Origin of the sequence: Undibacterium sp. 14-3-2, assembly GCF_016595265.1 — a bacterium.
Taxonomy (GTDB): Bacteria; Pseudomonadota; Gammaproteobacteria; order Burkholderiales; family Burkholderiaceae_D; genus Undibacterium; species Undibacterium aquatile.
The window spans coordinates 115,344-173,014 of the sequence record NZ_JAENGS010000001.1 but is presented as its reverse complement, the minus strand read 5'-3'; the positions used below and the strand labels follow the sequence as shown (position 1 = coordinate 173,014).

Annotated in this window: 50 protein-coding genes (2 of these 50 cut by a window edge); 15 read left to right on the top strand and 35 right to left on the bottom strand. The window is 50.6% G+C overall.

The annotated features are described in order from the left end of the window. Positions 1 to 465 carry the 5' portion of a MarR family winged helix-turn-helix transcriptional regulator gene (locus Undi14_RS00765; RefSeq protein WP_200177545.1) on the bottom strand. 63 nt of this gene lie to the left of the window's left edge, so only the first 465 of its 528 coding nucleotides appear in the window; the start codon lies at positions 463 to 465; the stop codon falls past the left edge of the window. Positions 466 to 966: 501 nt separating this feature from the next. Here Undi14_RS00765 and Undi14_RS00760 point away from each other — a divergent pair. Together Undi14_RS00760 and Undi14_RS00755 are read left to right on the top strand one after the other, a co-directional pair. Continuing rightward, entirely contained in the window at positions 967 to 2,154 is a 1,188-nt protein-coding gene (locus Undi14_RS00760) for a cation:proton antiporter (RefSeq protein WP_200177544.1), read from the top strand. Between the two features lies 1 nt (position 2,155). Then, a complete protein-coding gene (locus tag Undi14_RS00755) occupies positions 2,156 to 3,277 on the top strand; it encodes a YbdK family carboxylate-amine ligase (protein WP_200177543.1) in 1,122 nt (373 codons plus the stop codon). A 30-nt stretch (positions 3,278 to 3,307) separates the two neighbouring features. Here the strand turns inward: Undi14_RS00755 and dinB are convergent, their stop codons facing one another. Further along, positions 3,308 to 4,474 carry a DNA polymerase IV gene (dinB, locus tag Undi14_RS00750; protein ID WP_200177542.1) on the bottom strand — a complete coding sequence of 389 codons (1,167 nt, stop codon included), beginning with the start codon at positions 4,472 to 4,474 and terminating at the stop codon, positions 3,308 to 3,310. A gap of 275 nt (positions 4,475 to 4,749) precedes the next feature. Here dinB and Undi14_RS00745 point away from each other — a divergent pair, with 275 nt between their 5' ends. Both Undi14_RS00745 and Undi14_RS00740 read left to right on the top strand, forming a co-directional pair. Further along, a complete protein-coding gene (locus Undi14_RS00745) occupies positions 4,750 to 5,229 on the top strand; it encodes a thioredoxin family protein (RefSeq protein WP_186884049.1) in 480 nt (159 codons plus the stop codon). A 138-nt stretch (positions 5,230 to 5,367) separates the two neighbouring features. Continuing rightward, a complete protein-coding gene (locus Undi14_RS00740) occupies positions 5,368 to 7,728 on the top strand; it encodes a PAS domain-containing sensor histidine kinase (RefSeq protein WP_200177541.1) in 2,361 nt (786 codons plus the stop codon). A 10-nt stretch (positions 7,729 to 7,738) separates the two neighbouring features. On the opposite strand, the gene Undi14_RS00735 is transcribed toward Undi14_RS00740, so the two are convergent. Next, complete coding sequence (locus Undi14_RS00735) at positions 7,739 to 8,767, bottom strand: AraC family transcriptional regulator ligand-binding domain-containing protein (protein ID WP_200177540.1); 1,029 nt, start codon at positions 8,765 to 8,767, stop codon at positions 7,739 to 7,741. Positions 8,768 to 8,916: 149 nt separating this feature from the next. On the opposite strand from Undi14_RS00735, the gene Undi14_RS00730 reads away from it, so the two are divergent. The 5 genes from Undi14_RS00730 (at position 8,917) to Undi14_RS00710 (ending at position 15,396) form a co-directional block, all read left to right on the top strand. Next, entirely contained in the window at positions 8,917 to 10,518 is a 1,602-nt protein-coding gene (locus Undi14_RS00730; RefSeq protein ID WP_200177539.1) for a GMC family oxidoreductase, read from the top strand. A gap of 256 nt (positions 10,519 to 10,774) precedes the next feature. Further along, a complete protein-coding gene (locus Undi14_RS00725) occupies positions 10,775 to 11,230 on the top strand; it encodes a hypothetical protein (RefSeq protein WP_200177538.1) in 456 nt (151 codons plus the stop codon). A gap of 276 nt (positions 11,231 to 11,506) precedes the next feature. Next, complete coding sequence (locus Undi14_RS00720) at positions 11,507 to 11,860, top strand: hypothetical protein (RefSeq protein WP_200177537.1); 354 nt, start codon at positions 11,507 to 11,509, stop codon at positions 11,858 to 11,860. 65 nt (positions 11,861 to 11,925) lie between these two features. Next, on the top strand, positions 11,926 to 12,306 hold the full coding sequence (locus Undi14_RS00715; protein WP_200177536.1) for a hypothetical protein: 381 nt from the start codon (positions 11,926 to 11,928) through the stop codon (positions 12,304 to 12,306). 339 nt (positions 12,307 to 12,645) lie between these two features. After that, positions 12,646 to 15,396 (top strand): pitrilysin family protein, encoded by a 2,751-nt coding sequence (locus tag Undi14_RS00710; protein WP_200177535.1) that lies wholly within the window; start codon positions 12,646 to 12,648, stop codon positions 15,394 to 15,396. A gap of 129 nt (positions 15,397 to 15,525) precedes the next feature. Here the strand turns inward: Undi14_RS00710 and Undi14_RS00705 are convergent, their stop codons facing one another. Continuing rightward, positions 15,526 to 16,167 carry a DUF882 domain-containing protein gene (locus Undi14_RS00705; protein WP_200177534.1) on the bottom strand — a complete coding sequence of 214 codons (642 nt, stop codon included), beginning with the start codon at positions 16,165 to 16,167 and terminating at the stop codon, positions 15,526 to 15,528. Positions 16,168 to 16,488: 321 nt separating this feature from the next. Here Undi14_RS00705 and Undi14_RS00700 point away from each other — a divergent pair, with 321 nt between their 5' ends. Then, entirely contained in the window at positions 16,489 to 17,700 is a 1,212-nt protein-coding gene (locus tag Undi14_RS00700; RefSeq protein WP_200177533.1) for a GIN domain-containing protein, read from the top strand. A gap of 94 nt (positions 17,701 to 17,794) precedes the next feature. Here the strand turns inward: Undi14_RS00700 and Undi14_RS00695 are convergent, their stop codons facing one another. From Undi14_RS00695 to Undi14_RS00680, 4 genes are all read right to left on the bottom strand, one after another. Beyond that, positions 17,795 to 18,199, bottom strand: a complete 405-nt coding sequence (locus Undi14_RS00695) for a hypothetical protein (RefSeq protein WP_186884058.1) — start codon at positions 18,197 to 18,199, stop codon at positions 17,795 to 17,797. 3 nt (positions 18,200 to 18,202) lie between these two features. After that, complete coding sequence (locus Undi14_RS00690; RefSeq protein WP_200177532.1) at positions 18,203 to 19,174, bottom strand: TraB/GumN family protein; 972 nt, start codon at positions 19,172 to 19,174, stop codon at positions 18,203 to 18,205. Between the two features lie 58 nt (positions 19,175 to 19,232). Continuing rightward, positions 19,233 to 20,090: a type II CAAX prenyl endopeptidase Rce1 family protein gene (locus tag Undi14_RS00685; protein ID WP_200177531.1), complete on the bottom strand. Its 858-nt coding sequence runs from the start codon at positions 20,088 to 20,090 to the stop codon at positions 19,233 to 19,235. A 139-nt stretch (positions 20,091 to 20,229) separates the two neighbouring features. Beyond that, positions 20,230 to 22,263, bottom strand: coding sequence for a UvrD-helicase domain-containing protein (locus Undi14_RS00680; protein WP_200177530.1), 2,034 nt, complete (start codon positions 22,261 to 22,263; stop codon positions 20,230 to 20,232). Between the two features lie 117 nt (positions 22,264 to 22,380). On the opposite strand from Undi14_RS00680, the gene Undi14_RS00675 reads away from it, so the two are divergent. Together Undi14_RS00675 and Undi14_RS00670 are read left to right on the top strand one after the other, a co-directional pair. Next, complete coding sequence (locus Undi14_RS00675; protein WP_200177529.1) at positions 22,381 to 22,863, top strand: AtaL-like protein; 483 nt, start codon at positions 22,381 to 22,383, stop codon at positions 22,861 to 22,863. Between the two features lie 453 nt (positions 22,864 to 23,316). After that, a complete protein-coding gene (locus Undi14_RS00670) occupies positions 23,317 to 24,408 on the top strand; it encodes a polymer-forming cytoskeletal protein (protein WP_200177528.1) in 1,092 nt (363 codons plus the stop codon). Positions 24,409 to 24,496: 88 nt separating this feature from the next. Here the strand turns inward: Undi14_RS00670 and Undi14_RS00665 are convergent, their stop codons facing one another. From Undi14_RS00665 to Undi14_RS00635, 7 genes are all read right to left on the bottom strand, one after another. Continuing rightward, entirely contained in the window at positions 24,497 to 24,742 is a 246-nt protein-coding gene (locus Undi14_RS00665) for a hypothetical protein (RefSeq protein ID WP_200177527.1), read from the bottom strand. Positions 24,743 to 24,871: 129 nt separating this feature from the next. Beyond that, entirely contained in the window at positions 24,872 to 25,186 is a 315-nt protein-coding gene (locus tag Undi14_RS00660; protein ID WP_200177526.1) for a hypothetical protein, read from the bottom strand. Positions 25,187 to 25,273: 87 nt separating this feature from the next. After that, positions 25,274 to 25,732, bottom strand: a complete 459-nt coding sequence (locus Undi14_RS00655; protein ID WP_200177525.1) for a GNAT family N-acetyltransferase — start codon at positions 25,730 to 25,732, stop codon at positions 25,274 to 25,276. Positions 25,733 to 25,857: 125 nt separating this feature from the next. After that, positions 25,858 to 26,238: a hypothetical protein gene (locus Undi14_RS00650; RefSeq protein WP_200177524.1), complete on the bottom strand. Its 381-nt coding sequence runs from the start codon at positions 26,236 to 26,238 to the stop codon at positions 25,858 to 25,860. Further along, complete coding sequence (locus Undi14_RS00645; RefSeq protein ID WP_200177523.1) at positions 26,231 to 26,872, bottom strand: DUF2238 domain-containing protein; 642 nt, start codon at positions 26,870 to 26,872, stop codon at positions 26,231 to 26,233. The genes Undi14_RS00650 and Undi14_RS00645 overlap by 8 nt, the downstream gene beginning before the upstream one ends. 90 nt (positions 26,873 to 26,962) lie before the next feature. Beyond that, the gene (locus Undi14_RS00640) at positions 26,963 to 27,421 is read right to left on the bottom strand and encodes an SMI1/KNR4 family protein (RefSeq protein ID WP_200177522.1); all 459 of its coding nucleotides are present in this window, start codon (positions 27,419 to 27,421) and stop codon (positions 26,963 to 26,965) included. Between the two features lie 66 nt (positions 27,422 to 27,487). Next, positions 27,488 to 28,663, bottom strand: coding sequence for a hypothetical protein (locus Undi14_RS00635; protein ID WP_200177521.1), 1,176 nt, complete (start codon positions 28,661 to 28,663; stop codon positions 27,488 to 27,490). Positions 28,664 to 29,319: 656 nt separating this feature from the next. Here Undi14_RS00635 and Undi14_RS00630 point away from each other — a divergent pair. After that, on the top strand, positions 29,320 to 31,443 hold the full coding sequence (locus Undi14_RS00630) for a S46 family peptidase (protein WP_370589883.1): 2,124 nt from the start codon (positions 29,320 to 29,322) through the stop codon (positions 31,441 to 31,443). Between the two features lie 118 nt (positions 31,444 to 31,561). Here the strand turns inward: Undi14_RS00630 and Undi14_RS00625 are convergent, their stop codons facing one another. Continuing rightward, positions 31,562 to 34,384, bottom strand: coding sequence for an EAL domain-containing protein (locus tag Undi14_RS00625; RefSeq protein ID WP_200177520.1), 2,823 nt, complete (start codon positions 34,382 to 34,384; stop codon positions 31,562 to 31,564). Between the two features lie 498 nt (positions 34,385 to 34,882). On the opposite strand from Undi14_RS00625, the gene dbpA reads away from it, so the two are divergent. Continuing rightward, positions 34,883 to 36,274 (top strand): ATP-dependent RNA helicase DbpA, encoded by a 1,392-nt coding sequence (dbpA, locus tag Undi14_RS00620; protein ID WP_200177519.1) that lies wholly within the window; start codon positions 34,883 to 34,885, stop codon positions 36,272 to 36,274. A gap of 300 nt (positions 36,275 to 36,574) precedes the next feature. Here dbpA and Undi14_RS00615 read toward each other — a convergent pair whose 3' ends face one another. Genes Undi14_RS00615 through Undi14_RS00595 form a run of 5 tightly spaced genes read right to left on the bottom strand, consistent with a single transcriptional unit; the run spans position 36,575 to position 38,999 of the window. After that, the gene (locus Undi14_RS00615; RefSeq protein ID WP_370589853.1) at positions 36,575 to 37,072 is read right to left on the bottom strand and encodes a GNAT family N-acetyltransferase; all 498 of its coding nucleotides are present in this window, start codon (positions 37,070 to 37,072) and stop codon (positions 36,575 to 36,577) included. A gap of 3 nt (positions 37,073 to 37,075) precedes the next feature. Then, the gene (locus tag Undi14_RS00610) at positions 37,076 to 37,369 is read right to left on the bottom strand and encodes a hypothetical protein (protein WP_200177518.1); all 294 of its coding nucleotides are present in this window, start codon (positions 37,367 to 37,369) and stop codon (positions 37,076 to 37,078) included. A gap of 50 nt (positions 37,370 to 37,419) precedes the next feature. Further along, positions 37,420 to 37,935 carry a phage tail protein gene (locus Undi14_RS00605; RefSeq protein ID WP_200177517.1) on the bottom strand — a complete coding sequence of 172 codons (516 nt, stop codon included), beginning with the start codon at positions 37,933 to 37,935 and terminating at the stop codon, positions 37,420 to 37,422. A 10-nt stretch (positions 37,936 to 37,945) separates the two neighbouring features. Next, on the bottom strand, positions 37,946 to 38,479 hold the full coding sequence (locus Undi14_RS00600) for a phage tail protein (RefSeq protein WP_200177516.1): 534 nt from the start codon (positions 38,477 to 38,479) through the stop codon (positions 37,946 to 37,948). A 10-nt stretch (positions 38,480 to 38,489) separates the two neighbouring features. Then, positions 38,490 to 38,999: a tail fiber protein gene (locus Undi14_RS00595; RefSeq protein ID WP_200177515.1), complete on the bottom strand. Its 510-nt coding sequence runs from the start codon at positions 38,997 to 38,999 to the stop codon at positions 38,490 to 38,492. A 346-nt stretch (positions 39,000 to 39,345) separates the two neighbouring features. Between Undi14_RS00595 and Undi14_RS00590 the strand changes: the two genes are divergently transcribed. Next, positions 39,346 to 44,787 (top strand): fibronectin type III domain-containing protein, encoded by a 5,442-nt coding sequence (locus Undi14_RS00590; protein WP_200177514.1) that lies wholly within the window; start codon positions 39,346 to 39,348, stop codon positions 44,785 to 44,787. Positions 44,788 to 44,941: 154 nt separating this feature from the next. Here the strand turns inward: Undi14_RS00590 and Undi14_RS00585 are convergent, their stop codons facing one another. From Undi14_RS00585 to Undi14_RS00520, 14 genes are all read right to left on the bottom strand, one after another. Further along, on the bottom strand, positions 44,942 to 46,978 hold the full coding sequence (locus Undi14_RS00585; protein WP_200177513.1) for a primosomal protein N': 2,037 nt from the start codon (positions 46,976 to 46,978) through the stop codon (positions 44,942 to 44,944). 495 nt (positions 46,979 to 47,473) lie between these two features. Continuing rightward, the gene (gene hemE, locus Undi14_RS00580; protein ID WP_200177512.1) at positions 47,474 to 48,565 is read right to left on the bottom strand and encodes a uroporphyrinogen decarboxylase; all 1,092 of its coding nucleotides are present in this window, start codon (positions 48,563 to 48,565) and stop codon (positions 47,474 to 47,476) included. A gap of 438 nt (positions 48,566 to 49,003) precedes the next feature. Then, the gene (locus Undi14_RS00575; RefSeq protein ID WP_200177511.1) at positions 49,004 to 49,828 is read right to left on the bottom strand and encodes a PPK2 family polyphosphate kinase; all 825 of its coding nucleotides are present in this window, start codon (positions 49,826 to 49,828) and stop codon (positions 49,004 to 49,006) included. 3 nt (positions 49,829 to 49,831) lie between these two features. Further along, the gene (locus tag Undi14_RS00570) at positions 49,832 to 50,287 is read right to left on the bottom strand and encodes a CoA-binding protein (RefSeq protein WP_234030349.1); all 456 of its coding nucleotides are present in this window, start codon (positions 50,285 to 50,287) and stop codon (positions 49,832 to 49,834) included. An 84-nt stretch (positions 50,288 to 50,371) separates the two neighbouring features. Then, positions 50,372 to 50,794, bottom strand: a complete 423-nt coding sequence (locus tag Undi14_RS00565) for a F0F1 ATP synthase subunit epsilon (protein WP_186884084.1) — start codon at positions 50,792 to 50,794, stop codon at positions 50,372 to 50,374. Between the two features lie 76 nt (positions 50,795 to 50,870). Beyond that, positions 50,871 to 52,277, bottom strand: a complete 1,407-nt coding sequence (gene atpD, locus Undi14_RS00560; protein ID WP_200177509.1) for a F0F1 ATP synthase subunit beta — start codon at positions 52,275 to 52,277, stop codon at positions 50,871 to 50,873. A 29-nt stretch (positions 52,278 to 52,306) separates the two neighbouring features. Next, the gene (atpG, locus tag Undi14_RS00555) at positions 52,307 to 53,176 is read right to left on the bottom strand and encodes a F0F1 ATP synthase subunit gamma (protein ID WP_200177508.1); all 870 of its coding nucleotides are present in this window, start codon (positions 53,174 to 53,176) and stop codon (positions 52,307 to 52,309) included. An 18-nt stretch (positions 53,177 to 53,194) separates the two neighbouring features. Continuing rightward, a complete protein-coding gene (atpA, locus tag Undi14_RS00550) occupies positions 53,195 to 54,736 on the bottom strand; it encodes a F0F1 ATP synthase subunit alpha (RefSeq protein WP_200177507.1) in 1,542 nt (513 codons plus the stop codon). Between the two features lie 25 nt (positions 54,737 to 54,761). Next, positions 54,762 to 55,295, bottom strand: a complete 534-nt coding sequence (locus Undi14_RS00545; protein ID WP_186895980.1) for a F0F1 ATP synthase subunit delta — start codon at positions 55,293 to 55,295, stop codon at positions 54,762 to 54,764. Between the two features lie 2 nt (positions 55,296 to 55,297). After that, positions 55,298 to 55,768, bottom strand: coding sequence for a F0F1 ATP synthase subunit B (locus tag Undi14_RS00540; protein WP_186884089.1), 471 nt, complete (start codon positions 55,766 to 55,768; stop codon positions 55,298 to 55,300). A gap of 67 nt (positions 55,769 to 55,835) precedes the next feature. Continuing rightward, positions 55,836 to 56,075, bottom strand: a complete 240-nt coding sequence (gene atpE, locus Undi14_RS00535) for a F0F1 ATP synthase subunit C (RefSeq protein ID WP_162019491.1) — start codon at positions 56,073 to 56,075, stop codon at positions 55,836 to 55,838. A gap of 78 nt (positions 56,076 to 56,153) precedes the next feature. After that, the gene (gene atpB / locus Undi14_RS00530; protein WP_186884090.1) at positions 56,154 to 56,975 is read right to left on the bottom strand and encodes a F0F1 ATP synthase subunit A; all 822 of its coding nucleotides are present in this window, start codon (positions 56,973 to 56,975) and stop codon (positions 56,154 to 56,156) included. After that, the gene (locus Undi14_RS00525; protein ID WP_186884091.1) at positions 56,972 to 57,316 is read right to left on the bottom strand and encodes an ATP synthase subunit I; all 345 of its coding nucleotides are present in this window, start codon (positions 57,314 to 57,316) and stop codon (positions 56,972 to 56,974) included. The genes atpB and Undi14_RS00525 overlap by 4 nt, the downstream gene beginning before the upstream one ends. 159 nt (positions 57,317 to 57,475) lie before the next feature. After that, positions 57,476 to 57,671, bottom strand: partial view of an alpha/beta hydrolase gene (locus tag Undi14_RS00520; RefSeq protein WP_200177506.1) — the 3' end only. The gene runs 365 nt beyond the window's last position; the window shows 196 of its 561 coding nt (coding positions 366-561); its start codon lies beyond the right edge, outside the window — the gene reads right to left on this strand; it ends in the stop codon at positions 57,476 to 57,478.

The window sequence follows — 57,671 nt, the reverse complement described above, 5'->3', positions numbered from 1 at the left end:
CAGCCCCTGCAGCCCGCTGTTCAGTTCCCGGATTTTTTCGGTATCCAGCTGCCGCAATGCTTCTGGCAACAAACCGCGTGCCGGTCTGGGGGAACTTAAAAATACATTCATTCCTTCTTCAGTCAGACTGACTCTGACCACTCGCTGATCTTTCGGATCACGCATCTTGCTCACATAACCACGCTTCTCCAGACCGTCGAGCAAATTGCTCGCCGTGGTTTGATGAATCGCCAGCTTTGTTGCCAGCTCACCCACTCGCGAATCCGGTTCTTCATGCAGCTCCTGCATCAACCATAACTGCGCGCCATTCACACCGCATTGCTTTTCTATCCATAAGGAATGCTGTTGAGCAGCACGAATCACGATGCGCATTTTTTTTAATATTTCAAGACGCGCCTGCGCATCGCTATCGCTCTCCTCTACCGCTAAAACTTTTGCCTTTTTTGAGATGGTTTTTTTTGTCATTAAGAACCTCCAACGATTTAAAGTGTATCATATATATATTTACGCAAATATAATTTGTCAGAATGTATTTTGTGTTTTTTGTTTGTCTGGCAGTTGGTGAATCGGCTTCCATTATGTCGTGCTGGCTTTTGAGAAAACGAATATGTCTGTTCCGGCATCCCTTTCACCGCAGCGACGAGGTAGTCAGCGCAACGCTCGTCAGACCATATTGCAATCTGCTGCCATCTATTAACTTTAAATTCTGTTGTACCCGCCTGAGCATCTCTGTTTAACTGGCTAAACCAAAGCAACTGCACCTCACTGGCTGGACTCCCGATACAAATCTGTACCGGCCCAGGTAACGTTCAGGTCAACAGACACTGAACATCTGCGGCTTCAGCGACAAGCTGATCCGCACATATCTTGTCGCGGGAAACACGGTGACTTTCTCTGCGCATCCATACCTGAACATTTGTTCAGCGAAGTGATGCGATCAACATAAAACATCAGAAAGGCGGAAGCATGCCCGACATCAATTTTATGACTCCCGAACTCATGTGGCCTTTAGCAATTGCCCTTACGTGGCTGGCTGGGGAATTTCTGTATCGCTGGACTGGCTTACCCCGTATCAGCAGCTATGGCTTATGTGGCTTCGCTCTGGCTAACGTGCAATGGGGCATCTTAACGCTGCCGGATAACAGCTCCATACTGCTGATGGCCAATGTTGCCTTCGGCTTGATTCTGTTTGAATTTGGCTATCGGATTAATTTACGCTGGTCGCGTACCAATCCCTGGATAGGTATGACTGGGGTGCTCGAATCAGGCTTGACCTTTATCGTCGTGTTCGCCATCGCGCAATGGTACGGTAGCGCCAACTTCACCGCACTGTTGCTTGCTGCCTTAGCGATGTCCACCTCGCCGGCCGGCATTCTGCGCGTCATCAACGAACAACATAGTGCAGGTCAGGTCACTGAACGGGTCTTGCATTTAACCGCGATTAATTGTGTGCTCGCAGTATTCACTTTCAAGGTAGTCGTCGCCTTCTGGATATTCCAGAGCTCCGGCAGCATCTTGCAAGCGATCACCGGCAGCCTTCAGGTATTAGTTTTATCCGCCCTGTTAGGCGCAGCGTTTGGCATTTTACTGCCGCTGGTATTACGTGAGCTTGGTAGTCTGGCGCGCGACGCAACGATCGCATTTGCCTTTGCCGTCGTCGCATTGGTGGCACTGACCCATGTCGCAAAACTTTCACCTATCCTGGCCACGCTGAGTTTTGGCCTAATGGCACGTCATCGGCGTGTGACATTGAATCAGGCGCAACGCAATTTCGGCCCGCTGGGAGACATGCTGACGGTAATGCTGTTTTTTTATGCGGCATCAACACTGGAATGGTCGCGCGTCTGGGCAGGTGCAGGCCTGGGTATTCTGCTGGTTTGCTCCCGCCTGCTCACGAAAGCGGTCGCCAGTACGGCGTTTGCTCATGTCAGTGGAATCACTTATCGCAAAGGTCTGCTGACGGGTCTGGCGCTCTCCCCCATTTCTGTTTTTGTCATTCTGATGCTGGAACAAACACGCTATCTGGGGATCGCTTTGGTCGACGAATTGACCGCATTGGCAGCGATGACCTTAATGCTGGACATTGTCGGCCCGCTGTTAACGCAACGCGCACTGATCTGGGCGCAGGAAACACCTGAACATTCGGAGAAATAACATGCCATTAGAAATATTCAACGATTCGGAAGCTTTGTCGGTTGGTGTGGAACTCGAGTTGCAATTAATCAGCTTATCGAGTTTTGATTTAACGCCTGCCAGCCCTGATTTATTACATCTCCTGAAACGCGCACCATTTCCCGGAAATGTCACTCCCGAAATTACGGAAAGCATGATAGAGATCTGTACCGATGTTCAACACAACCACAACAGTATAGAAAAGCAACTGCAAGAGATACGCGACACGCTCGTAACCGCAGCCGACCGGCTCAATATCGGCATCTGCGGCGGCGGTACGCATCCGTTTCAAAAATGGACTGACCGAAAAATTTATTCCAAGCCACGCTTTAAAGAGGTTTCCCAACTGTATGGCTATCTGGCCAAACAATTCACTATTTTCGGTCAGCACGTACATATCGGCTGCACTTCCGGCGACAACGCTTTGTTCCTATTGCATGCACTGAGCCGCTATGTTCCGCATTTCATCGCTTTATCGGCGTCATCGCCCTATGTCCAGGGTGGCGATACCCTGTTCAACTCAGCCAGGCTGAACTCGGTCTTTGCATTTCCCTTATCAGGGCGAGCGCCATTTCTATTGAAGTGGGACGATTTTGAACATCAGTATTTTGCAAAAATGGAAAAGACCGGTGTCGTCAAAAGCATGAAGGATTTTTATTGGGATATCCGCCCTAAACCTGAATACGGAACGATAGAACTCCGCGTCTGCGATACGCCGCTGACAGTGGAACGGGCGGCAGCATTGGCCGCCTATCTGCAAATGCTGTGTGCCTATTTGTTAGAAAAACGCGAAGCAGCGCCAGAAGAAGACGACTACCTTGTCTACAACTATAACCGCTTTCAGGCATGCCGCTTCGGCCTCGACGGAACCGTGGTACATCCCAAGACTTATGTCGGGTGTTCATTACGCGAAGATATTTTAACCAGCTTGCGACGCATGGAACCTTATGCTGCAACTCTCGGTAGTCAAGAAGCACTCTCGCATTTAGAACAAATTGCACACGAAGGCAACGACGCCCATTATCTTCGTCATCAATATGACGAAAGTGGTAGTACGGAAGGGATGGTCAATGCCGCAATACAACGCTTTCGTAAGGTAGTCTGATGCGCATTCATCCTGAAAGGATGACGATGATCAGTCGAACAAATCAATTTGCAATTGCTTTGTTTTGTCTTCATCCGTATCGGCTTTAGATAAACTGCTGGCCTTCACACCGAGCAATCGCAGTTTTTTATCCAAAGGTAAGCGGCGTACACACTCACCTGCATACCTGCGGATCACTTCTGCGCTTGCCGTTGTCGCGGGCAATCGGATGTCCCGGGTCGCAATACGGAAATCCGCATACCGGACCTTGATCCCTATCGTGCGACAGACATAGCCTTTGTTTCTGAGATCGTTGCTCAAGCGTTTACAGAGATCGGTAAAGATGACCGACAACGTTTCGCGGTCACGATGTGCATGCAAGTCACGCTCAAAAGTGGTCTCACGACTAATCACTTTAGGGTCCGAACTTGTTGTAATTTCCCGCTCATCAATACCGCGCGCACTGTTATACAGCCATAACGCATAATTTCGCCCGAAGGTATTCTGCAGTAATTCTGGATCAGCCTCGGCCAATTGCCCGATGGTGACGATATTCAGGCGCAGCAACTGTTCCGCTGCTTTTGGGCCGATACCATTTATTTTCTTCACAGGTAAAGGCCATATCCGCAGTGGGATATCTTCCTCATTTAAAATCGTCAAACCATTGGGTTTATCTAACTCGGAACCGATCTTGGCCAATAACTTGTTCGGCGCGACGCAAATTGAGCAGGACAAGCCCGTTGCCGCGACAACCGCTTGTTTAATTCTTGCAGCGAGCGTCGCCGACTCCTCTGGAATACCGGTCAAGTCAATATAAATTTCATCTATGCCCCGGTCTTCAATCTCAGGTGCAATGCTGGCAACGGCATTTTTGAACAACCTGGAATAATGACGATACGCATCAAAATTCGCCGGCAATAAAAAAGCATCCGGTGCTAATTGAGCTGCTTTCATCAGACCCATTGCAGAAAAAACACCAAGTGCGCGCGCCTCATATGTGGAGGTCGTCGCGACGCCGCGACCTGCATAATTTTTCAGATAAAAAAAACGGCGGCTGCCATCTTCATCAACGATTGGCGCATATTCCTGACGTCCACCGATCACAACTGGATGTCCTTTCAGTTCCGGATAGCGCAACAGCTCTACGGATGCATAAAATGCATCCATATCTAAATGCGCAATGCGGCGCGTATGAATCAACGTAGGAGTCAGCGTCATAATGACAATATCAGTGAGAAGATTTCAGCTGCGATGAACAGGACATCAGTATCCCGGTCATCTGATTTTCCCGTGCCGGATACATTTGTTGCAATCACACTGAATGAATTTTTAAGCCCGCGTACCATTGCCCTGAATATGTCTATTCTATCTGTTTTTTGTCATAAAACTGTATAAACATACAGTTAATTAAGCCTGTTTTGCGCCATATCAGCGATGACAAAGCGCAAAAATTACGTCACTATCTGAAAGTTTTCCTTTCCTGCGGCTTCAACATGAAAAAAACTTTCTCCTTTGTCTCCAGACTCATTTCCGCATGCACGATTGGTCTTGCGTTAAACCTTGCACATGCCGACGTTGCCAGACCATATGACGAAACTGCTGATGCGCCCGCCGCAGTCGCCAAAGCGCTGACGCAGGCACAGGCCAGCAACAAAAAAGTGCTGGTGATTTTCGGCGCGAACTGGTGCAAGGATTGTCTGGAGCTCGACCGTTCTATGCAAGGACAAAGCGCCGCCCTGATCGCCAGCAAATTCGTGCTGGTCAAAGTCGATGTTGGTCAGTTTGATAAAAATCTGGCGCTGGCAAACAGCTACGGCAACCCGATTAAAAAGGGTATTCCGGCCGCTGTCGTTTTAAAAGCAGATAACAGTGTCTTGTTTGCATCGAAAGGTGGTGAATTGTCGAATGCTCGCAAAATGAGTGAACAAGGCGTGTATGATTTCTTCAATCAGATCATCACGCAGCACCCGTAACATCAGGTTTCCTGCTGTCATCTGAGATACGCAGCAACGGCAGCAACAACGGCTCGCTGCCGATCATGGGCATGATATCGGTTGTGCGTTAAACACCCAATTTTCTGCACATTTTTTCTGTTTTTTTTAAGCAAGCTGATGTCTGTCACACCAACGCCACCCAACCCGGTTGCTGCAGAGATCACGGCAGCAGAGCTGAAAGCGCTGAAAGTCAGCCAAGCCTTGCTGAATAATTTCTCGCGCTTTCTGCCGGCAGTTTTTTTTCAGTATCAACGTTTTTCCGCCGAACGCTTTTGTTTCAATTATGCAAGCGAGGCGGTTGAACGTTTGTTTGAATTCAGTGCCGCAGAACTATGCACAGACGTCAATATTCTGTTCAGAAAAGTGCATCCGGCAGATTTATCTGCATTCATGCTCAGCGTCCGCACGGCGGCTGAACATCTGCACGTCTGGACGCATGAATTCCGCATCGTTCTCAAGAATGGCGAAGAGCGCTGGATGGCGGGCGAGGCCAGCCCGGAACTGCAGGCCGACGGCAGTCTGCTCTGGCATGGCTGCTTTATGGATCAGACCCGCAGCAAACAGACTGAGCGCAGCTTAATCACGGCGGAACAACAGCGGCGACTGGTCATGCAGGCCTCGAATCAGGGTTTGTACGACATCAACCTGAACACCGGCGCGGCCACCTTCAGTCCCGAATACAGCAACATGATCGAACACTCGATCGAAGAGTTTGCCGATCCGTTTGCATTCTGGGATTACTTCTGGAAGCACAGCGTGCATCCGGACGATGTTGCCGGAATAAAAGAAGCCTATCGCATCCATTTTGCCTCGAAAGGCAAAACCGATTACCACGCCGAATTCCGACAGAAAAATCGTGCAGGCGAATGGCGCTGGATTATGTCACTCGGGGCCGCTGTCGAATGGGATGAAAATCAGCGTGCCGTGCGTATCGTCGGCACCCACATCGACATTACGGAACGCAAACGCACAGAAGAACAATTGCAGCTGAATCAGGAATTGCTGCGCTCGAATAATGTCCGTTATAAAGAATTGGCGCGCGAACTGGAAATTCTGATCGCCAACGCGCCGGTAGGCATTATGTTCGTCAGCAACGGCGTCATCATCCGCGCCAATGAGGCTCTCGCCGATTTGTGCCGCTTCCCTGATGCGAAATCAATGATAGGGGTAAAAACCACTTTTCTGTACCACAACGATGAAGACTACCGCGCCTTCGGTCAGGCAGTGATACCGCGTCTCGAAGCCGATGAACTGGTAGAGCTTGAATGGTATCTGCGGCGCGCCAATGGCGAGTCATTCATGGCGCGTGTCGCTGGTCGCGCCCTGCCCGCGGAAACCTACGAAAAAGGGGCAGTCTGGATGGTCGAAGACATTACTGAACAGCGCCAGACCATGGATGCGCTGCGCGAAAGCGAAAGCCGCTTGCAGCGCATCATGAATTCCAGCCTGATCGGTATTTTGTATGGCAGTGACGGCTCCCGTCTGACGGACGTGAACCGCATGTTTTGCCAGTTGTCCGGATACTCGCGTGAAAGTCTGCTGGCAGAGCAGTTTCTGTGGCGAGTCGTGTTGTCAGAGCAGGATCAGTATCTGGTACATCAGGCATATACAGAAATGCTCAGCACCGGTACCACGGCGCCGTTCGAAGTCATGCTGCGACGTGCCGATGGTTCGGCAATACCGGTGCTGGTGGGTCTGGGTTATCTGGAAAATTCGCCGCGCGAGTGGGTCGTCTTTGTCATGGATATCAGCGAACGCCAGCGTATCAATCAGCTCAAGACGGAATTCGTGTCGATGGTCAGCCACGAACTGCGCACGCCCCTGACCTCAATCCGCGGCTCACTTGGTTTGCTGGAATCCGGCGTCGGCGGCACCTTACCTGATGCGGCCCGGCAATTGATACGGATCGCGCACAATAACAGCAAGCGCCTGGTGAATCTGGTCAACGATATTCTCGACATCGATAAACTGAACAACGGCAAAATGAATATCCGTTCTGAGCCTATCGATCTGATCGAGATGCTGCACAATGCGATGGAAGCGAACGAAGCCTACACCAGCTCGTTACGCGTCGGGCTGATCATGGAACAACAAGTGATGCAGGCCTGGAGTCTGGGTGACCACGACAGGCTGATGCAGGTGATGGCAAATCTGATCTCGAACGCGGCTAAATTCTCACCCGAAGGTGAAAGTGTGACCGTCAGAATTTATCAGGAACAGAGCCATCATCATATCGCCGTCAGTGATCGCGGCCCCGGCATTCCACTCGATTTTCAGACGCAATTATTTGAACCGTTTACGCAGGCCGACGGCACCAATACCCGTCGCCAGGGGGGAACCGGTTTAGGGCTGGCCATCACCAAAGCGCTGGTCGAAAAAATGCAGGGTGAAATCTTTTTCCTGAGTTGCCCCGGTGAAGGCTCGACATTCTGGTTCAGCTTACCGGCGTGCGTACCGCCAGCGTCTGCCATCACCTGAAATCTGGGATTCAACGCAGCTGTGTCTGCGCCTGACTCTGACGGAATTCAGCCGGGGTCTGCGTCGTCCAGCGTCTGAATGCACGCCGGAAACTGCGACTGTCGGAATAGCCGAGTTCTTCCGCAATGCGTTCCAGACTCAGGCCGGTTTGCAGTAATTGCCGCGCCCGTCCGATGCGGATAGTTTCGGCAATCTGGAAATACGAGGTTCCTTCGCGCGCCAGCAAACGATGCAAAGAACGTTCGCTGGTACCCAGGACAGATGCCGTCTGTGCCACGCTGTGCAATTCACACTGAAGCGCAGTCAGGGTGCGCAGCAGGCTTTGCCGTCCAAGCACACCAACCGCCGCCAGTTCCGCCTGACAGGCATCGTGCGAAGTATGTGCCAGCAGCGCATCCGGTTGCGGCAACGCCATTTGCAACACCTGGTTGTCGATCACAATACGACTGACATCAGCACCTGCGATCACCGGGCAGGCAAAGAATTTTTCGTACGCTGTCAGGCTCGCGCCGGGCTGCAAACGCAGTTCCGCCCTTACCAGCGGAAAGCGGCGGCCACACAATTGGCGCGCCGCATTGATGGCGGTGACCAGATGATCGACTTCCAGAAAATCCTGCAATTCCGCATCGTCGAATAAAGGCAAGGCAAGCAGTGCCGATTGTTGCGGCCCCGCTTCCAGTTGCAGATGCACCATAGAGCCGGCGATCAGTTGATAGTCGAGACCGAATTGCAAAGCCTGCGCCAGCGTTTCCTGCGCGCGCATACCGGTGGCCATCTGCCCCAGTTGCGGCAAGGCTTTGCGCGTACCGGATCGCAGCCCCAGATCAGCGCCACCGCGGTGTCGCGCCTGTAACAAGCCTTCGCGTGCCTGGGTATAATTGATGCGGTTATCGTGATGCTCGGCAAAGGCGGGAAACATATCCTGCCAACGCCAATCCTGCTCACGCGCGATCGCCAGCACTCCGCTGAACGGATGAGCAGGAAATACCGCATCTTGTACCGACAAGAGTGTTGATATGGTGGGCGCAGGCTGGTTCATCTGTGATGGTCTGACAACGTGGCAGTAAATGTCCTTACTTTAACCGAAACGGCATACTAATATCACCGTACCGTACACCGGAAAAATAAAACAACAGGCCTGACGCTGGCGATGCCATCGCGTACAGCCTCATCCAAAGAGAGAGACACATGAATAATATCAGCGACTATATTGTGGTCGGCGGTGGTTCCGGCGGTTGTGCTGTGGCCGGACGCCTGACTGAAGACCCGGATCTCAGCGTGACCGTGCTGGAAGCGGGCAGCGGTGGCGACAGTCTGGTGGTGAATACGCCCGCTGGTGTGGTTGCCATGCTGCCAGGAAAACTGAATAACTGGGCGTTTGAAACCGTGCCACAACCCGGCCTGAATGGACGCCGTGGCTATCAGCCGCGCGGCAAAATGCTGGGCGGCTCTTCCGGTCTGAATGCAATGATTTACGTGCGTGGACACCGGCAGGATTACGATCACTGGGCAGCACTGGGCAACACCGGCTGGTCGTATGACGAGGTTTTACCGTATTTCAAACGTTCAGAAAATAATGAAACCCATCATGACGCCTACCACGGCAATGCCGGGCCGCTGCATGTCAGCGAGTTGCGCACCGATAACCCGTATCAGCAATTACTGATCGAGGCGGGCAAACAGGCGGGCTTTCGCATCAATACCGATTTCAATGGTGCCGAACAGGAAGGCATAGGCTTGTATCAGCTGACCCAGCACAATGGTGAACGCTGGAGTGCATCGCGCGCGTATCTGCGGCCGCACATGGGCAAGCGGCCAAATCTGCGCGTAGAAACCGGCTGCTATGTGACCAGAATTCTGTTTGAAGGCAAGCGTGCCGTCGGCGTAGAAATGCTGCAAAACGGTCAGAAAAAAACTCTGCATGCACGGCATGAAGTATTACTCGCAGGCGGTGCTTTGCAGACCCCGCAATTGCTGATGCTGTCCGGCGTCGGCAATGCGAATGCGCTGCAAAGCATGGGAATCCCTGTGGTACACGACCTGCCCGGCGTTGGTCAGAATTTGCAGGATCATCCGGATTTCGTGTTCAAATATCGCGCGAAAAGTCTTGATCTGCTTGGCGTTTCTGCCGCTGGCAGCCTGCGTCTGCTGCGCGAACTGATGCGCTATCGCTCGCAACGGCGCGGCATGCTGACCTCGAACGGTGCCGAAGGTGGCGGCTTTCTGAAAACCGATCCGTCTTTGTCTGCGCCAGATATTCAATTACATTTCGTCATGGCGATGCTCGACGACCATGCGCGCAAATTGCATCTCGGTCATGGCTACTCGTGCCACGTTTGCCTGTTACGTCCGAAAAGCAAAGGTGAAGTCACGTTAGCCAGCCCTGATCCTATGGCAACGCCACTGATTAACCCGCGCTTTCTGGAACATCCCGACGACATGGAAGACATGTTGAAAGGTTTCAAACTCACCCGCAAACTGATGGATGCGCCAGCACTGGCGAATGCCCGCAGCAGCGATTACCAGACCGCCAATGTGCATACCGATGATGACATCCGCGCCGTCATCCGTCAGACCGCCGACACCGTGTATCACCCGGTGGGCACCTGCAAAATGGGCATAGACAACATGGCAGTGGTTGATCCAGAGTTGAAAGTGATAGGCCTGCACGGTCTGCGTATCGTCGATGCGTCGGTCATGCCCACTCTGCTGGGCGGCAATACCAATGCGCCAACCATGATGATAGGTGAGAAAGCGGCAGACATGATCAAAGCCGGACTGCGCGCCTGACCATCACCTGATATCACGTAACAAGACATAAAGGCGGCCAGCCACCATATTTATAACGCAATCGTTCGGGCACCTGATCCCGCAAGCGCGGTTTTTGTGGGGTGATGCTTTTGTCCATTTAGTTATACTGTATATTTAATCAGTATAACCAAATATAGCCAATATCCATGCGGCTTTCAAGAGGATTGCAACATGTTGACAGTTTGATCATTGACGGTTAATGTTGCAAAATGAAAATTAAAACACGTTAAGTGACATGAGCCGATTCCAAGAACTCGACGATCTGCTATCTTCCGACGAAGAAGATTATTATTATCAGGATTTGTTTCTGCACGCCGAAGAGTTAGTTGAAGAATTAGGAGAGGATGATATTTCAAGTTTGTTAGATGCATGGAGCGAGCGAGATCTTTCATGGTGTGATCGCTTTTCGCAGGCTTGTGTAGCATTGAAGCAGCCAATCCTCTTGAGATTAATCGAAAGAGCTATTGTCTCAAGCCAAAAAATTTCGCCAACACTTGGGCTAATGACGCGCCTCCCGAAACAAGCAGATCAGTCAGAGTTTTATCTTTTGCTTTTGAATTATTTTGAAAAGATATGGCACGAGCATCCCGAGTGTCATCGCCAAGTTCAAATGTGCGCATGGAGTTGCGGCCTCTCTGGTCGACTATTGAAAAGGTTGAGCTACGTATCTTGGAAGGACGCTGGCCTATGATAAAGTACGATGTATCACTTAACAAATCAATCGACCCTGACCGCGTTGCGGCCGGTCATCTCAAACGTTAGCAGGCACAAAAGGGAGAGAGATTGATGGCGAATAAATTTCTTGGCACGGACGGGCAGTATCACTCCGTTGGCTCATTTATTGGAGTAGATGGAAAATACCATCCCCAAGGTTCATTTCTGGGTACCGATGGCCGGTATCACCCCGCAGGTTCATTTCTCGGGTTAGACGGGAAATATCACCGGAAGGGTGAGACTCTGGGGTTGGATGGAAAATATCATCCAGGTAGCAATTTTCTCGGACAAGACGGGACATATCACGCGGCCGGATCATTCCTCGGCAAAGACGGAAAGTACCATCCCGCCGGTGCCTTCCTCGGACAAGATGGGCGATACCACCCGCAAGGTTCTTTCCTGGGCCAGGACGGGCTCTATCACTATGCCGGGTCATTCCTCGGACAAGACGGTCGGTATCACATTGCCGGGGCGTTCCTGGGTACGGACGGCCGCTATCACCCCGCTGGTTCATTTCTGGGTGTTCATGGTCAATATGTTGAGCCGGATGGCGCAGCGGATATGGAAAGAAGCACTCAGCGTGGTGTGGATTGCTAGTGCCTGCTAACCGGTCGCTCGACCCGACGTCCCTCGGCAAGCCTCGGTCCGCGGGTCAGCTTCAACGTTAGGCATATGAGTCAAAGCCTCAGGCTCGGCCTGTTCTACTTCAGAAACGACGATGTCGTGCTGCTCTCCGCGTCCTCAAAGGATCTTTCGCTGTTGGCTGATCGTATTGAGCAGGCCATCGAAAGAGGCCAGTTTGTTTTTCCGGTTCACGAAATAGCCAAAGTGGCCGCGCAAAAGCCAGCGAAGCTTTACGCATCATCAAGCTCTTCAGGCGTCAAAGAAGAAAATGCATTCTGGTGGAAGTGCACCGATGCAACGGTCGAGAAGCTCAGAGCTACCGCCACAAGATCAAGTGAGCAATACTTTGATGTAACGGGCAGCACACCTTTTCTTATGATTACATGCTCCGATTACTACAACGAGCAGTGGTGGCAAAGATATGGCTAACAATTATGTCGAGAGGGGCCGCCCACAAGTAATGCTTGTGGATGGCATAGCTGCTTGCCGGGAGATGTCATCTAAGTCTCCCAAAAGTTCAGAATTAGATGAACAAAATTCAGAGTTAAGTGAATTTCGACACACAGTCAGCCGCAAAATAATTTTGCTTGCGGACATCATTCCACCGATTATTATTGCCATTTATTGCTATTATTATCATTTAATCAGGATACTCCCCCTCTGATTAAATAAAACCGCTCAGTTGTCAGCATATTTAAAGGACGTGTGCAACATACTCCACCCAGTATATTTCACACCTGTTTTGTCGTTTCTGCTATCAGGATCACTATGTCATCTCGTTCTGCTGCATTTCCGTTTTCACTCACGCCGGTACTGCGCGCGCTGGTTCTGGGCGGTGCCATTCTGTTCACCACGCCCGCCGTACTGGCCGATGCGCTGCCGAAAGGCGTGAGCCAGATCACCAGTGTCGAAGGTCTGACCGAATATCGTCTGCCGAACGGCCTGCGGGTATTGCTGATGCCGGATGCGACCAAGCCCACCGTCACCGTTAACATGACTTATCTGGTTGGCTCGCGTCATGAAAATTATGGCGAAACCGGGATGGCGCATTTGCTCGAACATCTGTTATTCAAAGGCACGCCGGCGAATCCGAAAATCGACGATGAATTCAACAAGCGCGGCATGCGATCGAACGGCACGACCTCGCTCGACCGCACCAATTATTTTGAATTGTTCAAAGCCGACGATGACAATCTGAAATGGGCGCTGACGATGGAAGCTGATCGCATGGTCAATTCCTTCATCGCGAAAAAAGATCTCGATACCGAAATGAGCGTCGTGCGTAACGAATATGAACGCGGCGAAAATTCACCCGGCAATGTCTTGCAAAAGCGCATGCAAAGCGTTGCCTATGACTGGCACAACTACGGCAATTCGACGATAGGCAATCGCAGCGATATCGAAAACGTCAAAATTGAAAACCTGCAGGCGTTTTATCGCATGTACTACCAGCCGGATAATGCGGTGCTGCTGGTCGCCGGTAAATTCGATACCGATAAAGTGTTGCAATGGATCAGCGCTGCGTTCGGAAAAATCGCTAAGCCAACGCGTACACTGCCGCAATTCTGGACTACCGAACCGACGCAGGATGGCGAACGCAGTTTCGTCGTGCGCCGCAGCGGTGATATTCAGATCGTCTTGCTCGGCTATAAAGTCCCTGCGAGTCTGCATAGCGACCGCAACGATATTAGTTTTGCGGGTAGTATTCTGACCAGCGCACCACATGGTCGTCTGCATAAACAACTGGTGGAAACCGGCAAAGTGGTGCAGGTATTTTCCGGCGGTGCCGGGGCGGTAGCGCCAGGCCTGATGACGATAGGTGCGATAGTCAAAAAAGGCGAATCCGTCGATGCCGCCAAAGAGGCTCTGCTGGCAGGAATCGAGGACTTTAAAAATAATCCGCCGAACAAAGAAGAAATCGACAGAATCAAACGCGATACGGCCAATGCGTTTGAAAAAATGCTGAACAACCACGAAGCCATCGGTATCAGTATGTCGGAATTCGTCGCCATAGGCGACTGGCGCTATCTGTTCAAAGTGCGTGATTCGGTTGATGCGATCACAGCCGAGCGCGTCGCTGCTGCCGCAAAACGTTATCTGGTGCGCGACAACCGCACCATCGGCATGTTCATTCCAGAAGACAAGCCACAACGCGCCGAGATTCCGGTAGCGCCGGACATGGCCGAGGTGATGAAAGACTTCAAACCCAAGCCATCCACGCTGAGTGGTGAGGCGTTTGATTCTTCTCCGGCGAATATTGATCAGCGTACGCAAGTTAGCAAAGCCGGTAATCTGCAAATCGCACTACTGCCTAAGAAAACACGCGGCGAAACCGTGAATGTCGCGCTGAACCTGCATTGGGGCGATGAAACCAGCCTGCGTGGCAAAGCCATCGTCAGCGGCATCACCGCTGGCTTGTTAGGCACTGGCACCAGCAAATACAGCCGCGCCCAGCTCTCTGATGAAATGTCAAAACTCAAAATGAGCGGCGGCATCTTCTCATTCCAGACCACCAAAGCCAATCTGCCTGGGGCACTGGCGCTGGTAGCGCATGTGCTGCGTGAAGCCAGTTTTCCGGAAAACGAATTTACTCAGGCCAAAGAACGTGGTCTGGTGGGTCTGGAAGCTTCGCGCAAAGAGCCAGGCAGCATACTCTCGCGTGAAATGTCGCAGTATTTCAATCCGTATCCGAAAGGCGATTATCGCGAAGCAAAAACACTTGATGAGGCTATCGCTGATTTCAAGGCAGTGAAACTCGATGATGTGAAAGCCTATTACAAAGAATTCTACGGTGCGTCCAAAGGCGAGTTGTCCGTCGTCGGTGATTTCGATGCCGACAGTACCAAAGCTGTGATCGCACAGATGTTTGATGGCTGGGTCAGCAAAGCACCGTACACCCGCATGGTCAGCAAACGTCTTGATCCACCGGCGATACGCAAAGTGTTCAACACACCGGACAAGGAAAATGCGGTTTACAGCAGCAAAATGACGCTGGCTTTGCGCGAGGATGATGCTGATTATCCAGCGCTGAGTATCGCCAACTATATCTTCGGCGGCGCCGGTCTGAATTCACGTCTGATGGAGCGCATACGCCAGAAAGATGGTCTGTCGTATGGCGGCGGCTCCAGCCTGAGTGCGGGCGATATCGACCCGGTCGGCAGTTTCGGCATCAGCGCGACAGCAGCGCCGCAGAATATGGAAAAACTGGAAAAGGCGATACAGGAAGAACTTAGCAAAGCACTGAAAGACGGTTTCACTGCGGAAGAACTCGCTAAAGCAAAATCCGGTATTCTGCAAAAACGTCAGCAAAGTCGCACCAGCGACGCAGGTATCGCCGGTGGCTGGAATCACTATCTGTACCGTCAGCGTAACTGGTCTTATGCTCAGGCGATGGATGACAAAATCCAGGCGCTGACGCTGGAACAGGTGAACGCGGCGTTCCGTCGCTATATCGATCCGTCAAAAATCAGCACGTTTATTGCGCTGGACGAGGTCAAGGCAAAAGCACCTGCGAAGTAAGCTGCAACAATAAAAAATCCCGGTACAGACCACCATTGTCTGTACCGGGATTTTTTTTAAACTGTGACGATTGCATTCAGGCAGCCAGACGCTATCGTTGTTGCTATCTTTGTCGCTATCAGCCTTGTTTCAGCCTTTCCAGCTGCGCTGCAAACCGGTGTCGGTATGGATCCAGCCACCGTTTGCCGTAGCACGATAATAAAAGCCGACGCCGCCCTGACGGAAACTGCTGATCAGACCGCCCAGCACTTCTTCATGCAACTGTGAAATGCGGATGTCGGCCGCCTTGCCATCCATGTGCAAGGATTTACGCGCAGCCGGCACCCCCTGTTCTATAAGGCGTTTATTCGATTCCGGCGTGCGGTAGCCGGACAAAATCTCCAGCGGCTTGGTCATACCGAAACGCGCGATATAGGCTTGTGTCGCCCACAGCGTTTCAAGTAATTTCGGGTCCATCGGTGCCGATTTTTTGCCGTTCACATCGCGCAGTAAGTGACACAATTCCTGATACGCGGAATCAATCATCTCGCCGTCTTTCCAGTACAGTAATTTGCTGCGCTCGCCGGATTGTGGCCGCACCAGATCGAGCGTGCGCGGCTTGACCCAGAAATCCAGATCGAGTGCCTGTGAATCGAATAAATCCGGCGGCGGTGCTAATTGCGCAGATTTTCCGGCGTTGCTGTCATTGCCATGTGCGAAGGCCGTTTCACGAAATAAACCAAGTGTGGTCAGAACTAAACTACTTTTGAGTATGTGGCGGCGGGTTGTCATGAGCCTGATAAATCCGTTGGTGAAGTTCTTAGAACTCATTTCATCAATAGGGATGAGTTCTATATAGTGTACTTCTCTGGCTGGCAGATGTGAATCTATCTGTAAAATTTACCGTTGATAATCCTGATTCTGCATTCTGTCGCAAACAGCTGATGCGCTCCGGAGTTTTCAGATTACACTTCATCCTGTTGCAAAATTGATCCGACTAAATAGGCGACGAAAGCAGCACCGGAAACGCCGATGCGCAGCGTCAAGCCGTCACGCCAGCGGACAGTTTTGCGTATGTCCTGTGTACGACTTATTACTGATCACATTCATATCATGCTCAAATCTATCACCTGGACCAGCCTGTTCATCCTGATGCTCGCCGGATGCGACATCCAGATTGACGGCAAACACATCAGCAGCGGCAAAACCATCAACAACGGTAAAACCGTCACCGAAAAACGCACGCTGACCGCCTTTACCAGCATAGAAAACCGCAGTTTTCTCGACATCGTGATTACACCCGGACAACCAGCGCTGGAAATCACCGCTGATGAAAAAATGCTGCCGGACATAGAAACGGTAGTGGAAAACCAGCGCCTGATCATCATGCGTAAAACAAATCCGACGGTGACCATAGGCCGCAGCCCGCAAGGGAATATCCGCATCAGCGCCAATCAGCTGCAACAATTGCTGCAATCTGGCAGCGGTGATATCGAGCTGAACAGTATCCAGGCAGAGAAATTTGAACTGACGCAAACGTCATCCGGCGACATCAAAGTCAGTGGACAAATCAAACAACTCGATCTCAGCGTCAGCGGCAGCGGCGACATCGATTTGCGGCAATTACAGTTAGGCAGCGCCAACGTCAATATGCGCAGTTCCGGCGACGTCAGAATGCATCAGTTGACCGGCGCACTCGTTGCCGAAGTGCATGGCAGCGGCAGCCTGAAAGTCGATGCGATGCAAAATGCCTCCGCCAACATACACCGCAACAGTTCCGGCGACATCAGTCTGCACGGTGATATGCAACAGTTGCAGGTCGATGCGTCCGGCTCCGGTGATCTCGATATCGACAGCTCGCAATTACCGCTGGCAAATATCCAGCTCAATGGCTCCGGCGATCTGGCCTTGCATGGTCATATTGCAGTGCTTAATCTTAATCTGCGTGGTTCCGGCGAGGTCAAAGCCAGCCAGCTCAACGCCGATGATGTACGCATCGAAAGCAATGGCAGCGGCGACCTGCGCATTAACAACATACGCCAAAGTCTGAAGGCAGACCTGTCAGGCTCCGGCAATCTGCATACCACGCTGGAAAATGCGACGCTGGCTGAGCTGATTATGTCGCGCAGCGGTGATGTCACGATCGACGGCACGGCAAAAAAACTGACTGCCAGACTCAGCGGTACAGGTGATCTGCGCGCGCAGGACTTATTACTCGATACCGCCAGCGTCAAAGTTACCGGCAATTGCGAAGCACAGGTGAATGTCAAAAAAGCGGGCGGCTCACGCGTAGTGAAGGTGGATCGCAACGGCGTTGTCAGTTGATTTTTATAACGAAGATACTGACGCAGAAATGAAAAAGCCTGATCGTGTCAGATCAGGCTTTTTTTACACCATATTACAAGCTCAACTTACAAGCTCAACGCTTCACAATCCGGTATTCATGTTGCACCACCAGACGGCTGGTGGCGATCAGACTATTCAAGCCCAGTATCAACTGCATCAGCACCTGCCCCGGCACCAGCCAGATCTGCCCACGCGGGGGCGACACTTGTGTCACGGCAGTCAGTACCGGCGTCACCCATGCTGCATCCGGCGTGACATCGAGCAAAATATCGCCATCGCTATTGGTGTGCAGATACACTTCGCCACCGTGCAATAAGGTAAAACACACGCCATAACCGGCCTGTGGATTTTTACCCGCGAGTTGCTGCAATTCGCGATCATACAAATCCAACCAGGCCTCGACATCATTGACCGATTCCAGTGAGACCCACGGCAGATCAGGATAATTTTTTTCTGTGGATAAAGCCTTCAATGTCATGCCTTACTTTTTTTGTGCTGTCGTGGAAACTGCTGCAGATGACGCTGTCGATGCGGCGATTTCAGGTTTCATCTGACGTACCTGCAAACCACGTTGCCTGAGCAAATCCGTAATACTGTTTTTACCGGTAATGTGCCCGGCACCGACCACGATCATCACTTTTTTTCCCGCGCTCATCAAGGCCACGATCTGATCTGCCATCGCCGGATTGCGGTCATCGAGCAACAGCTTCATGATCTTGCGCGACCCGGCATCTTTATTCGCCGTTTCTTCCAGTATCGTCGCCAACGCCTCGGCATCACCGGCTTTCCATGCCTGCACCATCAGCGCGGTATCACGCACGGCATCGCCATTGCTGAGGCTGTGTAAAGTCTGCGACAGCATCGCATCACCATCTTCATCACTCAAGCCACCCAGCATACGCGCCTGAAATTCCAGACTTTCTAATTCCACCAGTTGCTTGCCGTCTTTCTTTGCCCTTTTGATGAAGTGCAGGTCGATGCCCTGCGCCGGATCATAGCCTTGCTGCGCCACCACGCCTATCATCAGGCCAGTCGCCACCATCGCCGGTTTGAGGCTCTGAAACTGCGCGGCAGAAGCCCCCAACAACTTCTGCATGCTTTCCCAGGTCGCTTTCTGCAGATGATTTTCCAGTTTGTCCGGCGCGGCATAAGACAGCAAAGGAATCAACTTACGACTGAATTGCGGGTCGCTGGCGTCCACCTCCACCGCCAGCGTATCGGCCTGTTGATACGCGTTTTGTACTGCGGCAGGCAAAGGATAAAAGCTGGCTTTGGCGAGGTGAAATGAACCAAATAAATACGCGGTATTCGTCGCCGATGTCACTTCCCACAGTATCCCATTGGCGGGCGTTTCATCCGCCGCCTGCGCAAGGCTGTGAGTGGCAATCAGGGCTGTAACGACCACCGATGCGACCCGCTTCAGGCTCTGATTCAACAATAAAAAATTCATCATCATTTTTCCATAAAAAATACTGCAAAGTGCAGCACAACTGACGCAGGCAGAATGTGCACTAAGGAAACAATAAATCGGTACATAAACACACTGCATTGAACAACGCATGGAATGCGATTGCGCTGCGCAAACCCTGTCGCAATCGCAGATAGCCAAGCAATGCACCTCCAAAAAGCTGTGAACTCACGGCAAAGATCAGCCAATAATCACGACCATTTGTAGAATAAAAATTGGAGACGTGAACCAGGCCAAAACTGATGGCGTACATCCAGAAAACATAGGGATAACGTCGGATAAATGCGCGGCTACGTGCAAAACGAATACTGACAGCAGAGGCCGCGTATCGCAAACGTATCGCATCCGCTGCGGCAATGCTCAGCAATATACCAGCCATGATCAGGGAAAGCATTTTGTCCGCATTCAGCATTGCTATCAGCACAGGGGCAACAAACAAGCTGTACTTTACCTGCCGTAAACCAGCTCTGAAAGCCAACTCTTCTCCCAAAGGTGCAATCAAGACGGAGATCACCCATTGGGAGATTTTTGTTGCGTCAGTTTTTACCGATTCCTCAAGACCAGCCCAATGATATAGCGCTGCGTCGATTGGTAAAGTCACGATAACGATAAAGCAGAAATTCAGCGCCAGCATCAATGCGATGCGCCGCCATCCTTGTCTGAGTGTCAGTACCTTTGCATGTCCGCGCACGGGCTTACGCAAAAAAGCGATCAGTTCACGCAATTCGCGACGCCAGTCAAAATCGGCAGAACTTATTGCCTGCTCATTGGTATGCGCTATTGTTTGCTTCACCGCCTGACCAGGTAGGCCAACGCTGCCATTACTGGCGACAATCATTTCTTGAGCCTGATGATCGCCAGAACCGGCGGGGCTTGTATTTTCAGTTAACACTTGCGACATAGCGCCCTTTAAAAAATGCTGCGCACATCATTGCGCTGAAGCATTCTCTTTTTTTGTTTTATTTTAGTCAACAAAATTCAAGGCATTTGTCCGGCATTCTTCTGCATCAGCAACGAACGATATCGCACCGAAATACCAACTACTCTGATTTAGGCTGACTCAATAAAGCTTTCAGATTGGCGAGCCGTTCTTTCGGCGTCAGGGCTTCCGCTTCTGTGGGGACGGCGTCGCCTTCGTCGAGTTTCATTTCTTTAATAAAGCGTGATGGATCGCAATGTACGGGCACACCTGCGCGCTTGCGCTTCTTGCACCAGGTGATGTGCAGGCTGCGCTGCGCGCGCGTGATGCCGACATACATCAGGCGACGTTCTTCTTCTATGCGTGCCGCCAGAATTTCTATCGGTGTATCGGGGTCGCCTTTATGCGGCAAAATGCCTTCTTCGACGCCGACCAGAAACACGTGCGGATATTCCAGCCCTTTCGACGCGTGCAAGGTGGACATGCGCACCGCATCAGGCTCTTCGTCCTTGCCTTCCATCATCGACATCAGCGCCACCATCTGCGTCAGATCGAGCAGGCTGCGGTGATCGTCAGTGCCGTCTTTACCGCCGCTGCCTTTGGTTTTCAGCCACTGCGTAAAATCGAGCACGTTTTGCCATTTGTTTTGCGCGGCGCGGTCATCGAAGCTGTCGTACAAATAGCCTTCGTAATTAATTTCCTTCATCAGATCATCCAGCAATTCGCTGGCATGACCTTCGCGGTGGGCATGCGCTTCAACCTGATTGATGAAGGTGCAGAATTCGCGCAGCGGGCGTAACTGGCGATCCGTGAGTTTAGCTTCGATGCCGCCCTTAAACACTGCCGCGAACAGCGAACATTGCCACTGCCCGGCGAATGCGCCCAGCACTTCCAGCGTCGCCTGACCGACGCCGCGTTTCGGCGTGGTGATCGCGCGGATGAACGCCGGATCATCGTCTTCATTCGCAATCAGGCGCAGATACGAAATGATGTCTTTGATTTCAGCGCGGTCAAAAAAACTCTGGCCGCCGGAAATGGTGTACGGAATCCGTTCGCGCCGCAACGCCTGTTCGATCACACGCGATTGGTGATTGCCGCGATACAGTATCGCGTAATCGGAATATTTAGCACGCCGCTCAAAGCGATGCGCCGAGATCATGATGGCGACTTGTTCTGCCTCTTGCTCGTCGTCCTGCATGCCCAGCACTTTGACCGGATCACCGAGGCCATGTTCTGACCACAGCGATTTTTCAAACAGCTTGGGATTATTCCCAATCACAGCATTCGCCGCTTGCAGTATGCGGGTACTGGAACGGTAATTCTGTTCGAGCTTAATGATTTCCAGATCAGGAAAATCGACTTGCAGCGTCGTTAGATTTTCTATGGTCGCGCCGCGCCACGCGTAAATCGCCTGATCGTCGTCGCCCACAGCGGTAAACATCGGCTTTTTGCCGACGCCCGTCACCAGCAATTTCACCAGTTCGTACTGGCAGGTATTGGTGTCCTGATATTCATCGACCAGCAGATAACGCAGACGGCGCTGCCATTTGTCGCGCACTTGCTCATTGCTGCGAAACAGCTCAACCGGCAGCCGGATCAGATCATCGAAATCCACCGCCTGATACGCCGACAGCGTGGCGACATAGCTTGCATAAATGCGCGCCGCCGTGGCTTCGTCATCATCTTTGGCCTGCTTCAGCGCCAGCTCAGGCGTGATCAGCGCGTTTTTCCACAGCGACATCGCAGTCTGTATGCGGCGGATTAATTGCTTGTCGGTGGTGATCGCCAAATCCTGCACCAGCGAAAAACAATCATCGCTGTCCATAATCGAAAAGCGGTCTTTCAGCCCCAGCGCCTGCGCTTCCTGCCGCAAAATTTTCACGCCCAGCGAGTGAAACGTCGACACCGTCAGTTGCTTGGCCTGACGCGGCTCGGCCAGCAATTTGGCGATCCTTTCCTGCATTTCATGCGCGGCTTTATTGGTAAAGGTCAGCGCTGCAATATGCTTGGGTTCGTAGCCATGCAACTCGATCAGATTGACAATTTTTTGCGTGATCACGCGCGTTTTGCCCGAACCCGCCCCGGCCAGCACCAGACAAGGGCCGTCCATGTAGTTAACTGCATTGCGTTGGGGAGTATTCAGGCCGTGGGACATAGTGTGGTGAAAAGCAAATCAAGCGCTATTGTAGCCGCATGTGATGGCGAAGGCGGTGTTTACCCCACCACAGACAACAAGAGTAAACTAGCGCGCATTCCACATTGAGGCATTGCCATGAAATTCGAACATTTAATCGAGATTAACGACATCCTGAATCCCTTAGCCGAAGTCATCACCCGCGAACAATTGTGGCGCGGGCTGGTGCTGCGTGCCGAGTCACCGAAGCTGTTTGTGTCTTACCTTGACGATGCGCTGATCGAAGACCGCACCGAAGCCAGCATGACGCGCACCCTGAAATATGGCGAACTGAGCGTCACCGACACCGTGCGTTTTGTGCGTCTGGAACATGTGCATTACGACATCGCAGCGCAAGGCGAGATACGTCAGTCATCGTTGCGTATGACGATAGAAGAGCCGCAGCCAGACTCGCTGTTTGTGCGTTTTCAATACGACGATGGTGCCACCGAAGAGCAGGACAAAGAAAACGAGATGTACAACGACTATCGCCGTTCCGCCTATCAGGCCGCCGACATCGACACGATACGGCTGATACGCGAATTCGCCGAAGCCGGGCGCCTGAACGCCTTGCCGAGTTAAGCGCCGCCCGCGATCTCGCCGACCTGCGTTGGCCTGAACCAGCTTGCGCGATGCCCAAAAACGCGGCTGCAAGGAAAAATAATACTGGGGGGAGTATATTTTAAAGCCCAATGTTTATAAGGACATGAATGGGTAAAATGGCAGATACTCCCCCTTTTTTCGATTTTATCGGGATGTTGGCAGGCAAAACAGGCCGCCATCAACAAGGTCACAACCAGCATCGCCACCAGCACCAGACGCGGACTAAGCAGCGCTAAAACAGCGTAACGCAGCGATTCAGCATTAACGTCGCAAGCGCGCAGCGATGACCAATCAGGCACACAGCAGCGGCCAAACTCCCATCCCCTTTGTTGTCCCGCCTGCGCGTGTCAGGCGGGATTTCTTCGTCTGCCCGCCGGATTCTGGGATAATGGCGCGAATTTCTGTTTCCAACCTCACCTTCTAAGGTTCATCATGATTAAACGTGCCGCCAAATCTGCCGCCCAACCTGTTGCTGAGATTCCGGCAGCACCCGAACCGTTTCAGGCAAAAACGCTCAAACGCAAGCAATTCGCCAGCACCGGTGACGTCCACATTCAGGGCGATGTGACCATCACCACGCAACTGATCGTCGGCGGTGATCTGCTGGTGGATGGCGACCTGATTGCCGAAGAAGTGTTTTGCCTCGGCAAACTGACCGTCACTGGCGACATTCAGGTGCAATCGTTGTACATCGGTCAGACGCTCGATGCGGGCGGCAATATCGATGTCGAATTCCTCGTCAAAACCGGCTGCAATGCCGAATGGATGGCGCGCGTGCTCGAACTCGATCAGCGCAAACTCAAAGAAGGTGAAAACTTTATCGATCTGCTGGTGCATCCGGCGATACTCGACCGCCAGCAGCACAACGATGTGTTCGGCGGCTTTGGCGATATTCAGGGGCTGGGTTATTTGTCCTGCGCCGATCTCGATTGTCAGGGCAATCTGCAACTCGATGACGACCTCGAAGCCAGCGAAGTGCAATTCGTCGGCGGCCATCTGGCTGCCAGCGCGATCCACGTTGCCGGTGATTGCAATTGCCAGGGCGAAGTGTTCAGCGAAACCAATATCGACGTCGAAGGCAGCCTGTTTGCCGGTGAAATCGTCTGTCAGGGCAATGTCGCCGCCGGTGCGATTGGCTGTCAGGGCGACATCAGCGCGTGGGGCAGCATCCGCGCCAAAGGCGAACTCAGCAGCCTGTTTGGTGAAATCCACGCCGGTCGCTGGATCGCCACCGCCGCCACGTTATACGCAGCGAAATACATCAAGGCCGGTGAATCGGTGATCGGTGAAAAAGGCATCCACTGCGGCAAAGACTACGGTATTTTCGCTGGCTCCACCCTGCCACGCTCGGCATGGGCCAAGCAAGGCCTGATCTCTGCCGACAGCAAGCCACGCCTGATTTTGTCGGGTGAATTTGTCGAAGGCAAAAAACTGCGCCACATCGACGCACTGGAAAAAAAGCGCGATAAAGAACTCGACTGGGAAATCGCCCGCCGCGTTAAACGTGAAATGCTGGCGGAGTAAAACCAGAACGCATCTCATCCGTAGGAAGAGTTCTGAAAAGCGGGCGCATCTGAGGCGCCCGCTTTTTCACATCCTGACCACTATTCCATTACACAGGCCGACCGCCATCATCTTTGATCGCCACAGATGTGATCTTAGAAAAATCAATCGCCAGAAAAAGCTTAACGCCGTTTTGCTTCACTTCATAAGGTTTGAGGGAAGACGGTGGTTGCTTTCCAGTTGACAGGTAGGTCAGAAAATCATTCTGGAAATTCTTCAGCGCCGTCCTGATTTCAATCTCATAGCTTGCAGCTGCGCCGTTATTGAATTGAAGGAAGAGGTTTTCGTTGCTCATTTTTGTTACTCCTTTTTTCTGATGTGGCACGAAGGCCACGGACATCAACGGGGGAAAACAAATGACAAAACAGCAGAGACAATAAACCGACACAACTGACAAACGCGACGCTTACTCGTACGAACAGCGCTACCAGACGGTATACAAAATGATAAAACCGGTGGCGACCATGCCGGTTAATGCGACCAAAAATATGACGTCGCCGATTAACTCTAATTTCGTGGCCAGCGATGGATTTCTGGTTCGCAAAGAAAAGAAAAATAAATAGGTCGCCAACAAAAAACAAAGTGACACCGCAGCCAGGATATCGTCGGCAATCGTCACGGCGAATTTATCTGCGCCTTGTTTTTTGAAGATGGTTAGTGCCGTGATGCTCAAACCCGCCAGCGTGGCAGACAGCGTGAGTAATTGCAGAATTTCATGCCTGTCCCATTTTCTTTGCATGGCAACACCTTTCATTCAAACTCAATACAGAAGAGTGGACTATCAGAAGGTAAATTAGTTCGTGTACCCGACGCTTGCTGTAAGAGTTTAGGTGAGCAAATTTTTCGCAAAACAAACGGCCTCAACTTTGCCGACATATTTGCCAAAGTTTGGAATACGGGAGTAACCGTTCTTTTCATAGAATGAAACCGCTCTGTGATTAACGCTCCGCGTTTCTAGCCACAGCTGGGAATAACCAAGTAGTCTTGCTTCGTTTTCCAGGTGGGCAAGCACGGCACGCCCGACGCCGGATGTGCCTGGCATTGCATACATACGCTTGACTTCTGCTATCGATTCTTCGATTGGACGAAAAGCGCCGCAGCCGACCGGAATTTCATTATGCGTGCGAGCAACAACAAAACGAGCCCGGCTTCCACGAACATCGTTAGGATCGAAGGAAGATTGACCGCTGTCGCCCGTGATCTGTGTAAGTGTCTCTGACAGTGCATCCATCAACTGCAAGGCTGCAACTGATGCCGGGTCCTCATTCGTGATAGTGAACATCATGTGTAGTGAAGGCTCGATAAAACGGCATAGCATACGCCATGCGCATTAACGATAGAAATCAAACAGCTAAAAATCAACACAGGCATTCGGCGCAGTGCACGGCGCGTACGCACCCTACGCTCATATCAAATGATCTTGCAACGAATGATGGCGTCCTCATCAAATCCATAGATCGCGCACAGCCTGTGATAGCCATCGGCGATAATCACTTTGCCGTTGCTTTCATCTCTGACCAGCAGTAACGGCGACAGGGCAACGCCGTTCGCGATTTTCTTCCTGTCCTTCTCTACGTGGGAATTACTGACGCCGAGCAAGGATAATTGCGATGCCCTGAAAATATCCTTGGATTTAAACTCGACGATGGCCGCCGTTCTGAGTCTGGCGACCATGTCAGCGACTTTCTTTTCGTTGTAGATAATTCTCAGATAAGAATCGGCTGCCGGATAGTCATGCGGCTCGACATCGGAGAGCCATAATATTTTTTCAGATGCCAGGTGCTTAGCCATTGTTCGCCTCAGAAGAGAATGTAGAGTTTCGCAAGCGCCCAATCTGGCGGTCTTGCGTTCGTGCCAGTACTGCCTGTGCGACAACTGCCCCGATAAGTGCGAACAGCATGTCGGATTGTGTATCCCATGGGTCGCCCTGAGTACCAAGGAAGTCGTCAGCCCCCTGCCCCATTGCCACAGCAGCGCCCCACTCGATGAGTTCATACGATGCGCTGATGGCGAGAACAACACAGGTCACCAAGAAGATAAGCATTTTTCCCGCACGGACATATCCACCGCGCAGCAAAATTTCCCGCGCCGCCAGCGCCGGAACAAAACCCTGGGCAAAGTGACCGATCTTGTCGTATGGATTGCGATGCAGACCTAGCGCCTCAGCGATTTGGAAACCAAAAGGTACTCTGGCATAGGTATACGCACCGCCGACCAGCAGAATAACGGCATGCACGAAAATGCAGATGTAGAGCAAGTGCGTCAGCGGAAAACGCGTGTAACTTGCGATCAGCACAGGCACGACGATGAATATCGGCAGCACCTCCATCAGCCACGTAGCGCGGTCATAAGGATGCCAGCCAGACCAGGCCAACAGGCAGAGCAGAACGACGAGAGCGACAAGGAGAGGTTGGGTGCGGTGCATAGGTTGTGAGGTCTAACGCAGAGATGAAGGGATCGCCTTCATTGGTTCAAAAGATGCTGAATTTATCATTCGCGATTCCCTGTCGATCGTCTAGTTATGTTGGTTGGGTTCTAAATACAACATGTTCAAAAAATCTGGCAAGCTCGCAGCTATAGCCAGCATATTGTCTTCCCAAGGATCACCATCATAATTCTCGATTTCATGATCCCATCGATATACAAATCCATATTCTTTTTCTTTGAGTGACAAACAAATTATGTTGCCGCCAAACGATACGCCGATACAAAAATAATGATGCGGAATCCTGTTTTTCATCTCAATATTTTCTGTTTTGAGATCGTAGGTTGCATCACGATTTCTAATGCCAAAGAAGGATCCAACATCATCAAAATACTCACCCCCGATTTTGTAATCATGAAACGCTGGTGATCCACCGTTATTCCGCAAGAGAAATTCTTTGTATGCTATCGGCAGCTTAATATTGAAATAGGACTCAATCTGCGACAGTTCCTGTTGGTTCGTAGCGGGGTAAGGATCAGTTAGTTGCATTGTTGTCCTGATACATAACGCCAAGCTAAGCGGCGCGCCTTAGCGCGTCCTTGCTTGAGCGCCTTGTTAGCTTTCAACTACATCATCTATATATAGATAACCCCAAATGTGATTTATATGCTTTCCTGTATCAGGTTCAACCTGATGAAGATGTAGGTATTGATATCGTTCTGAATGATTAAAGCCAGTTACAATTCTTTCAATACTATAAAAATAACCTTCTTGTACAACATGAACGATTGATGAAGTTCTTGTGGGGTTTTCATAGATATTCTTTCCTATATACACTGGCGGCGCAGGGAATGCCTTGTCTCTGCTCGGCCATTTTCTATTTGCATTAAAGGTTTGCTCTTTAATAAGGAAATTTATAGCCACATCCATACAATAATTAAAATTTTCTTTCGTTGCTTCATTTGCAGGGTAGGAGAAATCATAGTCCACATGCCAAACTCCCGTCTCTGTTTCAACAACTTCAGGTGTAAGTCTTCGGAGATTGTCGATCTCATTAGTACTTAAGCCCCATTCAATGCAGTCAATTTTTAACTGTTCATGATTGATTTGGACAAAGTCAGAAGGTTTTTTTACATTCTTATTTATCCACCCAGCATCTCTAGTCCAGTGGTAAGCCTTATTCCCGCCCATACCAAAAAATCTTAAAAGGCCTTTTGGTTGGTTATCCGGATCTCTCCATCTGTAGACGCAATAATTACTTTCGTATGCAACATAAAAAGCCTTTCTTATTTCAATTAAGGCCTCTAGATAATTATCATTTTCCGCGTGCTGTATTGCTAGATATAAATGCTCTTTAGCGGGACAGTTCTTAACAAGGTCTACAAGAAAAATTTGGCCTAAGGTTTTGCCAGAAACATGCTGTAAGGCTTTGTCAATAAATTCTCTCGCTGTACCCAAATAATTAACTACTGAAGCGGGTTCTGCTAATTGGCCATAATGCTTTGAAATAACGCGCTGTTTATTCATTGCCTTTAGTGTTCCAGATTTATATACGGGAACATCTTGTTTTTTTAACTCACCAATTAATTCATCAAATGATTTTGATTCAAGACTGCGCTGCTCTTCAACATCTAGCTCATCTAAAATTCCAAGCACAATAAGCTCCACACTATCTTGCAACAAGATAATGCCTGCTGTACACGAATGTTTATCTCCAACGGAAATTAATGAGGTTGCTTCATTGAATATTGATTTGGCAGTTAATAAGGTGTTTGTTGTGGATTGTTTCACTGTGATCTCAATGTAAAGCTAACGTGTTTTAATTTTCATTTTGCAACATTAACCATCAATGATAAAACTGTCAACATGTTGTAATCCTCTTGAAAACCGCATGGATATTAGCTACATTTTGTTATACTGTTTAAACATACAGTATAAATAAACTGCCAAAAACATCACCGACATCACCAAAACCCCGTTTACCCGATCAGACGCAGGAAGATTGCTTTATCGGAATTTGTGCTTAGTCACGGAAGAACTACACGCGTAGCAGGCACCTTAGTTTTCACCCACCTTCATCGCTATCGCCGCAATCATCTGCCTGACCAACGCTACACCGCATAAATGTAAATAATTTTTCCTATTTTTCTTTACGCTCGTAAAGATATCTGTCAAATTTCATTCTTTGCCGGAACTTTTCCTGCGGCGGCGGGTCTGGTTCTGGAGTCGCAATTCGATAATAATGAGCGGAGTACGGCGCTGTTCTGATGTGATGTGTGTTGCTGCGTGTGTGCATCTGGGTGTTTTCCGGACACTGTTTTCGCATCGCACCTGACACTTTTTTGGCGCTGGTTACCCGCCCCCACCTGCAATGCGCTGGCTGCACACTGTGCCAGCGCTTTTGACCATAGACGGAGAGTAAGTTGAAACAATCGTATGCATGGAGTCTGGCGCTGGCCGGGCTGAGTCTGGCCAGCAGCCCGCTGAGCTATGCCGATGAAGGCCAATGGCAGCCGCATCAGTTGCCGCAATTAAAAGCGGAGCTGAAACGCATAGGCATCACGATTCCGGCAGAAAAGCTGGCGGATTTGTCTAAGCACCCGATGAGTGCGATGGTGTCACTGGGCGGTTGCTCGGCCTCGTTTGTGTCAGACAGCGGGCTGGTGGTGACGAATCATCACTGTGCTTACGGCGCGGTGCAACGTAATTCGACAGCCGAAAAAAATTACATCAGCAATGGCTTTCTGGCGAAAACCCGCGCTGAAGAATTACCTGCCGGGCCGGATTCGCGTATGTATATCACCGATAAAGTGGAAAACGTGACCGAGCAGGTGTTGAGCGGTATCACGCCAGCGATGTCGGGCAAGCAGCGCCATGAGCATGTGCAGAACCGCATCAAAGCGCTGATCGCGGATTGTGAGCAGGATAAGGCGTATCGTTGCTCGGTACCGAGTTTTCATCGCGGGCTGGAATATTACCGGATACGTCAGATGATGATACGCGATGTGCGTCTGGTGTACGCGCCATCGGACAAGATCGGTAATTATGGCGGCGATGTCGATAACTTTGAATGGCCGCGTCATACCGGCGATTTTTCTTTCCTGCGCGCGTATGTCGGTAAAGATGGCCGCCCGGCGGATCCTTCGGCGAATAACGTGCCCTATCACTCTAAAGATTTTCTGGTGGTGTCGGCACAGGGTCTGAAAAATGGCGACCCGATTTTGCTGGCGGGTTATCCAGGCACGACCAGCCGTTATAAATTGCCAGAAGAAATCCGCTTTGCGCGGGACGCCAGCTATCCGGCGCGTGTGGCGGAATATAAATCCGATCTGTCGGTGATCGCGGCGGCAACGCAAGGTAATGCGAATGCCGAAGTGCGTTATGCGAGCGTGGCGAAAAGCATCAACAATCGTTTGAAAAAAACCGAGGGTTTGCTTGCTGGGTTTGCGCGTAAAGATATCGCCGCAATTAAAGACGCGCAGGATGCGGAATTCCGCAGTTGGTTCAGTCAGCACAATGCTGACCAGGGTTTGCTCAAGGAGCTCGATGCGGTGATCGCCAGCGACATGGCATTGAATGAAGAAGAATTTGCCTGGAGCGTGGCGACCAATAGCGATTTGCTGAAAAATGCGCGCACTTTGTATCGCCTTGCGCTGGAAAGCAGCAAGCCGGATGCCGAACGTAAAGCGGGTTATCAGCAACGTGATATTTCGTTTATCTCAGCACGACTCGCACGTCTGGAACAATCGTATGTGAGCAATGTGGATCAGGCGCGTTATACGGCGGCGCTGCAACGGTATAACAAACTCGATAGCAAATTCCGCCCGCAAGGTTTAGATATTTTGCTGCCTACACCGGAATCGGTCGCGGCGCTGTACCGTCAGTCTGAACTCGGCAATACAGCGACGCGTCTGGCGTGGCTGAAAAAAGATGTGGCGGCATTCCAGCAATCAGACGACGCGTTTATCCGCCTGGCAGTAAAGCTGCATGATATCGGCCTGTCACTCGAAGAACGCCGCAAAGAAGTTGATGGCAATCTGGAACGCGTGATTCCGCAATATATGCAGGCAGTGATTGCATGGAAAAAATCGCAGGGCAAACCTGTGTATCCGGATGCAAACTCCACGCTGCGCGTGACTTACGGCACCGTTGCACCATACAGCCCACGTGATGGCATCAGCAAAGGCCCATTCACAACGGTAGAAGGTATCGTTGAAAAACATACCGGTAAAGCACCATTCGATGCGCCGGAAAGCTTGCTGGCCGCTGTCAAAGAAAAACGTTACGGCGTTTTTAAAGACACTGCGTTGGGCACAGTGCCGGTGAATTTCTTATCCAGTGCGGATACCACTGGCGGTAATTCTGGCTCGGCAGTGATGAATAAAAACAGCGAATTGGTTGGGCTGAATTTTGATTCGACTTACGAATCGATCACCAAAGACTGGTACTTCGACAGCGCCATCACGCGCGCGATTCATGTCGATATCCGCTACATGTTGTGGGTGATGAAAGAAGTCGATCATGCAGATAATCTGCTGAAAGAAATGACGATACGTTACCCGGCAAAATAAACACCGCAAACAACAAAAAAAACGGCGCACATCTGAAATGATGAGCGCCGTTTTTTTTATGTCATCTGCATCAGGTTCTATGCAAATGGATTCATTCGATTTAGTGGAATGCGTAGCGTCAGGCTTGTTGCAACCACTGCTCAGGCTGCACATAATTTTCTGCCCACTTTTCTACGCGGGACGCAGGCATGGGTCGGGAAACGCCGTAGCCTTGCGCAAAATTGCAGCCGAGGCGCATCAGCGCAACGCCGTGTTCTATGGTTTCCACGCCTTCGGCAATCACTTCGCGCTTAAACGCGTTTGCCAGACCGACGATCGCGCTGATCAGCGCCAGATCATCTGAGTCTTCCAGCATATCGCGCACAAAACTCTGATCGATTTTGAGTATATTGGCTGGCAGACGTTTCAGATACGATAAAGAGGAATAGCCAGTGCCGAAATCATCGAGGGCAAAACGCACACCAAGCTGCTGACAGGCGCTCATCACTTCGCGCACTTGCTGCACGTCTTGCAAGGCCGCTGATTCGAGAATTTCTATTTCCAGATATTCGGGCGGTACATCGGGGAACTGGGCAAGATAACTACGCAGATTTTCTAAAAAATCGGCATGTTGAAAATGGCGCGCGGCGATATTCACACTGACGACCCAGGTATAACCATTGGCGATCCACGTACTCATCTGCTGCAAGGTCTGATGTATCACCCAGTTGCCAATGTCGATGATGATGTTGGTGTTTTCCACCAGCGGCAAAAATTCCATAGGACCGACGATGCCGCGCTGTGGATGATTCCAGCGTATCAGCGCTTCCATGCCAGTGATACGGCCATGCCGCATATCGACTTTGGGTTGGAAGTACAGCTCAAACTCGTCCTTCAGCAGCGCTTCGCGAATCCGTGCACGCTGATTGTGGCGGGTGCGCACTTCTTCATCTTTTTGCAGGTCAAACAAATGATACTGATTACGTCCGCTGAGTTTGGCCTGATACATCGCCTGATCGGCATAACGTAACAACACGTCGGGACTGAGCTCATCATTCGGATACATCGCAACGCCTATGCTGGCGCGCATGGTCATCTTTTTATGCTCGAATTCATAGGGTTGTGCCAGTTGGCCCAACAGTAAAGCGATGTTTAACTCTACTTCATTCAGATCGCTCTGATTCTGCAACAGCACCACAAATTCATCGCCACCAAGACGGGCCACCGGATTATTTTTACCAACGCAACTTTCTAATCGGCGCGCCACTTGCTGTAATAACTTGTCGGCCACTTCGTTTCCGTGTTTGTCGTTAACTTCCTGAAAATGATCGAGATCGAGCAAACATACCGCCAGCAGTTTGTGATGTTCACGCGCATATTCTATGGCTTGTGAAAAATGGACCGATAACGACTGGCGATTCGCTAATCCTGTCAGTAAATCATGCCCGGCCTGCCATGCGATTTGCCGCATCAGATAATGCGTTTCACTGAGATCACGGAACACCAGTACGCTGCCGGTGACGGTGCCATCGCGCTGCCGTATTGGCGCAGCACTGAGATCCACTTCCAGTTGCCTGCCAGCGCGGGACAACAGCGCCAGATTGTGTTCCTGAAACGTTGCACCAGTGCTGACAACATTCGTCAGATAGGTGTGCAATGCGGTTTGTTGTCTGCGGTCGCCCAGGGTGAAGACAGTGGCCAGTTCTTGCGACAAGGCTTCCTCAAGCCGCCAGCCGGTCAGCTTTTGTGCGGAGCGGTTCAGGGTCAGGATGCGGCCATCGATGTCGGCGCTGATGACGGCATCATCAATCGAATCCAGTGTCGTTTCCACACGTTCTTTTTGTTCTTCCAACGCAGCCTGAATTTTTTTGCGCTCGCTGATATCAACCAGCGCGCCAATGATGCCTGAGGCTTTGCCATCAACACTGGTATACGTCGCCTGATAATACAGCGCAGAAATATGTTCGCCATTAACCTGGCGGGGTATATCAGGAATGGTTTTGTGAGAACAGATGGCTAAGCCGGCGGAAGAAATATGACGCGTATCGAGTGTCGTTAAGAAAGGCAGTAACTTGTGCATGGGCTGACCAACCGCGTCTTTCTGATGTATGCCAAACATCTTGCACCAGGCTGGGTTCACCCCCCGACAGATGCCCTGACTATCCTGAAAAAATGTCGATACCGGCAGCGCATTGAGCAGTTGTAATGTGAAGTGCATTTGCTCGCTTTGTTCGCGCTGACTTTTCTGCAGCGTCAACAAAATGCTTTCGATTTCTTCGGCCATGTCATTGAAAGTGGTGGCCAGCAAACGCTCTTCATGACTGCCGCGAACTTCCATTCTGACGCCATGATCACCGGTCTTGAATCGGTTCGTTGCCAGCGCCAGCCGCTTCCAGCTGCGCTCATTGACGCGCAATATCAGCCCCAGCAAAAAATAGATAAAAAAGATCGCCATGGCAGAAATCTGCAACTGCACCACTACTTTCTGCCAGATGCGGTTGACGGCACTGTTTGTACTGATTTCTACGGTGACTCTGGCAGCATTTTTGTCTGCGGTCGTGATGGTCTTACTCAGCGTCGCCGGCATCTGCAAGATGGCCTGAAACCATTGCGGTGCGAGCAAGGGCACGGTGAACGTGCCTGTCATGTCAACGTTGCTTTGAGGGTAGTTCCAGGTCAGACGGGTCAGATCGGGATCATTTGCCAATTGCCGTCGTAAGGTGTTGGTGATCTCTGTCTGATCCTGAGTTTTGCTCAATTTCAGCAGAGTGGGGCCCAGCAGGTGCTCCATATTTTCGGCATGCGTGAGAATCTGCTGTTTTGCCCCGGCAACTTCCGCATGAATCAACAGGTCGTAACGCAGCCCGCTGACCACGAATATCAACAATGTAATAGGGACAAATAATCGCGTGTAAGCTCCGAGAGCTAACCACGCTTGGATAAGAGATTCAAAAGGGCGCACAGATTCTCATAGCGAAGAGGAGAAGTTCAGGAGATGAATTCCTTGTGGCTGTGATCAATTCATCATGAAAAATGAAACAAATTTTAACCTATCGCAACATTTTTCAGTATTATTTTGTTGCTTTATGGAAATTTTGTGGAAATCACGTAGTGCTGAAACCGGCTCCAATCTGGGTCTGCAACGCAGCATTGGTATAGACAAAAAAATACGGCAATAATTGAGTATAACGCCGTCTTCTGTATTCGCGTCATCGGATCAGAAAATTGTAAGCATGCGACAAACAGGCGGTCGCCCGGCTTATCGCCTACAATAGCGACATTCCTTCACGCGCCTGCGGTGTATGGGCCGGCAGATAGCTTGGCATACGGGTGATACAGCCGGTAGATGGTGATTACGCGTCAACCCGATCAGGCCGTGAACCTGCACCCACGCTGGCATCGCGCCTGTTTTTTGTCATCGCTTCGCCCCTGTTTTTACCTGTTCCAAGAAAAAATTCCCATGTCTGACGCTACTGCTTTCAATTCACTTCCTTTATCTGCCGCCATGCTCGCCAATCTGGAGAGCCTCGGTTACACCACCATGACGGCAATTCAGGCGGAGAGTCTGCCCGTGGTTTTGCAGCAGCGTGACCTGATCGCGCAGGCAAAAACCGGCAGCGGCAAAACCGCCGCTTTCGGGCTGGGCATACTGGCAAAACTGAATCCGACATATTTCGCAGTACAAGGCTTGGTGATATGCCCGACGCGTGAACTGGCGGATCAGGTTGCGAATGAATTACGCCGTCTGGCGCGCGCGATTGAGAATGTGAAAATCCTGACCTTGTGCGGCGGCACCGCGATGCGCCCGCAGATTGCTTCGCTCGAACACGGCGCGCATATCGTCGTCGGCACGCCGGGGCGCCTGATCGACCACATCAGCCGTGGCACCATCAATCTCAATACCGTGCAGACACTGGTGCTGGATGAAGCAGATCGCATGGTGGACATGGGCTTTTACGATGATATTTACACCATCGTTGCAGCCTGCTCACCGCGCCGCCAGACCTTGTTATTCTCAGCGACCTACCCGGACAATATCCGCAAAGCCAGCGAACAATTGCTGCGCGATCCGGTGGAAATCAAGGTCGAATCGCAACATGCGGCCAACCATATCGAACAATTGTTTTATCTGGTGACACCGGAAGAACGCAACGAAGCCGTGGCGCGTTTGCTGCATCACTACCAGCCGGTATCAACGATCGCGTTTTGCAATACCAAAATTCATTGTCGTGAACTGACCGAAGAACTACAGGCACAGGGCATCAGCGCGCTGGCCTTACACGGTGATCTGGAACAACGCGAACGCGATGAAGTGTTGATCCGTTTTGCGAATCAAAGCTGTTCCGTGCTGGTGGCAACCGACGTTGCCGCACGCGGGCTCGATATCCAGACGCTGGGCGCGGTAATTAATGTCGATGTCTCGAAAGATACGGAAGTGCATATCCATCGCATCGGTCGTACCGGTCGCGCTGGTGAAAAAGGTCTGGCGCTCAGTCTGGCGACGCCGAATGAAAAAAAATGGGTGAAACTGATCGCGGAATATCAGGGCGAAGCTATTACCTGGGCCGACATCAATGAACTCGAAGCAGCGCCGGAACAAACACTGGCTGCGCCGATGATGACGGTCTGCATCATGGGCGGCAAAAAAGACAAACTACGTCCAGGTGATTTACTCGGTGCACTGACGGCGGATATCGGCCTGAAAAAAGAACAGGTCGGCAAAATCAATGTGTCCGAGTTTGTGACCTACGTTGCACTCGACCGCCACATCGCCGCCAAAACGGTCGACAAACTCAGCTTCACGAATATTAAAGGTCGCCAGTTCAAAATGCGCCTGATCGACAGCGTGTGATGCGGCGTGGTGTAATTCCTTAACCTGAGCTTGCCACTGAGCGACTCCATCAGATCGTCATGAGACCACGATACCAACGAGATTGAACCCTGAAATTTGCTGTAATTTGCTGTTTTAGGGGGAGTATCAGGCGTTTTGGCCTTTATGTCGGCATAAACAAAGGGCTTGTAAATATACTCCGGGGAGTATATTTACGGCTAAAAATGCCTGAAAAACACCTGTAGCGATGATTTCCGTACAGTGCAAGCAGCAGAACGCGTTGCGAATTCAGGCCGCAGGCACCGCACCGTTCAGCACCGCTCAATCCGTTTCGGCGGGACGCCGCATCAGCAGATACACGCCTTTATCTTCGACTTCCACAAAGCCCAGCCGCTGATACAGGCGTAACGCGGGATTAAATTTTTCGACATGAATCTGCACCGCTTTGTGCGCTGCCCGCGCCTGGGCAAAAACTGCTTGCAACAGATCGGTGCCGATGCCCTGGCCGCGCGTGTCCGCCATCAGCGAGATATCGACTATCGATATCGCCTCAGGCTGGTGTTGCAGATACAGACGGCCAATGTCTTGCTGCCCGCGCTGAACAATAAAATACTCAGTATCGGAATAAGCCGCATAGGCACGGTGTTGCGCCTGAAACTGCATCGCCAGAAAAGCGGCTTTCTGTTCTTCAGGCCAGCCCGTCGGGCGCAACTCTTCCTCGCGCACAGATGCATACAAGCGTTGCAAAAACGCCAGATCGGCGTCGCTGACCCCGTGCAAGGCTAGTTGCGGATGCCGGAAAATCATCGCCGACGGCACTGATTATTTCTCCACACTGAACGTCGCGGAATAAGAAACGCCACGTTCTGTTTTCGAAAACGGCACCAGAAAAATTTCCTGCGTCGCTAAGCTGGCATGTTGTAAAGCGTAGATTCCCTGTGGCAAAGCCGTGCTGGCATTGCTGGAAAAATTCAGAGAAAAAAAGTGATACGGGGAAGATGCTGTCGTGCTGTCTTTGACATCATCCAGTGTCAGAGTCAGGCTCAGACCATCGCCAAACGGAATAGAAAACTGAGAACCAACGTGCGGTAAAAAATGTGCGGCGGTAAAAGTCATATCGTGAAATGTTCAGACAAAAAAATGCCAGAGCAAGCTCTGGCAAGAATTTAAGGACGCTGCGGAAACACGCCGTACAATGAAATGCAGAAATTCAGCACGCTGAAAGGCTGGCGATTTTCATGCGCAACCCCCTGACCAATCACACTGATGCCCTGTGGTGAAAGGGTTGTCAGCGTTGGCGCAGGTGTATCGGTCGTGGCGGCATACAGATTGCCGCTTGTCAGCTTAGAAGGTAAATGTCCGCCAGGGCCTGCCGACACAAGCTGATTTGCGTTGACATGCAAATCATGCGTATGCGCCGTCATTTCGCTCAGCGTCAAACTCACCGCATTGTCGCCTTGCTGCTCACCTACCTGATTATTTTCCGCGCCAATCACTGCTTGCCCCATTAAATTTGGCAAGCCAAAAGTCGAGGTGCCATTACCACCATAATTGACACCAAGAATCGCAAACAAGGTTGTATTTTGCTGGATAGGTACCAGCGCGCCGTCACAGAATGCCCATTGATAAGGGGCAAAGTTGAAACCAAACGCACGGATTTCTCCGATAAATGGATCTGCCATTCTGCTCTCCTTAATTCTGTGTAGGGTAAATGCCGACCGTTGCGATGATGTAATTCAGTGCCGTTGTGGGCATCAGATTGCTATGCGGGACACTACCACCAACAACAGGAATCGATTGTGGACTGAGATTGCGTTCCAGCGTGGGATTTGGCACGCCAGAGTCATACAAAGAACCGCTGGTCAGCGTTGCCAGCACCGTCGTCGGTCCGGGAATACCAGTAGTGGCATTATCCGCGCTGCCTTGTATCGTGTGGCTATGCGCAGGGAGTTGTGCTTGCGTCAGTGGCACACTTGCCGCCCCAAATGTCTGCCCCATGGTGCGTGGCGACAGAGCCGGACCGGTACCCTGCCCGACGGGCAGGCGATTGCGCAGATCGGGCAAAGCAAATGTGCGGACGCCGTCGCCGCCGTAGGTGGTGCCCAATAATGTAAATAAAACCTCGTTCTCTGAAATCTGAATCTGACTACCATCACACGCTAGCCAGCCCTGTGGCGCGTAGGTGCCTGCAAACAAACGAATTTCGCCAACAAAAGGATCAGCCATTTTGTTCTCCTTAATTTCTGGATGGGAAAATGCCAGTAGTGGCAATGATGTAATTGATGACGAGTGACGGCTGCGTGTTTTCATGCGCAGCGCCGGCACCTATTGTCGAGGTCATGCCAGCTTCCATTGCGACCAGATTAGTGGGAGCACCGTAGATGTTGGTCGCCGTTGCCGCCAATACATTCTGCGCCGTACTACCGACACGCGGGACAGTTGCAGACGAACTGGCTACCACGACATTATGATTGTGCGGCGGTAAATTCGCGGCCTGCAGGGCAACCGTTTCCTGACCACCGGTTTGACCTTGTATAAAGGTATTGCCATCTCTGTGGACGGCAACGCGCCCGCGTAAATCCGGTAGTCCAAAAGTATTTTTTCCATCGCCACCGTATTGCACACCGAGCAATGCAAACAAGGCATTGTTCTGTTGCACGCTCATTAAGGCACCATTACAGAGTGCCCAGCCTTTCGGCGCAAATGGAAAAGCGCAAATCTTAATCTCACCTAAAAACGGGTCCACAGTTTTCTCCTTAAAGAGGGTGCTGACGCTGAATAGTGTTTACAAATTTTTACGTTTTGCATTTTGAATGATTCAATGATAAAGACTTTTCGTCAATCATCTATTCAGACTAAAGAGGCAAAAAGAACACACTTACAGGCAATTCCGTTTTAATTTGCTTTTTTTTTGTGCAATGTGGCTAAAATGTCACCGTGGCTGATAATTACTTATGAATTCGCTTTTTTTGTCAAGAAAAAGTTTATTTAGTGCAACTATCAGCAATCCGATTCTCTGCTTCAGAATATTTCAATCCCAATCGGCATCACCCATTACCAGTCAATCAACACGGAACATCCCCGAGGAAAAAATGACGATATATCCCAGCCATGATCCCGCCAGCCAGGCAGAAAGAATGCGCTATCCCGCATGGTGCAGCCTGCTTTTATTCACCTTACATAAACAGATGCTGCGCAGCTTCATCCAACTGATGCTGCTGATTTTTTCCTTGCTGGCCTATGGGCAAGCATCTGCTGCTTGTAATCTCAGTTTTTCAACGACTGTTGGTGGGCAGGTCACGCAAAGTGGCAGTGAATATAAATATACGTTTTCAGCGACAGATTATGCAAACTGTGATCCGGGCGGAAAAACGGATGGCACTGGTGCCAGTCTGGGTATTTACGTCGATGCAATTGGCAACCAGAATAGCGCCGGTAACAAAACTTTCCCCTCGTCGAGTGCACATGGAACCAGCAACGTTTTCATCATGTCGATCGGCGGCCCCACAGGACCGACAAATATTGATGCGTTCTATTACACGCCGCCAAACGGCTACTCTGGACCAGATTCATTTGTTTTCTACGATTTCAACGGTTCTCCTTATACGGTCAACGTCACAGTGACTGCGCCCGTACCCGGATCACCAACAGGTGTTACCGCTACGCCAGGAAGTGGGCAAGCCTCGGTTGCCTTTACGGCTCCAGCCTCCGATGGTGGTAGCGCCATTCTTGACTATACCGTTACATCAAGTCCCGGCGGCTTTACTGCTACCGGCGCGGGCAGTCCGCTGACAGTGACGGGACTGACAAACGGAACGTCATATACTTTCACGGTCACGGCAAGAAATGCCAATGGCTCCAGCGCTGCGTCCACCGCTTCCTCTGCGGTCACGCCTAAGGCAACGCAAACCATTACCTTTAACCCTCCCGGCGCAAAGACTTTTGGTACAACACCGACCTTGACGGCTACGGCTTCTTCTGGTCTGACGCCGACATTCACATCAACGACAACCGGCGTCTGTACGATCACTTCCGGTGGTGCGTTGACGTTTGTTACGGCGGGCTCTTGTACGATTAATGCCGATCAGGCAGGCAATGCGACATACTCGGCAGCAGCAACGGTTCCGCAAACTTTTACTGTTAACGCCATTGCTCCGGGAGCACCAACGGCAGCGGTCGGCACCGCCGGGGACACTCAGGTCTCCGTCGCCTTCACCGCACCAGCTTCCAATGGCGGTAGTGCTATTCTTGACTATACGGTCACTGCCAGCCCCGGCGGAGCCACGGCTACCGGTGCAGCCAGTCCGCTGAACGTCACTGGTCTGACAAACGGAACTGCTTATACTTTTACTGTCACCGCCAGAAACTCGGCTGGCTCCGGTTCGGCATCCACGGCGTCCTCTGCAGTCACGCCTAAGGCACCGCAAACCATTACCTTTAACCCTCCCGGGGCACAGACTTTTGGCACGACACCGACCTTGACAGCTACGGCGTCTTCTGGTCTGACACCGACATTCACATCAACGACAACCGGCGTCTGTACGATCACTTCCGGTGGTACGTTGACGTTTGTTACAGCAGGCTCTTGTACGATTAATGCCGATCAGGCGGGTAATGCTGCCTTTTCAGCAGCAACAACAGTTCCGCAAACTTTTACTGTCAACGCTATCGTGCCGGGAGCACCAACGGCAGCGGTCGGTACACCAGGGGACACTCAGGTCTCCGTCGCCTTCACCGCACCAGCTTCCAATGGCGGCAGTGCTATTCTTGACTATACGGTCACTGCCAGCCCCGGCGGAGCCACGGCTACCGGTGCAGCCAGTCCGCTGAACGTCACTGGTCTGACAAACGGAACTGCTTATACTTTTACTGTCACCGCCAGAAACTCGGCTGGCTCCGGTTCGGCATCCACGGCGTCTTCTGCAGTCACGCCTAAGGCAGCACAAACCATTACCTTTAACCCTCCCGGTGCACAGACTTTTGGCACGACACCGACCTTGACGGCAAGCGCCAGTTCCACCTTAGCGGTGACTTTCACCTCCACAACAACCGGGGTCTGTACAGTCACTTCCGGTGGTGCGTTGACGTTTGTTACGGCAGGCTCTTGTACGATTAACGCCGATCAGGCTGGTAACGGCACATACCTGGCAGCGACTACCGTCGGCAGAACATTTGCGGTTAATGCGACTGTTCCAGGTGCCCCAACCGGTGCCGTTGGTACAGCCGGAGGTGGACAAGTATCCGTGGCCTTTACAGCGCCAGCTTACAACGGCGGCAGCGCCATCACAGGCTACACTGTGACTGCGAGCCCCGGTGGTGCGAATGTCAGCGGCGCGACCAGCCCATTGGTCGTCACTGGCCTGACAAACGGAACGCCATACACGTTCACAGTGACGGCAACCAATCTGGCAGGTACTGGCGCGGCGTCTACCGCATCCACGGCAGTGACGCCTAAGGCAGCGCAAACCATTACCTTTAACCCTCCCGGCGGTCAGGCTTTTGGTACAACACCAACCTTGTCCGCTACGGCTTCTTCCGGTCTGATACCAACATTCACCTCCTCAACAACTGGTGTCTGTACTATTACTTCCGGTGGTGCGTTGACGTTCGTCACGACTGGCACTTGTATAATTAATGCGGATCAGGCCGGAGATGGCACTTATGGGGTAGCAACGACGATCAGCAGAACATTTGCCGTAAATCCTGTTGTACCTGGTGCGCCTACCGGTGCCGTAGGCACTGCTGGAGCCGCCCAAGTGTCTGTCGCCTTTACTGCACCGGTATTTAATGGTGGTAGCGCGATCACAGGTTACACGGTGACTGCGAGCCCCGGTGGTGCGTCTGTCAGCGGTGCGACCAGCCCATTGGTCGTCACTGGCCTGACAAACGGAACGCCATACACTTTCACAGTCACGGCAACCAATCTGGCAGGTACTGGCGCGGCATCGACGGCGTCTACCGCAGTCACGCCAAAAGCACCTCAGACCATCACGTTTGCTAACCCGGGAACACAGACTCTCGGTACCGCATTGACGCTGACAGCAAGCGCTTCTTCCGGCTTAACGGTGACATTCACTTCATCAACACCCGGTGTTTGCTCAGTAACCCCGGGAGGTGTCGTGTCCTCTATCTCTGCGGGTGTCTGTACCATCAATGTTAATCAAGCTGGTAACACGAACTTCGCAGCAGCGGCAACGGCGACTCAATCGTTCACCATCAGTCCTTTGCCAGTTGGCGTGCTGACGTTTGCCAAACCGGGCTCTGCACTGGTCACGATGGGTTCGAGCTTCACAAACGTTGCAACCTCAACTTTGAGCGGCGGCGGCTTTGGTGCCATCAGTTACAGCAGTTCAAATAATGCAGTGGCAACGGTGAATGCGGCCGGTGTCGTGACACCGGTCAGCCCCGGCTCAAGCACCATTACGGCAACGCAAGCTGCTGTGCCTGGTGTGAATGACCAGGCGACACAAACCTATACACTGACAGTTGCACCTCTGCCGGTTGGTATCCTGAGTTTCACCACACCAAATGCAGCAACGGTCGTGATGGGAGGTACGCTGACTAATCCTGCAACATCAACCCTGACGGGTGGTAGTTATGGAGCGATCAGCTACAGCAGTTCAAACACTGCCGTGGCTACCGTGAGTGCAAATGGCGCAATCACTACTGTCAGCGCCGGTACGAGTACGATCACGGCAACGCAAGCAGCAGTCGCCGGGGTGAATGCTCAGGCAACGCAGACTTACGTGCTGACGGTTGGTAAAAATGCGCAAGCGACACTCAGAGTCGTCAGCGATAAATCAAGCATCTTTAAGGTTACAGGTACAGCAACACTGACCACAACTGGCGGCTCTGGTACCGGCGCCATCAGTACTGCAGTCACAACAGGTAGTTGCTATGTCGCTGGCAATGTGGTTACTGCAGGCAGTGTTGCAGAAACCTGCGTCATCACAGCCACTAAGGCCGCAGATACTAACTACAGTGCAACAACGGCAACGGTCAGTATTCAAGTCTTGAGTATGGCGACATCCAGTGTCACTCTGGCAAGCTCCTCACTGAACCCGATGGTAGGGCAAAGTGTTAATCTGACCGCGACGGTTAACCCAAGTGCGGCAACAGGAACCGCCAGTTTTATGGATGGGTCGACGCTTATTGCGAAAGTCAATATCAGCGGAGGTAGTGCGAACGTATCGACTAGCACCCTTTCCGTCGGCAGCCACAATCTGACTGTGTTGTATTCTGGTGATGCCAATCTGGCCAGCTCCACCAGTGGTGCCATTGTTGTGAACGTCAATGCCCGACCAGATCCGGTAAGCAATCCGCTGGTGAAACAAAATATCGTTTCGCAAGCAACGACAACACAACGCTTTACGGTGGCACAGATGACCAACATCTATAACCATGTACAGATTCTGCATAATGACTTTAGTATCCGTAACCGTTTCGGGGCTGGTCTGAATGTGCCGTATCTGGATACATTGCGTCTGGTTGGTGGAAAAATTCTGGATAATTTCAGCGGTACTCAAGAGAAAGATGTTCTTGCCGGAGAATTCGGAACAGTGAAAACTGCGGAAAATCAACGCCGCGCAAGAGCGCCATTTGCTCAGGACGGTACAAGCCATCAGAAAGAAAAACGCATAGCGAAAGACGAGGAAGCAGATCAGGAACCGGTCATCAGCGATGATGTACCACGTATTGCCGGTATGCCGGCAGGTTTCTGGACTGCGGGTAATATCGACGTCGGCTCTCTGGATGCACAGGATGGCTCTCGTACTAAATTCTCCAGTGCAGGTCTGACGCTGGGTATGGACGTAATGGTCAATTCTAAGTTGATTGCCGGTGGCTCGTTAGGCTACGCTAAAGACAACGCTACTTTTGATAATCTTGGTAGTGAAAGTAAAGCAAAACAATGGTCTGGCTCGCTGTATGCAACTTACAAACCAGAAAAACATTGGTTTGTTGATGGCGTACTTGGTGCCGGTCATGTGACCTACGACAATCGCCGTTGGGACAGTAACAATAATGTCATGTTGTCTGGTGACCGCAAAGGTAAGATCATTTACGGTTCACTGAGCCTGACACGCGAATTGATTCTGCAACAGTTCCGTGTGCATCCGTTTGGTCGCGTCGACGTAATCAACGTCAAACTGGATAGCTACTCAGAACAGGGCAGTCCGATGGCATTAACCTTTAAAGATAGCAGCTTTACCAATTCGACCGTCACCGGTGGTGTGGATATCTTTAAAGACTATTTCTTTGCCAGCGGTCAGGTAACACCTTCAGTGAAGCTGCAACTGTCACACCGTACCAGCGGAGATATCAATCAATCCGTGTATTACTCTGACACGGGTGTGAATGGTCCAACGTATAACGCGATCGTGACAGGTATTCCGGAAGATGTTCAGTCTTTAGGTTTAGGGCTGAATTTCAAAAACCGTCGTGGTTTCCAGGCAAACTTCGCGTGGCTGGGATCGATGGGCGCTAATGCGTATCGTGCCAATAGCTTCCGACTGGATTTACGCTTTGGCTTCTGATGTATTGAGTTAAGCGTATTTCAAATAAAAGCCCCCGTTAGCAATAACGGGGGCTTTTTCTTTATGACGGCTGAACATGAACGCCTGCTCAGCAGCTATCTGATAAAAAACTGGCGATAGATTCTCACCGCATCATCATCGTGGAAAGTGCGCCTCAGATATCCACAGGATCAATTTCTACCGACCACTTCACCCGGCTTTTCATTGCCCGCAAAATCACTATCCATTCTTTGACAAACGCCTGCAATGCCGGACGAGAAACAGACTCAACCAATAATTGCGCACGGTCAACATTCGCAACTCTGGTCATGGTCATGGGAATCGGATCGTTGATCGTGATACCGATATGTTGAGTGCAGCTTGCAGCCTGCTGCAAAAATTCTATCGCCGTCGCTAACTCGCGCGCCTCCGCACGCAACAAAGCCTGATACATAAACGGCGGCAGTTGTGCCTGCTGGCGTTCCTGCAATAAATCGGTCGCGAAACTCTGATAGTTATGTGCCATCAACGCGTGATACAAAGGATGATCAGGGTAACACGTCTGGACCAGCACTTCAGAGATGCTGCCACCCTCCTTTTGTGCGGTTCTGCCGGCACGCCCCGATACCTGCATCAGTTGTGCAAACAAGCGCTCGCTGGCGCGATAATCCTGAGAAAACAAAGCGGCATCCGGATTCAAAGCCGCTACCAGAGTCAGACGCTTGAAGTCGTGTCCCTTGGCAACCATCTGCGTGCCAATCAGAATATCGACCTCGCCATCGTGCACGCGCTCAAAGGCGGCGGCTGCACTACCTTTCAGACGAGTTGAATCAGCATCGATGCGAAATACCCTCGCCTCCGGGAAAATACTTGCCAGCGTTTCTTCCAGCCTTTGCGTGCCGCGACCCAGCGGTTGTAAATCAATATTGCCGCACGTCGGGCAAGAACGGGGGATACGTTGCTCCAGCCCACAGTGATGGCAACGCAGACGATGGTCGCCTTTGTGCAACACCAGATTGGCAGTACAACGAGTGCAATTGCTGATCCAGCCGCAGGCATCACAGGCTAGTACAGGTGCGTAGCCGCGCCGATTCAGAAATAGTAGTGACTGCTCACCTTTCTCTAAACGCTGACGTATCGCGGCGATTAATCGCGGGGTTAAACCTTCACTGGGCTTTTCACGCTCCAGATTGATGATTTTAACCACGGGCAACACGGCATCTTTGACCGCGCGCTCGTGCAACTCTAACAAGCGATAGCGCCCGCTTTGCGCGCCATGCCAGCTCTCCAGGGATGGTGTCGCCGATCCAAGCACAACAGGAATCCGTAATTGATGTGCGCGCCAAATCGCCAGATCGCGCGCGGAATAACGCAAACCTTCCTGTTGCTTATAAGAAGGGTCGTGCTCTTCATCAACGATGATCAGTCTTAAGTCCGGCATCGACGCCAGCATCGCCAAACGCGTCCCTAGGACAATGCGAGCCTGCCCCTGATGCGCAGCCAGCCAGTGCAACAAGCGTTCGCCCTCAGCCATACCACTATGTAAGGTTGATAAGTGTAAGCCGGGAAAACGGTCGCGTATGCGCGCCTCAAATTGTGGTGTCAGATTAATTTCCGGTACCAGAATCAATATCTGCCCAGTTGCCGACTCAGCGAGAATTCTGGCTGCAGACTGCAAGTACACTTCTGTTTTTCCGCTCCCTGTGACGCCAAACAAGAGACAAGGTGCGAATTCCCGGGTCTGAGTTATTGTGTTGACGGCGGCTTGCTGCTCAGCATTGAGCGCAGGTTCGGCTTGCGGAGTAGCGTCGTGCGGGAACGACAATTTACCTAATTTCTTCAGCGCCCTGTCCAAAGAAACGGTTTTGGCTACTTTTAAATTTTTAGGCAAGGCGGGTAATGCGACTTCTCCCAGAGGGCGCTGATAATAGTCAGCCGCAAACTTGATCAAAGCCAGCCATTCAGTGTTCAAAGCTGGAAGCGAATGGCGCACAGCAATCACATCGCGCAACTTATCTGCAGGCACCGTTGTTGTTTCTACTATATCAACAATAATGCCTGTGATTTCCTGGCGACCAAACGGTACCAGCACCAATTGCCCTATGCATGGCTGATTGGATGCATTCGCCTCTTCTGTCGCGGAAACCCAGCGGTAATCAAAGAAAGTGTCAAGCGGTGTATCTAACGCGACACGCAGGAAAATGGCGTTCACGTGTCTAGTTTTTGTCGTAAAAAATAACGTTAAGCATTGATTTTATGAGTAGTTTGCCAGTTATCCACAATTTCTGTGAATAACTTTGTGGGTAAAGGTCTATTGACATCGCTTTTTGCTAAGGTTTACGCGGGTTTCAACAAAATGCTTATTCTGAAGGCAAATTAATTTATCATTTAAAATCAATGAGTTAGGAAAATCATTTGCTTACTTAAAAATATTTTTTAAAGTTTTTTTCAATTGCCCTGAATTTGTGCATAAGTAAGATAAATCAAGCTTGTTTTTACACAATAACTCTCGTTACACAGCTTGGTTTTCCATCGTTTTTGGGCTTGAAAAGGGCTTGTATACAACGTTTTGCAAAGCAACATGCTGAGCTGATCAGCAAAAGCAGACGTCGTCAATTGATTGACGTTTTAAATGCCTGCTTTTCTATTCATTTTGTTATGCGTACTCAAAGTGCAAAGTCAAAATTTGAGCGTCAAGATACGGCATTTATGCTACTTTTTGGCGCTGGCTACGACTGTATTCGTGCACAGTCTCGACCAGGACGCTCACTGAATCCGGTGAAGTAAATTGTGAAATTCCATGGCCAAGATTGAATACATGCCCATAACCCGCTGCAGGAGTACCGTAACTATCCAGTGTTTGTATAACCCGCTGACGAATTTGCTCTGGTTCTGCAAATAAGATCGCGGGGTCAAGATTGCCCTGCAGCGCTACCTTATCACCGACCCGGGCACGCGCTAGTCCAAGATTGACGGTCCAATCCAGACCCACTGCATCGGCACCGATTGCTGCAATTTTTTCCAGCCACAAACCACCACCCTTGGTAAAGACAATCGCTGGGATACGTTTTCCGTCTTTTTCTTTTTGTAATTTATTGACGATGTCCTGCATGTAGCTCAGTGAGAACTCCTGATAAGCTGCATCCGCCAACGCGCCACCCCAGCTGTCGAAAATCATCACCGCCTGCGCCCCGGCATCGATTTGCGCATTTAAATAGCTGGCAACAGCATCCGCGTTCACCCGCAAAATGTGGTGCATCAGATCGGGGCGTTTATACAGCATGGTTTTTACTGTGTGGAACTCACGTGAACCCTGCCCTTCCACCATGTAGCAAGCCAGTGTCCACGGGCTGCCCGAGAAGCCGATCAGCGGTACTCTGCCATCGAGCGCAGTACGGATCTGCGTCACGGCATCAAATACGTATTGCAGGCTACCTTCTTCAGGGACTTTTAATGCCAGAACATCTTTTTCTTCTTTTAAAGGCCGTTCAAATTTCGGTCCCTCGCCCTCTTCAAAGTAAAGACCCAGCCCCATCGCGTCCGGTACGGTCAGAATATCGGAAAACAGGATAGCCGCATCCAACGCAAAGCGGTCTATCGGCTGCAAAGTGACTTCTGTCGCGAACTGTGGATTCTTTGCCAGACTCATAAACGAACCTGCGCCTTTGCGCGTAGCGCGGTATTCCGGCAAATAGCGGCCCGCCTGGCGCATCAGCCACAATGGCGTATATTCAGTCTCCTCGCGCAACAGAGCTTTGATGAAGGTATCGTTTTTGAGTGGAGCAAAATTGTGGGACATGTTGACTTTCAGAACACTGTTTTAATTTTGTGAAGATGCGGAAAACATTGCAAATCTCGGAATAGCTGACATTATCGCCTAAGCTGCATCGAACGGCATCTGATCTTGCGCAATTGACTCAACAGGGCCGTAATGCCATGAATATAAATTGTGGATAACTTTGTGGATAGCTTTATCTATTTTTGTATTTAGCTTTGATTGTTAAATACAGTTAACAAAATATGCCTTCAACTCATTGATTTCATTGAATTTATTTTTCATCGCTTGCTATAAAGAAAAATTTCTTCGAAAACATGTTTGTAATAGCTTGTGCATAAGTCCGCTTGTCAATGAGATTTTAAAATAATTACTTCCCAGTACACCGCATGCATTCCACCTCGTTGCTACGTTTATTTTCTCCAGGTTCAGATCAAATACGAGTTGTTACCCTGGCTTGGTTTATTCGACCTTAATTTTTGCGTAATCCGGATTAGCTGGTGGAAATTTGAGTTTCATACTTTCCAATTTTTCCAGAACAATACTGGCGATAGCCAGATTACGCTGCGTCTTGGAATCAGAAGGAATGACATACCAGGGTGCAGTTCCACTATCGGTGGCACAGATTGCGGTCTCGTAAGCACGTTGATAGGCATCCCAATACTTGCGTTCAGCCAGATCCTGCATATCAAACTTCCAGTGCTTGTCAGGATCAGCTAAACGCTCTTCCAATCTGCGCTTTTGTTCCGCTTTAGATATATGCAAAAAAAACTTCAGAATGATCGTCCCCGTCTCTGCAAGCATACGTTCGAAGTCCCGGATATGCGCATAGCGTCTGACGCATTCTTCGTCATCAATCCAGTCGTGCACCTTGCTGATCAACACATCTTCGTAATGACTGCGGTTAAAAATGACAATTTCACCTTTCGCCGGAACCTCCTGGTGAATGCGCCACAAATAGTCGTGGTCCTTTTCGGCCTGGCTCGGTGCCTTAAAAGCCACCGTTCTCGCACCCAGCGGATTAATCTGTCCAAATACGCCTTTGACTGTGCCATCTTTGCCTGAGGTATCCATTCCTTGCAAAATGATCAGTAATTTCGGCGCTTTTGAAGCGACAAAAACATTTTGCAAATCTGCAATCTTTTCAGCAAGATTAAAGGTCTGGAGTTTATCGATAGATTTCGCATCAGGTTGCGCGGTCACCGCCGCACCCAGCACCTTACGATTAGCGTCGGTCTCTTTCAAAACAAAATCTGATTTCACCCGGAATTGATCTGCAACCGCCATAAATTACCTGTTTGATGTGTCAGAGAAAAGGTTGGGACGAATTTGGTGTTCAATTTTCAAACACCGGTCCATCACCACAAATACGCCCGCCGATTGCAATGCTGCCGCTGCGGCGACGTTGACTATACCTGATTGCATCCAAAGGCATGGCGCAGATATTGCGATCACTTGTTCGGCGATCGGCGGAATATCATCGGCATTTCTGAAACAATCAACGATATCGATAGCATGTTCACTACTCGCCTCAATCAGACCCGGATAGCAACATTCACCAAGGACCAATTCCCCCGCATAACCCGGGTTAACGGGAATAATCCGGTAACCATGCGCTTGCATATAAGCAGCGACCATATAGCTGGCACGATGTTGTTTTGGAGACAGACCAACAACAGCAATATTTTTGCTTGATTTAAGTAATGCCGAAATTGCGTCGGGGTCGTTAATCATGACTGAATTCATCCGTGTTTCTGTAAAACAAAAAGGCAGCCAGAGCTGCCTTTTTGTTGTATTGCCTTCGTCGCGATAGTTAATAACGCAAACGAATTAACGCTTTTGACGCAATTTCTGTATCGCTGCCAACTGAGCGATCGCTGATGCCAACTCTGCCTGTGCTTGCGCATAGTCAATTTTGGAATCACGATTAACCAATGCTTCTTCTGCCAGTTTTTTGGCTTCTACGGCTTTGGCTTCGTCCAGATCATGACCGCGAATCGCAGTATCTGCCAGAACAGTCACTGTATCTGGTTGCACTTCAAGCAGGCCGCCTGCAACGAATACAAATTCGTCTTCAGTCTTGCCCGGAACCTTGATGCGCACTGCGCCCGGTTTGATACGGGTAATCAGTGGCGTATGTTTTGGGTAAATACCCAATTCACCAGCCTCACCCGGCAACGCGACGAATTCAGCCTCACCGGAAAAGATCAACTCTTCCGCAGAAACAACGTCAACGTGAATAGTGTGTGCCATGTTCGACCCTTTTTATTCGCTAAAAGCTGGGGTGCGACTCAGTTGATTCAACTCTGCCGCACCACTATGCTGACAATTAAGCAGCAGCCAGTTTTTTCGCTTTTTCGATTGCTTCGTCGATAGTACCTACCATGTAGAACGCTTGTTCTGGCAAGTGATCGAGTTCACCGGAAGCGATCATTTTGAAGCCCTTGATCGTATCTTTCAGTGAAACATATTTACCTGGAGCACCGGTAAATACTTCAGCAACGTGGAAAGGCTGAGACAGGAAACGTTGCATTTTACGTGCACGGGCAACGATCAATTTGTCTTCAGGTGCCAATTCATCCATACCCAGAATCGCGATAATGTCGCGCAATTCTTTGTAGCGTTGCAAAGTACCTTGAACAGCGCGCGCTGTTTCGTAGTGTTCTGCACCAACCACTTGTGGGTCCAGCTGACGGGATGTTGAATCCAGTGGATCAACCGCAGGGTAAATACCCAGAGAAGCGATGTCACGGGACAAAACAACGGTGGAATCCAAGTGAGCAAACGTTGTTGCTGGGGATGGATCGGTCAAGTCATCGGCTGGAACATAAACAGCTTGGATCGATGTGATCGAACCAGTTTTTGTGGATGTAATACGCTCTTGCAGACGACCCATTTCTTCAGCCAGTGTAGGTTGGTAACCCACAGCAGAAGGCATACGACCCAGCAACGCGGATACTTCTGTACCGGCCAGTGTGTAACGGTAGATGTTATCCACGAAGAACAGAACGTCTTTGCCTTCGTCACGGAAACCTTCAGCGATCGTCAGACCTGTCAGAGCAACGCGCAGACGGTTACCTGGTGGTTCATTCATCTGACCGTACACCATCGCTACTTTGGAATTTTCTGGATTTTCCAGATCAACCACTTTAGCGTCAGCCATTTCGTGATAGAAGTCATTACCTTCACGAGTACGTTCACCAACACCGGCAAACACGGACAAGCCGCTGTGTGCTTTAGCGATGTTGTTGATCAGTTCCATCATGTTAACGGTTTTACCTACACCCGCACCACCGAACAGACCGACCTTACCACCTTTAGCGAATGGGCAAACCAGATCAATAACTTTGATACCGGTTTCCAGCAATTCTTGCGATGGAGACAGTTCGTCGTAAGCAGGTGCTTTACGGTGAATGGATGCTGTCTGCGCGTGGCTGACAGGACCGCATTCATCGATAGGATTGCCCAATACGTCCATGATACGACCCAGCGTTGCTTTGCCAGTTGGTACCATGATAGGGTTGCCAGTGTTGGAGATAATCATGCCGCGACGCAGACCATCGGAAGTACCCAGAGCAATCGTACGGACAATGCCGTCACCCAATTGCTGCTGAACTTCGAGAGTCAGTTCGGAGCCTTCCATTTTCAAGGCATCGTAAATCTTAGGCATCGCGTCGCGTGGAAACTCAACGTCCACAACAGCGCCGATACACTGAACGATTTTGCCATTAGCCATGTTCGTTCCTTCAATAATTAGTATTCAGTTTAGACCGCTGCCGCGCCGGCGACGATCTCGGAGAGCTCTTTGGTAATGGCAGCTTGACGGGTTTTGTTGTAAACCAGTTTCAACTCACCAATCACGTTACCAGCGTTATCACTTGCTGATTTCATCGCCACCATACGGGCCGACTGTTCAGATGCCATGTTTTCTGCGACTGCCTGGAAAATCAGCGCTTCGACATAACGTATCAGCAATTCATCAATGACCGTCGCCGCATCTGGTTCATACAGATAATCCCAGGAATGGGCATTTTTATCTGTCGCCAGTTTGTCCGATGTCAGCGGCAATAATTGCTCAATGACCGGCTCTTGCTTCATCGTGTTGATGAACTTGGTATAACTCAGATAAACCGCGTCCAGTTTTCCTTCCTGATACGCGTCCAGCAAAACTTTGACCGGACCGATCAGTTTGTCGAGATGAGGGGTATCTCCCAGCTGTACCGCATGCGATACCACCGGTGCCCCAATACGATTCAGGAAACCAAGACCTTTATTACCAATTGCGACCGCTTCTATCTTTGAACCCTTAGCTTCTAGTTCACGCAGCTTGTTGGTGACCAAACGCAATACGTTCGTATTCAGGCCACCGCACAAACCCTTATCTGTCGTCACAACGATCAGCCCAACCTTCTTGGACTGATCTTGCTGAATCATGAAAGGATGCGTGTACTCAGGATTCGCTTGTGACAAGTTCGCTGTGATATTACGAATTTTTTCACTGTACGGGCGAGCCGCCCGCATCCGATCCTGCGCTTTGCGCATTTTGGATGCGGCGACCATTTCCATCGCCTTAGTGATCTTTTTCGTGTTTTCTACACTTTTGATCTTGCCACGTATCTCTTTGCCTGAGGCCATGTTTAGCTCCAGTTAAGATCAGTACGCGCCAGATTTTTTGAAATCAGCAACAGCTGCTGACAAAGTGGCTTCGCCGTCTTTATCGAGTTGCTTGGTTTCTTCAATCTTAGCGAGCAATGCTGCCTGGCTAGTCTTCAGGTAATTATGCAGACCAGCTTCGAAAGACAATACTTTCTTCACTTCGACATCATCCAGAAAGCCTTTGTTCACTGCGAACAGGGAAGCGGCCATCAGAGAAATCGGCAATGGAGCATATTGTGCTTGCTTGAGCAATTCTGTAACACGAGCACCACGATCCAACTGTTTACGTGTGGATTCATCGAGGTCAGATGCGAACTGCGCAAACGCTGCCAACTCACGGTACTGCGCCAAGTCTGTACGAATACCACCGGACAGGTTTTTGATAACCTTAGTCTGAGCAGCGCCACCAACACGAGACACGGAAATACCCGCGTTAATCGCTGGACGAATACCTGAGTTAAACAAAGATGTTTCCAGGAAGATCTGACCGTCAGTAATCGAAATCACGTTGGTAGGAACGAAAGCAGAAACGTCACCAGCCTGAGTTTCAATGATAGGCAATGCTGTCAGAGAACCTGTTTTTCCTTTAACTGCGCCTTCAGTGAATTTTTCAACGTAGTCAGGATTCACGCGGGCTGCACGTTCGAGCAAACGGGAGTGCAGGTAGAACACGTCACCTGGATAAGCTTCACGGCCTGGTGGGCGGCGCAGCAACAGGGAAACCTGACGGTAAGCAACCGCTTGTTTAGACAAGTCATCATAGATGATCAATGCATCTTCACCGCGGTCACGGAAGTATTCGCCCATGGCGCAACCGGAGTAAGCGGAGACGTATTGCATCGCTGCAGATTCAGCCGCAGTCGCCGCAACAACGATGGTGTATTCCATCGCGCCGTGAGCTTCCAGAGCACGCACAACGTTTTTAACGGAAGAAGCTTTTTGACCGATCGCTACATAGATACAGGTAACGTTCTGACCTTTTTGGTTGATCACAGCATCGATCGCAACAGCTGTTTTACCAGTCTGACGATCGCCAATGATCAATTCACGCTGGCCGCGACCAACAGGAACCATCGCATCAATTGACTTGATACCAGTTTGCATTGGCTCAGAAACGGATTGACGCGCGATAACGCCAGGCGCGATTTTTTCGATAGGCGCAGACAATTTCGCATTGATCGGACCTTTGCCATCGATAGGCTGACCCAGCGCATTAACAACACGACCACGCAGTTCAGGACCAATAGGCACTTCCAGAATACGACCAGTACATTTCACTGTGTCGCCTTCGGAGATATGTTCGTAGTCACCAAGAATAACGGCGCCAACGGAATCACGTTCCAGATTCAATGCCAGACCAAATGTGTTGCCTGGAAATTCCAGCATCTCACCTTGCATCGCGTCAGACAGACCGTGAATGCGGCAGATACCGTCGGTAACGGAAATAACCGTACCTTGATTACGAATCTCAGCAGTTTCACCAAGGCCTTGAATCCGGCTCTTGATCAGCTCGCTGATTTCAGATGGGTTGAGTTGCATACTAACTCCTAATATTTATACGTTCTTACGCGGTCAGGGCTGAGTGCATTTTTTGCAGCTTAGCGCGAACCGACGTGTCAAGCACCTGATCACCAACCACGATGCGCACACCACCGATCAAAGCAGAATCTACTTTGACGGTAGGATGCAATTTGCGGCCAAATTTCTTTTCCAATGTAATCGCCAGGTCGCTCAACTGAGCTGCCGACAATTCAAATGCGCTGGTCACTTCAGCATCTGCCGCACCTTCGTGGGCGTTTTTTAATGCATGAAATTGGAAAGCGATTTCGGGCAGCAAAGTCAGGCGATCATAGTCAGCGAGTGTATTGATGAAGTTTTTCGCTTCAGCAGTCACTGGAGATTTGAGCACAGACAGGAAAATCTCAGCTTTTTGCGAAGCCGAGACTTTTGGGTTGTGTGCAAGAGCTTGTACATCGGGATGCGCACCAGCCTGTGCCATTTCGGCAACCAGATCCGACCAGGCGGACAGGTTACCGGATTGGGCAACACGAAACAGCGCTTCTGCGTAAGGACGAGCGATCGTTGCGAGTTCGGCCATGATTACAGCTCGGTTTTCAGTTGATTCAACAGATCTGCGTGAGCGGATGCATTGACTTCACGTTTCAGAATTTGCTCTGCGCCTTTGACTGCCAACGTAGCAACCTGATCACGCAGTTCTTCGCGTGCTTTAGTTACCTGGTTTTCAGCATCAGCTTTTGCAGCAGCAATAATACGGGCAGCTTCAGCAGCGGCAGTATTTTTGGCTTCATCCACGATCAGGGCAGCGCGTTTTTCAGCGTTGATGATCTGTTTCTGGCCTTCTTCACGGGCGCTATTCAATGCAGCTTGCGCTTCTTTTGCGCCATCTTGCAAAGTCTGACGCGCTTTGTCGGCGGCAGCCAGTCCGTCTGCGATTTTCTTCGCACGCTCGTCGAGCGCGTTCATCAGTGGCGGCCACACAAACTTCATTGTGAACATTGCCAAGATGAAGAAAACCCCAAACTGAACGAACAATGTTGCGTTTAAGTTCACGGTAATTCCTTATCTAAATGGATCAAGCCGAAAGCACAGTGCTTCCGGCAGTAGAAGGAAAAACTGATTATTTGAATGGGTTAGCAAATGCGAACAACATTGCGATACCAACACCGATCAGGAACGCAGCATCGATCAGACCAGCCAACAGGAACATCTTAGTTTGCAATGTGTTCATCAATTCTGGTTGACGAGCAGACGCTTCGAGGTACTTACCACCCATGATAGCGATACCGATACAAGCACCGATCGCGCCCAAGCCGATGATCAAACCGCAAGCCAAAGCAACAAAAGATAAATCAGTCATGACATTTCCTTAAAAGTTAAAAATAATAAAAGACTAAAACTAACAAAACCAAATCGAAACAATTACTGCAAAAATCAATTAATGATGTTCATGCGCTTGACCGATGTAGACCAGAGTCAGCATCATGAAGATAAACGCTTGTAAGAACACAATCAGAATATGGAAGATCGCCCAGATAGAACCAGCCACCAGATGACCAAACACACCAAATACTGTTGCCATCGAACCCAACAAAGCGATCAACAAGAACAACAATTCACCAGCAAACATGTTACCGAACAGTCGCATACCCAGAGAAACGGTTTTAGCAGCAAATTCGATCAGTTGCAAAATCAGATTAAATGGTGCCATTTTGATACCAAATGGAGCTGACACCAATTCATGCAGGAAACCACCAAGACCTTTGATCTTGACACTGTAATACAGCATTAAAGCCAACACGCCGAGAGAAATACCCAGGGTGCCGTTTAAGTCAGCGGTTGGAACAACACGGTGATGAGTAAAAATGTGTTCTACGCCCAGCAAGGAAAACAAGCCAGAGAACAAATCGACAGGCAAGAAATCCAGTGAGTTCATCAGAGCAACCCAGACAAACACAGTCAGCGCGAGAGGAGCGATGAAACTGCGGTCACCGTGGACGATGCCTTTCGATTGTTCTTCTACCATCTCGACCAGAATTTCGACGGCAGCCTGAAAACGGCCAGGCACACCGGAAGTCGCCTTACGCGCAGCAAGCCACAAAATCAGACTGCCAACGATACCGGAAAATATGGACCAAAAAATGGTGTCCATATTGAAAATAGAAAAATCAACGATTTTATCTTGGTGATGGGTCGAGAAATGTCCTAAGTGATGGACAATATATTCTGACGCTGTTGGTGCGTGCTCAGTTGCGCTCATGGTCGTTGTCTAAATAGTAAAATAAAATAACTTTTCAGTACTACGATGAAGGCGATCAAAAATGCCGGCCAGTTTACATCGCGGTACCAGTAGACAACCGCCGCCATCAGCGCAATTGTCAGTGCAATCTTGATAAATTCACCGATGAAAAATGTCATCGGGTTCGCACCACCAGGTTTTTTGGTGCCCATGAACAGGCGTAACGCAAAAAACGCATTTGGTAGTGAGCAACACATCCCACCAATAAAGGCAGAAAAAGCCAGGGAAGTGTTACCAAAAATTCCGGCTAACAGAGCCACAACCAACGCTGTTGCCATCTGCAACAGTACGATACGGGCCATGCTTTCCTCACTTATTTACAAATGACTGTTGATATTCAAGCAGTTGCCACAAAATATTATCAGGCAGCGCGAATCCTCGCCAATCAAAACCACGGAATTATACGTGGTAGTGCGTAACATCGTCAAACGTTTGATGCAATGCATCAGAATGAGACATTTTTAATTTTTCCGCCCTGCCCTTATTTCACTCAACAAGCTGGAAAGATAGTCCTGGCCTTGCTTCCAGACCCCCAGCCCTGAGTCGCCATTGATGTGACCGTAAGCACCAATATTGTGAAATGTTGCCCTCCAGAGTCGAGCCCAGTTCTCAGCAACCTCTATTTCACACCAGGGATCATCTTCAGAAGCTACAACT

Excerpts from the sequence above, each read along its gene's own strand:
- Undi14_RS00610 (WP_200177518.1), bottom strand. The coding sequence starts at position 37,369 with ATGACTTTTACCGCCGCACATTTTTTACCGCACGTTGGTTCTCAGTTT.
- Undi14_RS00680 (WP_200177530.1), bottom strand. The coding sequence starts at position 22,263 with ATGTCCCACGGCCTGAATACTCCCCAACGCAATGCAGTTAACTACATG.
- Undi14_RS00710 (WP_200177535.1), top strand. The coding sequence starts at position 12,646 with ATGTCATCTCGTTCTGCTGCATTTCCGTTTTCACTCACGCCGGTACTG.
- Undi14_RS00650 (WP_200177524.1), bottom strand. The coding sequence starts at position 26,238 with ATGGCTAAGCACCTGGCATCTGAAAAAATATTATGGCTCTCCGATGTC.
- Undi14_RS00745 (WP_186884049.1), top strand. The coding sequence starts at position 4,750 with ATGAAAAAAACTTTCTCCTTTGTCTCCAGACTCATTTCCGCATGCACG.
- Undi14_RS00730 (WP_200177539.1), top strand. The coding sequence starts at position 8,917 with ATGAATAATATCAGCGACTATATTGTGGTCGGCGGTGGTTCCGGCGGT.
- Undi14_RS00675 (WP_200177529.1), top strand. The coding sequence starts at position 22,381 with ATGAAATTCGAACATTTAATCGAGATTAACGACATCCTGAATCCCTTA.
- atpG (WP_200177508.1), bottom strand. The coding sequence starts at position 53,176 with ATGGCCTCAGGCAAAGAGATACGTGGCAAGATCAAAAGTGTAGAAAAC.
- Undi14_RS00740 (WP_200177541.1), top strand. The coding sequence starts at position 5,368 with ATGTCTGTCACACCAACGCCACCCAACCCGGTTGCTGCAGAGATCACG.
- Undi14_RS00590 (WP_200177514.1), top strand. The coding sequence starts at position 39,346 with ATGACGATATATCCCAGCCATGATCCCGCCAGCCAGGCAGAAAGAATG.
- Undi14_RS00570 (WP_234030349.1), bottom strand. The coding sequence starts at position 50,287 with ATGAATTCAGTCATGATTAACGACCCCGACGCAATTTCGGCATTACTT.
- atpD (WP_200177509.1), bottom strand. The coding sequence starts at position 52,277 with ATGGCTAATGGCAAAATCGTTCAGTGTATCGGCGCTGTTGTGGACGTT.
- Undi14_RS00645 (WP_200177523.1), bottom strand. The coding sequence starts at position 26,872 with ATGCACCGCACCCAACCTCTCCTTGTCGCTCTCGTCGTTCTGCTCTGC.
- Undi14_RS00565 (WP_186884084.1), bottom strand. The coding sequence starts at position 50,794 with ATGGCACACACTATTCACGTTGACGTTGTTTCTGCGGAAGAGTTGATC.
- Undi14_RS00715 (WP_200177536.1), top strand. The coding sequence starts at position 11,926 with ATGAGTCAAAGCCTCAGGCTCGGCCTGTTCTACTTCAGAAACGACGAT.
- Undi14_RS00665 (WP_200177527.1), bottom strand. The coding sequence starts at position 24,742 with ATGAGCAACGAAAACCTCTTCCTTCAATTCAATAACGGCGCAGCTGCA.
- Undi14_RS00660 (WP_200177526.1), bottom strand. The coding sequence starts at position 25,186 with ATGCAAAGAAAATGGGACAGGCATGAAATTCTGCAATTACTCACGCTG.
- Undi14_RS00670 (WP_200177528.1), top strand. The coding sequence starts at position 23,317 with ATGATTAAACGTGCCGCCAAATCTGCCGCCCAACCTGTTGCTGAGATT.
- hemE (WP_200177512.1), bottom strand. The coding sequence starts at position 48,565 with ATGTCCCACAATTTTGCTCCACTCAAAAACGATACCTTCATCAAAGCT.
- Undi14_RS00545 (WP_186895980.1), bottom strand. The coding sequence starts at position 55,295 with ATGGCCGAACTCGCAACGATCGCTCGTCCTTACGCAGAAGCGCTGTTT.
- Undi14_RS00525 (WP_186884091.1), bottom strand. The coding sequence starts at position 57,316 with ATGGCCCGTATCGTACTGTTGCAGATGGCAACAGCGTTGGTTGTGGCT.
- dbpA (WP_200177519.1), top strand. The coding sequence starts at position 34,883 with ATGTCTGACGCTACTGCTTTCAATTCACTTCCTTTATCTGCCGCCATG.
- Undi14_RS00725 (WP_200177538.1), top strand. The coding sequence starts at position 10,775 with ATGAGCCGATTCCAAGAACTCGACGATCTGCTATCTTCCGACGAAGAA.
- Undi14_RS00640 (WP_200177522.1), bottom strand. The coding sequence starts at position 27,421 with ATGCAACTAACTGATCCTTACCCCGCTACGAACCAACAGGAACTGTCG.
- Undi14_RS00600 (WP_200177516.1), bottom strand. The coding sequence starts at position 38,479 with ATGGCTGATCCTTTTGTTGGCGAAATTCGTTTGTTTGCAGGCACCTAC.
- Undi14_RS00705 (WP_200177534.1), bottom strand. The coding sequence starts at position 16,167 with ATGACAACCCGCCGCCACATACTCAAAAGTAGTTTAGTTCTGACCACA.
- Undi14_RS00575 (WP_200177511.1), bottom strand. The coding sequence starts at position 49,828 with ATGGCGGTTGCAGATCAATTCCGGGTGAAATCAGATTTTGTTTTGAAA.
- Undi14_RS00695 (WP_186884058.1), bottom strand. The coding sequence starts at position 18,199 with ATGACATTGAAGGCTTTATCCACAGAAAAAAATTATCCTGATCTGCCG.
- Undi14_RS00605 (WP_200177517.1), bottom strand. The coding sequence starts at position 37,935 with ATGGCAGATCCATTTATCGGAGAAATCCGTGCGTTTGGTTTCAACTTT.
- Undi14_RS00655 (WP_200177525.1), bottom strand. The coding sequence starts at position 25,732 with ATGATGTTCACTATCACGAATGAGGACCCGGCATCAGTTGCAGCCTTG.
- Undi14_RS00685 (WP_200177531.1), bottom strand. The coding sequence starts at position 20,090 with ATGTCGCAAGTGTTAACTGAAAATACAAGCCCCGCCGGTTCTGGCGAT.
- Undi14_RS00700 (WP_200177533.1), top strand. The coding sequence starts at position 16,489 with ATGCTCAAATCTATCACCTGGACCAGCCTGTTCATCCTGATGCTCGCC.
- atpE (WP_162019491.1), bottom strand. The coding sequence starts at position 56,075 with ATGACTGATTTATCTTTTGTTGCTTTGGCTTGCGGTTTGATCATCGGC.
- Undi14_RS00720 (WP_200177537.1), top strand. The coding sequence starts at position 11,507 with ATGGAAAATATCATCCAGGTAGCAATTTTCTCGGACAAGACGGGACAT.
- atpB (WP_186884090.1), bottom strand. The coding sequence starts at position 56,975 with ATGAGCGCAACTGAGCACGCACCAACAGCGTCAGAATATATTGTCCAT.
- atpA (WP_200177507.1), bottom strand. The coding sequence starts at position 54,736 with ATGCAACTCAACCCATCTGAAATCAGCGAGCTGATCAAGAGCCGGATT.
- Undi14_RS00755 (WP_200177543.1), top strand. The coding sequence starts at position 2,156 with ATGCCATTAGAAATATTCAACGATTCGGAAGCTTTGTCGGTTGGTGTG.
- Undi14_RS00735 (WP_200177540.1), bottom strand. The coding sequence starts at position 8,767 with ATGAACCAGCCTGCGCCCACCATATCAACACTCTTGTCGGTACAAGAT.
- Undi14_RS00760 (WP_200177544.1), top strand. The coding sequence starts at position 967 with ATGCCCGACATCAATTTTATGACTCCCGAACTCATGTGGCCTTTAGCA.
- dinB (WP_200177542.1), bottom strand. The coding sequence starts at position 4,474 with ATGACGCTGACTCCTACGTTGATTCATACGCGCCGCATTGCGCATTTA.
- Undi14_RS00690 (WP_200177532.1), bottom strand. The coding sequence starts at position 19,174 with ATGATGAATTTTTTATTGTTGAATCAGAGCCTGAAGCGGGTCGCATCG.